We start from the raw sequence: 57,671 nt of genomic DNA, 5'->3' as shown, positions 1-57,671 counted from the left end.
CTAGACCTACTGAATAGCCTTCCTTGCTAACATCATAGTTAAAAACACCAGCTGCTGGGCTTAAGCCATCACCTAAAGGATCAAAAGTAGCATGAGCACCTTTATATAAATCAAAAACAACACCCTGGTCACTCATTAAAATATTAGCAATATTAGAATTCTTAAGTGTTGGAACAAGTGAAGAGAGCGGATCTGACTGAGGCAAGGCTAACATATCCTGCCCAGAGTTAGGCTTTGAATTAGCTCCTTTTACCACATCAACCCCCCCTATCTTCTCAAGCTTGGCCTGAGCAAGCTTTTGAGCAAATGGCGGCAAAAAAGAAGCTACTTCAGAATGGTTGCTAGTTAAACTTATCGGCTTAAGCGCCTCAAGATAAAGCTTACCATCTAATTTAGCTAATTTAACATTATCACCAGCTGCCGAATTAAAAGAATCGCCATTTTTAAGACGCTGCCAATTACCTTGAGCTAAGTCAGCGCCACGATTAAAGGTATCATAGCTAATTTTTCCGCTTTTAGCATCGTAATTAACAATAAGATTTTTAGCTTGAACCTGATCGACAAAAGCATCATTTGCTGATATATCTTTAGAAGCAGGAAAAGTATTCTGAATATAATTAAAAAAATGAATTAATGAACTCTCGGTAAACTTAGCATAATCCGTAACTGTCTCAAGACCCTTGGCTGAAAAGTTAATAAAAGAGTCACTGCGTAAAATTTGTGTTTTTGAAGGATCAGCAATGACTCGCTGCAATAAAGGTTGCCCATCGCCAGACTGATAATTACCGATAAGACTTGGTCCAATACGCAAACCAACATCACCAGCGACAATTCTTGAAGCATTAGCATTAACCAAAAGTCCTCCATTAACTGGAACGCCAATCAGTTCGCTTTTTAAATTTTGGTAAAGAGGTCCATAATTGCTGCCGTCGGGGTTAAAAACAGAATTCTTAGTTACCCAATCATTACCAGCGAGAGTAACCTTTCCATTAGCTATGCTTTCAGTGATCTTAGTAGAAATAAAACCATCGGTATTTAACTTACCAATTTTCTGACCATCAATACTAGCAGTTGTCACCATCCAAAGATGACCAAAACTATTGCCGTCGGCGGTCAAAGTATTTGGCGTAAGTTTTAAGTTTTTACCGCCATTGACTAACTCGGCATTGTAAATGCTCTGAAAATCATGACCGAAAATATTAAAAACCGGTTGGACTGAAGCAACTGCATTCTTATCAGTTCTTAAAAAATTAGCATCGCCAACGAACTTACTAGTTCCTTCCGGTTTATATAAAGAAAACCAGGTATTATCCGAAATGCTATGGCTCGGTAGACGATAGCCAATATCTTGGGCAGCAAACTTTGCATTAGCGCCTCTTACATCAGCATTGGCCTGCTTAAGAACAGAGGTAGTGCTCCAACTCTCAAAACTATTACTCTTCATATCAATCCACTGAACTTTCTCAAAGCCCTTCGGCAATTGCATAAATAAACCACTATTGGCCTGTTTAGCTGTATTTAAAGTTCCGTTTTCAAATGCCGAAGACTGAAAAGGAAGATGCCCTAGCTTGACCCCTGTCGGTACAAGAAAATCGGGCGAGAATGGTGTTGGCGAAAAATTATTTATCGGAAGAGTGCTATTTTGGATATTTTTAACACCTGCCAAATGCTGGCCTAAACCCTGATTGCTATTTATAATTTTTTGAAAGGTAGCTGGGTTAGTTATGTTATTGTAAACGTTAAATTGACCGGTAGGATTAAACTGCCACTGTGGTTTAGCTGCTCCGCTGTTTGCAGCACAACTATCGCCAGAACATGGAAGGGCAGTCTCAGTCCAGCTAAAGGTTCCATCCTGCAATTGCTTAGCCTTCATGTTGCCAGCAAAAACAAGCTGACCATTAAGGCTTGGATTTAAAGAAAAGGTCTGTGACTCCCACTCGCCCTTTGAAAACTTACCGCTAATCATTGAGCTATCAGCTAAATTGCCTAAGCTTTTACCGGGACGAGCCAAAAGCATTGTAGAAGAACCGTCGTCGCCTCCAGCTTTTTGCCAAAGGTAAGTAAACTTTTCTCCAGCCTGGGTAATTCGAGCAACCCTTAAAATCTCATTAGTGGCCCAAGGAGAATTTGATCCATCCGGGGCAAGCTTTGTAGTTATGCCTAACTCAGCTCTAAAAGTTTGTAAACCATTCTTCTTAAGCGGATCAGCTATCTTAACAATACCAGTATTACCTAAGGGATGGAACTCCTGAAATCCAGAGTTACGAGTTGTGGCTCCGTGGAAAAAGGAATTCTCCATTTTATTAACACCTTGCCAGTTTCCAAAATCAACAAACTTTCCAATGCTGGCCGGAGCAAACTTCTCAGCACCTTTGCCAAAGAAATCATTAGTAAACCCGGATTTATACGGATTCATAAAAGTGGTTTCATGAGCAGTTGATTTTACCCACTTATTGCCAATTTTATTAAATTCCTGGCTAAAAATTACCGGTGATGACTTTCCAGCAACTCCAGCAATACCACGGTCGAAGGTAATCTTCTTAGTCCCATCAGGAGAAATAAATCCACCATGACCTTGATTAAAATTATAAGTTTTTAAATCCTGAAAGTTAACTATTTGATTCTGATTAAGACCAAAGTGCCCACCAACGTATATACCCTTTTGACCGTCAAAATGGGTCGGTAAAGCTACCGATTTAGTCAAACGATTACTGCCAAAATTAGCAACTTTAAAATCAGTAGTATGGATCTGAGCTAACTTATTAGTACTCGCTAAACCACTTACTTGCCATTGAAATTTCTGACCGACAGCTGATGTTGATCGAGTAAAAGTCTCCGTAGTTCTCTGAAGAGCCGCGGCTTTAACCATCTTTGCTGGAACTAAACCAGCTGCGGCGAGACCGCTTAAAGGATTAAGATTTGCTTGAGTGGCATCAGCCAAACCATTACCAGTTATAAGAGTGCGTTCTCGATTAAACCCATCGGTGCCAACTGAAAAAGCATTAGGGTTTCCGGCTGCAGTCCTTCCTGGCTTGATCATGCCATCTTGAGTATAAATTGTAGCTAAATCGTGAGTGCCTAGACGAGCCGTGCCCATAGCTAGCCTCTTAATATCACTATGCATGGTTTCAGCTGAGACAACTCGACCGTTAAGTTTAGCAGCTAGCTGGCCAACTTGATTATATACATTATCGGGATTAGCGTAATGTTGCGGTAGAACTAATTTCTGCTGACTAGCGGCTATTTTAAGTTCGCCTCCAGCCAGACCACCAATTTTAGCCGCCTGGATCCTTTGCCCTGGATTAAGATGCTCAAAAGCAGCAATCTCTACCCTACGGTTAGTATTTGTTTCAATAAGAGCTAGTATTTTTGGGTCAGCGATAGGCAAAGCTTCTCGTGCAGCAAGAACTTGTGAAGTTACATGCTGTTCAAGAAAACCACCCCAAACTGCTCCCTCTATCTGCTTAACTGCCTCAATACCCTTAACTACTCCGATCTGGTTAGCTTCAAAACCACTCTTGCCTTGACTACGAGCTTGAGCCCAATTTTCTCCTAAAGCAGATTCAAAAGTAGTAGCGACTGATGTCTGTTTAGCAGCTACTTTCTCAACAGCAATACTTATCGAATCCGCAAGGTCTGAACCGATCCTTCTGACTTGTTCTGTAAAACCAGTCGGCTTACCAGCCTGGCCTGGCTCTGAACCAATGAGCGTAGGTGCTATTCTTCCAGTTGTTCTTACAACACCTTCAAGTGCAGTAGTAGTAACTGGAGCTACGGCTCTAAAAGCATCTGTAGCACCTCTAGTAACAGCACCCCAATCAGTGCTACCGGGCTTAACTGCTACTGGTTTTGGCTGTGATGGCTTTAATGGTTTTGGAGGTGTTGATGGCTTCGCTGTATCGGAATTCGGAGGCTTTGGTTTAGCCGATGCTCCACCACCTTGCCCACCGCTACCACTGCCAGCTGCTACAGGACTTACTTTCGGCGAAGAAGTCACTGGCGCTGTTCCACCAGAAAGTTTAGGAGAAATACTAGTAGAGTTACCACCGGCCGTTTGAGCATAGACCGGAGCACTAGCAATAAAATAACTTAAGCCTAAGGGCCGATAGATTGGAGTTTGATAAGGACTAAGCGTAGTGTGGATTGAAGTAGCTAAATCTGGGCCATAAGCCGAGGCCATATCCTGCCAAAGAAAACAAAAAAGAACCAAAAAGGCTACCTTACGCATCCAAGGCTTAAAAGCCGGATTATGGATTTGGGTAAATAGTCCTGACTGATTGTTGGTGGCTTGATCCATTTTAACCCTTACTTATATATAAAATAAGAAACAAAAAAGTTCCCCCTTTCCCCCATCACTAAAACTATTGATTTATTATGCATAGTACCTTTTAAAATAAAAAACCGGGTTACCGTTTGGATTCGGTAGCCCGGCTATCCTTTTTAATAAGACTTACGCAGACAAAATTAAGGCTAACTCAGTGTTGACTCAATTCTTCTTGTTTTCTCTTTAGAAGCTAACTCTCGTTGTTGACTGCGTACACTTCTGCATAAACTAACGTAGGACCCGTGGCTTTGCGCTTCCTCGATCTCTCGAGGTTTGCCTTTATCGCTCCCTGTTGTTAATCTTAGATGTATCTCTCAGCTTCCATATAAATATAACATATTATATTAAAAGAAGTCAAGCAAATACTAGAAAAAAAGTTATTTTCTGAAAAGTTTTTCAGAAGCAGCTATAAAGGCGGTTTTAACCCGTATTTTTATCAAGGCTGATTAAAGATGGGCTCAAATTATTGATAGCCATCTTTGGACAATAAAATTGTTAACTCATTGAAAAAGAACTTGTTATGAAAATTATAATAGAACAAAACTCATTATCGCACGCTACGGATAATCAATTGTCGAGTGATTACATCACTACTAAGTAAAATTGAATTGAATGTATTCCCCAATTGGCCATCAGCATCAAGAATGCTTAAAGTCGGAGAGTTAAGTATTTGCGTATTTCCAGCTATCAGTAATGATGTGTCTTGCTCTATCTGATCCTGAACAATCATCAAATCCTGAACATTAATCCCGGAAAGCTCAAGCGCCTGTATAGCCGGAAGCCTACTACCATTATCACCATGCAATAATCGGATAAAACCAAATTTAGGAACCTTTAGTTGCGTAAGATTATGCTGGGATTGCTGCTGGCTGACAATTCGCAAGCTCGAAGCCTTCATTGGAGCTAGTCCTTCAAGTAGGATTTTATCGCTATTTTTAGACACCGAAGCTAGATTAGCAAAAGATCGCTTAAGCTCTTTTGCCTTACTTAAAGCCTGACTTCCGGTAGACTTTAATCCTGCTATCCGTGAAAGATCAGACAAACTTGCCAAGGGCGACTTTACCGTTAAAGCAATTCTATTGGTGTCAGGTAAGCTAAAATTAACCTCTGATTTAGGTAAAAAACGATTAAGCCCCTTTAGAGCCGAACTAATCTGATAGCTCTTTACCTCAGAAATTGAAGGAGAAACTTGAAAAGATACATCTCTTAAATTAGCTAGTTGCGGAACAATTTTTGCCCCTTTAAACTGCGATTGAAAATTAAATTTATTCGGTGATATTGTGGCTAACTTTTCAAACTTACTGTTAAGTTGATTGGGCATTTTGTTAGCCAAAGAACTAATCTCAATATTTTTAGAAACTGTAGCTAACTTAGTTAACTTTGGACTTAATTCAGCATTAATTAACTTTGGTGAAAGCCTAACCATTCCATCAGAAATATTGGTCAAACGTGAAAAGGTTGGCTTAATCTCACCAGATAACCGCTTGCTCATCTCACGAGTTAACCTCGAGGTATCAGCGAAACGCCTAAATTTAGTCGGCGGCTGAACCATACGCCTAAATGCCGGGTCAGCTGATTCCGGTAAAGACCGCTCAGCTCGTTTAGCAACCTGTTCAATTTTTGTTGTATCAGTAAGCGGATCTTGAGGTTTAGCTCGTTGTTTATCTAACTGCTGTTCGGTTCTCTTGGCTGCATCAGCAAGCCGCTGAGTACTGCTTGGGTCAGCAGCTCCGACCGTTGCATCGTCTGATTTGAACTTATCAGTTCCGGCAGCCTTAATCAACTTTGAATCCGGCGAATCTGCCCCTTCAGAACCCTTAGTAACTTTAGTAGGATCAGCAAACCCTTTTTGTTTATCGCCAGCAGCTACTGGCTTGTCCACTAAAGCTAACAAACCACCAGTGTCTCCACCGGTTGGCGCAGACGCAGCAGCAGCACCGACCTTCTTAACGCCAGGAGTTAAAGTACCTGCCCCAGTACCAGCTGTTGCTGTTTTACTCGGGGTGGGCGGTATTAATTTAGGTATAACTTTCCCAGTTGCAACTTTAGCCGCAGGATTAGTTGGAGGCAACTGGCCACTATTAACTTGCAATTTTGGTTGCTTTTTTATTGTTGCAACTTTTTGTGTAGGTGTTGTTGCAGATGCCGTCTTTTGCTTATCCGCTAAGGCGGCTGCAGCAGCAGGAGAAAGAGTTCCTGCAGGTTTTGGTTTTGCGTTATTAATGATAGGTGCCGTAGTCATACTTCCGGCCCTTCCACCAATCTGAGCCAGAGAGCTTACCGGAAAAATAAAATAAAGCAAACTGAAGCATAAAAACAGACCAATAGTTTTTTTAACTTTTCGAGCATCTGAATTTGTCTTTGTCTGTCTCATGGTTTACTCCTTTCTCTCAACCTCAGCCAAAAAAAAACGGAGACGTATTCTCGCCTCCCATTCTACTACCAAATTGTTAAAGCCTCGGCCATAACTTTCTACTCCTCCGTGGCTTTGTTCTTGTTTTACCAGAGAACCTTTTCATTTGAGTATAACATGTTTAGAATCAACAAGTCAAGGTCATTTAGCCCTATAAATTAAAGCGTTTACAGTTTGTCCTATATACTTTATATTATATAAAAAATATAGTGACATAACTGATCATTTGCTTGTGCCTCAAAAAAGTAAACTCAAAGCTAATAATCAAAATTAGAAAAGGTTAGCATCGTAGGCTGGTTTTGATATAGTGGACAATTAATTTCATAAGTATCTGCAAAATATGCTAATATGAAGTAATTTTTATATTATGGTAGTATTTTTGTTGCCTTTTCTCCTAAATACTGCATATTATATTGGAAGTTGTGCTTGCCATACTCTTTTTGCCAAGCCCCCCACTGCTGCCAATTACCTTGTTTCTTAGCTAAGGCTGCCTGTCTTGATGCATAGTCAGCAAGAATCCCATAGTGGACTCTATCAGTTATCTCACCTGAAAGATATTTTGGTCTACCCTCTTTTATTAATTTTGCATAACCACCGGATCGAATAATTCCTTCATATACTGAAGAATACTCATTAATCATATCTTTTACCGTATATTGAGGCTCACTTAGCATCTGCTGCTTTCTGGCTTGATCCATCCGCCAACGCTCAGCGCTTGGGCCGCCGTAGCTATCCTCATCAAAGCCCTTTGGGTTAAGATTAACTTTAGTAAGTTTTTCTAACTTTTGAGCTTTTAGGGGTTCCTTGGCCTCTTGCTGAGGACTAATAATCTTTATTGGCTTGTTCAATTTAGCCAATCCAGCTTGGCCTTGAAAATGCTGATCAGGAACGGAACCGATATTTTTCTGATAATACCAAACTGCTGCTGCTTGACGCCCACTCTCTTTACCCCAATAAAAGATAATTGAGTCAGCTTTAGTATCAGCTAGATTTCGTCCGGTATATGCTTTTAAAATTTCTTCACCTCCATAAGTAGCCGGCATATTCTTAACCGGCCGCCAGCCTTCCTGATCATAAGCTTCAAAATGAGGAATCTTTTTTATCTCAGAATAGGCTACTCCATAAGGATTAAAATTTTTAGTTTTGAACTCTTCAGCGTGAACTAACTGATTAGCAAATTGCTTAAATTGCGAATTGAATTCGTTTAGTTGAAATTTGCCGGCTCCGGCTAAAGCCTTTAGACCTCCCATTGCTGGATCAACTATACCCTTAGCAATACCTTCTAAGCTAGTAATAACCTCAGGAATCGATATCTCAAGCGGCTGGCCAGGACCAAAATCAGCCGGACCAATAGCAAACGGATCATCACCATAGACTTTAGATCCAGCAGCCAAAACATCCGAACTAATTAACTTTTTATAATCCAGCGGGGCATTAGGATCAAGACCAGCTTGTTCAATTTGCTGACGCAAACCATCCAAAGAAGCCTGCTGGATTGCTTTTCGATCACGCTCATAACTATCAGCTAGCATTTGTTCAGCCAAAGCATTTATCTTAAGTTGCTGTTCTATTTCAGCAATTTCAGCATCAATTAAAGCTTGTTTATATAGCTGACGCCCAAAAGCATTTTCACTCTCGATGCGTTCTAAATCAATAACCCGGAGCTTTTCATCTTCAAGCATTTTTTGGCCAAACTCTGCTTCTGCCTTCCAACGCTCAGCATAAACAACCCGTATGTTCTCTTCTTCTAACATCTTTCTACCAAAGGCTTCTTCCATTTTTCCACGATTAGGATCAAGCCTTTGACTATCAATACCCAAAGCTTCCTTAACTAAAGCTTTATCAGCCAAACGGCTATCAGCAACAAAAAGATTGTCTTTGCCTTTCCGATTATAAGCAGCATAAAAATTCATATCTTCTCGACTGTATTGCCCCTGTTCTACCCACTTAGGAGCTCCTTTTGAATCTTTCTGCCAAGAGCCAGTTTTTGGGTCATCAAGCAATAAATAAACTTTCACTTGAGAAGGTATCTTCTGACTACCACCAATCTCACCAGTTTTTTCATTTTTTACTTCATAAACCGGACCACTTTTATTTTCCTTTCGATAAACAGTCCAACTTTGTGAAGAATCCTGAGGATCTTTAATATGTACTGCCCTGACTGATCCTTTTAAGCCGCCATGATTGTAAACCGGAGCTGGCTTTAACGATCCTGATTTAGCAATCGGGGTTGGGCTTTTATGGCTGGTTTCAACCTTATTGGCACTAGAAGACTTACTGCTTGGGCTGTTTTTAGGATCAGATTGGCCAACTGGGGTTGCACGCTGCGGGCTGCTATAGCTAGTCTGGCTACGCCGACTAAACAAATGCCTGCGAGCATAAACCGTCTCAATATTTACTAAGAACAAACCAACTATTAACAGTAAAACTATTAACTTCCTACTCTTTGTTTTGTTATTCAAAGATATCCACCCCCTTAGCGATTAAGTTTACCCGGATCGAGATCTAAGCGAAAAAGCATCATATCGCCAGAACCGCCGCTAGGCTGAATGATCTTTACTTCATGAAAAATTGAGTTACGACTTGGATCACTATAAGATCTAATTTTCTCAACTTTTATATCACCATAGTCGGCTACAACCTTCTCCCAAGTCTCCTTAGGAAACCAGGCAAAGTTTTTCTTCTCGATATGCTTATCTACCCAATCCGGCAGTTTTGCTAAGGCTGGTTTTTCAACTAATCTTTCTAGAGAGGCCAAAGGTTTAATCTGGCCAGCTAAAGGTTCAGCTAACTTTTTGAGTGAGCTCTGATCAGGTTTAAACGGCTGGCTATCAATTTCAACACTGAAATAAATGCCTCGACCTTGATAATTACGAGCGCCATAAACTGCATAGTCACGTTTAACTTCATTCCCTAGGCCTTCAATTTTACTAATCTTCTCAAGCTGGCCTGAAGTTGAAATAACCCGACCAAAAACATTCTTTTCAAGCATAACCTCAGCTACCTTAACCTTTGCCGCTTGAGACAAGGTACCTGAATTCATCAAAACTGCTAACTCCGACCTCAATAAAGCACCCGAGTTAGGGTCTTTACCTTGAGCAAAAGTAGCTAATTCTTTTACTGTGTAGCGAAGTGGTTCAAAAACTCTTTGGCCTAAATCGCTGGGTGATTTAGAAGTTGAACTTATCATTCGAATAAGATGATCATCTCCGCGATTGAATCCAGCAAATATATTAAGCTCTTCTAAATTCGTTGGGTAGTAGCCATTAGCAGCCCACTGAGGATTGTTGGAATCGCCATAGCCGACCTTTATCTGGATACCCTTAGCCGACAAAGCAATAATACCTTTATCTTTGTCCTCTAACTTATGTAACGGTAAACTAAGCTTACCATCTTTATCAACGGTATAAACATCATAGACATTAAGTCCGTTTTCTTTGCTACGCCTAATTTTAATTTGAGATCCATTATTCGGATCAATCGCATCAATAGCAGTAACTCCTTGTTTCCTTTTATAACGGGAAGCATCTTCTCTGTGAGTAGCCACTGAAGCATCTCGGCCTTCTTTGCTTAAGTTTTTTGACTCAACTGAAACCATTTTAGCAACTTTATCTGGGTCAATGCTCTCTCTTTTACCGTTCCATTCAGGAGACGCTTGATGATAACGCTCCTGCCGGCTCTGACGAGCCTTCTGTTCGTCAACAGTTAAACCCTTGCTAGCGCCAGAACTAGGCTTTAGGCCCTGGCTAACAACTGGTTGCCTAGCTTTAGAAGAATCTACTGAATTTGGAGATTTAGCTGATGTCTTGGTTTGAGTTGGCTGGTAAGTTCTACTTTGGTAAGAACGGCTTCTTTGGCCGCGACTAAAAAAGCCCCGGAACCCCCGAGCCTGAACCGGCTTAATGAAAATTAAAAAATTCAATAAAAAGAATACACTAAAGAAGAATATAAAAAACGACTTTTTTCTCTTATCCATAGCTCGCCTCCCCCTTTAACCAAAAGATATTATTTTAAGCCACAGATAGAAAATAAAAAACCGGATTGCCCAACTACTCTAAAAGAGTTGCGGCAACCCGGCTATCCTTTAATTCTCTTTACTTATTTCAGGACCCGTGGTTTTGCGTTAGAGCTCAAGCATCTGCCAATTAAAAAACCACGGAATAATCAACACAGAAATTACGAGCTCTAAACCATAAGTTTAAAACTTATGAGACCCCAATTACTCAGGGTTTGCTCTTATCGCCTCTCCAAACGATATGAAAACAATTAAATAAATACGTGCTTACTGAACCTTATCAATACCCAAGAGTGAAATCAAAGAAACATTCTGAGGTGTTGCTTCATAGCCTAAACTAGTTGAACTAGAGTTTACTGCTTGAGGCTGTATTAAATGAACGTCTTTCTGTAAAATCTTAGCAGCGTCTTCACCGGAGACATTCTTTAACTCCTGAGGATTCAGTGATAAACGATATAATGATCCTGGACCACCAAAAAACTGCTCCAAGCCAACACTGTTACGAACGCCCCTAACCTTCTCGCCTTTGAATTGACCTTTAGCCGGAATAGGATGTAAGTTAAGCTGTTTGGCAGCCATTTGTAATTCTTTTATTGAAGGCTTCTTGCTCATACTAAAAGTATTATTAATATCTTTAGGCATGAATTTCGGACTGAATGTCCCCATGCGGTCAAATGCCGGACTCAAACTACCAGAAAAAGCCGGGCTCATCATAGTTAATTTTGAAAAAGCTGGGCTCAAAGATCCCGAGAGAGCCGGGTTAACTGAAACTAACCGAGCAAAGGAAGGACTCAAGGCTCCGGAAAAAGCCGGGCTAAGTGAAGCTAGCTTCATAAACGACGGCTTCAAATAAGATGTAGTTTGTAAGCTTAAGTTTCCTAAGCGAGAAAAAGAAGGATTAAGCTGACCGGAAAAAGTTGAACTAATTGTTGCTAATCTAGAAAATGAAGGTTTCATTTCTCCGGAAAGATCCGAGCTAAGTGTACCGAGTTTAGAAAAGGACGGTTTTAATTCTCCAGCTAAACCTGGGCTCAGATTAGCCATTCTAGCAAAAGAAGGCTTAAGTTGACCAGTCATCGCTTGATCTAAATTAGCTAGCTTGGTAAAAGATGGCTTAAGACCTCCTTGCATTGAAGGACTTAAACTATCTAACTTAGAAAAAGAAGGCTTGAGGTCACCGGTAATTCCCATATCAACCTTTGCCATTCTCTCAAGATTAGCTTTAAGCGCACTTTTCATATCAGGAGCAGTTGTGGCTATCCGCTCAAAAGAAGGCTTAAGGGCTACCCGACCCATAGTTGGATCAACTGACCCTAGTTTTTTAAATGACGGGGTTAATCCATTTTTTGAAAATGGACCGTTAATATCGCTAAGCTTGCTAAATGACGGAGTAAAGCCACTAGGATCACCATTGTGGCTAGGCTTTCCGGCATCAGTAAGTCGCTCAAAAGCAGAGCTTAATCCACCGAATCCACTAAAACGATCAAACTGATCGCGCATTCCAGCCTCGGCGCTACCGAGAGATAAAAACAGAAAACAAAACAACCCTAAGCTTAATCCAATTAATCTTGTTATTTTCATATTCACCCTCCTCAAAAATTACTCTAATAATAAAAAAACCGACTTGCCTTTTGGTTTCGGCAACCCGGCTATCCGTTTACCCTTACTCTAAGGACCCGTGGCTTTGCGTTACCTCGATCTCTCGAGGTTTGCTTTTATCGTTCCATATATACTCTTAAAATGTAAAATCAGAGAATGTCCATTTAAATATACCATATCCTATTCAAAGAAGTCAACCCAATTTTTGAAAAAAATCCTTAAAAATGTAAACGCATACGCCATTAATCGCTCAGGGTTAAATCAACTGCCTCTAGTTTAACCAGTAGTTAAACGATCATTGTTACAAGCACAATTTCATTAAATTACGTGGACAATTACATTTATAACTATCTGTGAATAAATTAGATATGCACTTATTTTTTGTATATATTTTTCAGTTGCATTGATTACGATAGGACAAAGGCTTAATTACCTACCCCTGGAAATACACCTTGTCGGATAAAGCGGATTAGGATTGGTCCGGCTACAATAATCAGAATAACCGGTAAAATACAGAAAATAAGCGGAACTAACATTTTTAGCGGAGCTTTCATGGCCTGGCGCTCACCTCTTCGATAGCGTCGCATTCTAGTATCTTCAGAAAGAATTCGAAAGGTCTCCTCAACCGGAGTACCCATCCTATCAGCCTGAACTAAGATTCGAACAAAGGAAGTGACATCAGGAATGTCAACTCGCCTAGACATATCACGTAAAGCCTCAACCCGAGGTTTACCAACATTGATCTCTTTTAGAACTAAAGTCAACTCCTCAATCATTGGGTTAACTGCTACCTTATCTACTACCCAACGAACCGCAGCCATAAAGTCAAGCCCGGCGCCAACGCACAAACCGAGCAAATCAATAGTTTCCGGTAAAATACGTCCAATTTGAAATTGACGTTTACGAACTCGAGCATTAAGAATCAAGTCAGGAAGAAGCAAACCAAATAAGCCAGCTCCAACTAAAATCCAAATATTTTTTACATCGAATAAATACAGAATCAAAGGTAATATTGTTGCCAAAAGTTCTTTACCAGCCAAAAATTCTGCTGGGGTCAACTTCCAGCGAGCAATCGCTGTCTTCCAACGTAAGCGCTTCTCCAACCCCATCAACTTAAGTAAAGCCTTATTAATTGGAGCTAAGGGCAAAAGAAGGGGTGAAAAAAAAGACCCTTGTTTATCTTTTAGTTCTTCGGAAAAAATCGATACCGTATCAGATTCTTTAGGAAAAAGACCGAAAAAGATTATTGCAAATCCAATAATTAAAATTGTATAAAAAATAGCGATAATCATCGTTTTCGTCTTCTCCTATATTTCAACCTTTCCAAAGATAATAATCAAAATAAAGCCCAATATTTGAAGAACTATAGCAATAAGCAGCATTAATCTCCCAACCTCATCCTGCCACATAATATCAAAATGATCCGGCTTGATCTTCTTAACTATAAAGAAAAAAGCCGGTCCCAGTAAGGAAATTATGATTGCCTGAAGACGAGCCTGGATAGTTAAAGTTGAGACTAAATCCTTTAGTTTAAGGCGATCACGAATAGTATCAATCAAACGGGCAAATACCTTAGTTAAATCACCTCCGGTCTCTCTAGCTACAATTACGGCTGAAGACACCAGGGTCATTTCCTCTGAAGGCATTCGACTATCTAGGCGAATTAAAGCCTCCTCAAGAGTAACACCGACTTTAATTTCCCGATTAAGAAGCGATATCTCTTGAGCTATCGGAGCTGTCATCTCATCAGACAAAACTTCAAAGGCCTGAACCAAGGTTAAACCACCCTTAAGACAGCTGTTCATAATCATCAAACCGTCAACTAGCTGATGGACAAATTTCTTCCGACGTCGACCATCAAGTATATTTACAAACCAAAGCGGCAGGAAAGCTCCAACAATTGCAAAAATTGAAACTGCCCACCACTTTTTAGTAATAAAATAGCCTAAGATACCTAAGAGTAGCGGCATGATAATATAAAGCCGAACCAACATCTTTCTGCGGATAAAAATAAACATCTCCTCAAAATGAGATGCAGTACGTTCAGCCTTGCTCTGCTGGGCCTTATCCCATCTTTTCAAAAGAAAGGTCACCCCGTAGTAACAGATAATAACTAGGCCAACTCCTAAAGTAATATAGGGAATTATCATTGCCATATGGATTATTTTACCATTGCCAACCTAGAAAGTCGAGCCCCTTCTTTTTAAATATTCCAATTAGGCTTAAATTGATTTAATTGAAAGCGGCGGGTCTAAAATAAGAAAGGCTCCGTAAAGATTTTAACTTTTTACGGAGCCAATTCTCGCTCCCCCTTAACGGGGTCTTAATCGCAAGGTTCCCTCAAAGGGACGGCAACGTCACTCAAGAACCTTGCTTACTGAATTCACTTATCTTTCTTCGAACCTTTCTTTAAATCTTTCTTAACCGCAAGATGATGATTTTTTAAACTATAGGTAATTAGGCCATCTTTGGGTGATCCCAAAAAAGTTAGGGTTACCATCACTCCCTCTTCCTGTTTAGCAAAGAAAAAAAAGGCTTCCGATGATCCACGACCATTAACTTCTTTGAAGTCTCGGTTCTTAAATAAAAGACGATAAAATTTAATTAACTCCTTTTTGGAAGATCCCGACTGATAGCGATAATAAGTAGTTGTCGTACCCTCAAGTTCTTCTAAGTTTCGATCAACCATTTCAGTCTTAGGCGGCAAGAGACCAACAACTTGAGACTGAACAACGGAACTCCCTATAAACAGAAATAAAAATAAAAAGACTATATATTTATACCTTAATTTCATCGATAAGCCTTCTTAAAACTCCTCATCACCCCAACCATCTCCGGCAGCCTTATAAGTCCCCTGAATGCTCCGCTGAATATAAGTAGACATAGCCAATAGTGCTGCAACCACAAAAGCAATTAAGGCCGCATAAATTATGATTGTCTGGGTTTTGTTTCTTTTTAACATAAGCTATCTATCAATATCAAAATCATTAGTTTCATCAATTACACAATCTAGCATCATGGGCTGCTTGACCATTATCAATATCACCGTTTCCACTAAAATCAGCACAGGCCTGGCTCTGAACCGGCGGATAAAAAGTTGGGAAATCAAAGTCGCCACGCATTCCTTTTACCGGGCCTCCCATATGAAACTGAAAATCATAAACATGCACTTGACGATCATGCTCAATATCAACAATATTCCAAATAACATAAGGATCTCCATCATCCTTATTTTCAAAGGTCTCCTCAGTACTATTCAGCAAGCCATCACGCGCCTTCTTAGCAGACTCTGCAGCCTTCACCATTTCCTTGTCAGCCTCAATCAATCTATCCCTTCCTGCTTCTTGAAAACTTATGCAAGTTATGGGGGGACCGGGACAATCAGGTTCTACACAGCAAGGCGGCGTCAAACAAAGAGGCGCTTTAGCAACACAACCGCACGTATTCCAAGCTCCGTGATATATCTGCGCAGCATCTTCAGCCATATTTTGGGCATTTTTGGCAGAGTTGAATGCATCTGTTAAATTTTTCTTTATATCACTTTCCTTATCTTTCGAAACCTTCATTTTCCAAGTACGGGCCTCATTAATACAAACAATATTAGTAACGGTGTGATAACGAAAAGCACCGTCCATCCAAGAAAAAGTCTTTTCTTCACAGTTATTTACATTATCCGGGGTAATACTCTCCAAAAAAGCACTATAGCGCTTAGCATTTATTCTTCCCAAGCGATGGCTAATTCCACTATTAGAAAAAGCGTATATATAGCCGGCATAGAGAGCGTTTTGATATAAATCTGTACCGCTTTTACCATCATCATGTATTATTTCTCTGGCTGCGGCCTCTTGGGCTTTTTGAAGCGCTGAACCACCAGGAGCAATACCTTCATCCTCTCCTCCTTGATCATGATCAGACCCTGATTCAACAGCATCAAACCCATTCCTTATTATGTCATTAATCTGTAGCTGATAGCGTGCTGCGTCTGCCCCTGCTTCGTTAGCAATATCCTGAGCGAGAGTCAATCCGGTTTTTCTTGGTATCTCAATAGGCGCTTGACCTAATGTAATCTGAGGATTTACTACTGGAGCGGTCGCGCTTGCAATTTGGGTATCACAAGTAGTCCCGCATAAGTCTGGACACAGCTTCGACTTGGCTAAGGTTGAATTATTAGTATAGTCCGTTCCGTAAATTTTATCTCTAGCATGATCAAAATGGCTTGTGAGTTTTTTTTCGATATCTTCCCAATTCTTTTTAAATCTTTCTTCCTGTTTCCCAGCATTAACATTAGCCGCGTAATTAAAAGCATAGGCCATAACTGAAGCTGCAGCTAAAGCTCCACCATCAACAGCATTGTCAGCGTAAGTCTTATCTTTTGCAGTTTTACCAACGTTAATAACCACAAAAGCAAGAGCGATCATGGTCACCATTATTGAAATTAAAAAAAGAGAAACTTGGGTATGATGTTTGGTTGGTCTTAAAAAAATACGGTTTCTAAACATTGTTAAAATCTTATCCTTATTTTATTTTACCACAAATTACTCTAGAGCCGCAACCACATAAGTCGGAAATAAATCATCCTTCATTGATTTTTGAGCACCATCTGCACTCACCTGGCGCATCGGCGTTCCAGCTGCAACTCGACTAATCTCATAAGTCATCTGACGAATTGGAATATGGGCAATGCCCCAGGCAAAAAGACCGGTAGCTGCACCAATGATCATTGCCCCAGCCAGAAAAACTACACTCGACTCTAGTAAACTCTGGGCTTTTCTTATCTTCATAAAATATCACTCCCTAACAATTATCTACCATGGCCTCTAGCCTGGCCATAATATTTATTATCTATTTTATAGATCATTGCCTCAACGACGCCGGCGTGCCTGCCACCACTGGTACTGCTTGCAGTAACCGTTGAGACAGTTGTAGTAAAGTAACGCGGTTCAACTGAACCACTGCTAGCTTGTTCACCAAGATCGTATTCAGGAAAACGGTTAACATCCATCCACATTCCCTTTTTAGGATCTTCTCCTTGACCGGTTACTTTAGGAATAGCCCATAACACGTAACCAGCACCACTACTAGTAGTTTTTTTACCTAAAATCGGACTGGTCGCATCAGCCATCCGACGATCATCCCAAGTGCCATAAGCAACAGCCTTATTCTCGGCATGCGATTTAGCTAAAGCATAACGAAAAGCAGCCATCAAAGCATATTGGTCATTATTAACCTTAGCAATATAGGTAACTAACATGCCGACAGCTACTAAAACTATCGGTCCGAGGATAGCCATCTCAACCATTGCTTGTGCTTTTTTATTAGAAAATAGTCTTAACATTTTTCTCCTTAAAAACAAATACAAATCATTTATCTGTCCACTCTCGATCCTCCCAGTCTTTATATTCTAAATCCGGATAATCGGGAAGCGGCGCAGCCGAAGGAGCATCTTGAATATGTAAAGCTGAGCCCTTATGCTCCATAATATAAGGTGGCATCGGCGGCGAATAAGTCACCGAGCTACTACTAGTCTGTGCGTTTATATCAAAATTAGCTCCCATATTTTCATCCCTGTTGACATTACTAGATGAATCACTATGAGTTATTGACATCTCCCACTCTAGCCCTTGACCGTGACCTAACCAGGCATCACTCTCATCGTGCACTCGGCGCTGAATATTGCGCTTTAAAAAAGCATTTATTCCTGCCATTGCTCCAAGGACAATTACAAGAACAACTCCATATTCTAAGATAGCATTTGTTTTTCTAAAGTTATTGGCCTTAATCAACATAAGCTACCTCGGACTAGTAAACCTCATTCTATCGTTCCTGGTCGATGAACTAGTAGAGAGTGACCCCTCATACTGACCGCCTTCATAACTAAATGTAGCTGTCGTCTTACTCATTCCTCGATTTTGGTTAGATCCTGCCCACTGCTCATCATTAAAAGTATCTAAATTTTCCTTTAGCTTTCCCTGTAAACCTCGATTAAGATAGTTATGCATAAGCAACAAAACCACTACCGTAAGAGCTACGATGCCGGCATACTCTATAATGAGTTGAGCCGGCCTTTGTTTGACTTGCCTATACTTAATCACTATCTTCTCCTTTGGCGTTTACGGCCAATTTTTATCTAAGGAAGCTACTCCTCGCTTTGAAGTTGAAGAATATGAACCATCGGTCCAAGTCTTGGTTGTTGGCGAGCCCCAACCAGGAAAGGTTAACTCCCAGACGCTAGTTGAAGCTTGAGAATGTTCCTGGACATCACTTACCCCATGACCATACTGATCAGCCATTTGATCAGTTGTCTCTTGGAACTTTCCTTGCACACCCCGAGCTAGATAGACCTGAATCCCCAAAAAACCCATAACTATCATGCCCAAGACTAAGGCATATTCTATCACAGACTGTGCTCTTCTCATAGCTACCTTACCTTAAAAAATTATTAATTAGCGTTCCCTTGTTCCCATTCATCTTCTTCCATTGCTTGAACTTCTCTAACTGAATTCATCTGCTGGAAACCACCGGTAATCTCAGTACGAGTCGTGGGAGTAAAACCATCAGTTGTAGTCTCTATAATTTGAGCGTTATTAACTACCATGTTCTCTTCACGGTAAGTTCCGTCTGGATCATACTGATCCCCCATCTGGTCACCAATAATCTGCATTCGGCCCTGAATACTTCTCTTTAAATAAGTCTGCATGGCAAGCAAAGCTCCCACCACCACACCAATAAGCAGAGCGTACTCTAGGGTACTCTGAGCTTTTCTCATTTGAATTAACACTTTATTACCTCCTTTTACTTAACCTTACCAACCAAGCTAACTCTTAGCGAGTCATGTTTGATTCATAGTTAGCCTGCATAGTCTCATTATAAGTATACTGTGTATCAGCTTCGATATTCTCAGTAAAATATCTTTCCGAACTCTGATCAGTTGTAGTTTTAGTACCAGCTACACCTTCCCACTGATAGTTAGTACCTCCAGTTTTGTCGATAAACTGATTAGCAGCATCATGGATTCTTGCCTGAAGAGCTCTTTTCACATAGCTCTGCACACCCATGGCTGCGCCAATAACCACAGCAAAAAGAATCGCATATTCTGCTGTTGCCTGTGCTTTTTTCAACTTAACCAACATCTTTAACACCTCCTCTTATCTAGTAATATTCTAGTTTGTGCCTATGAATTTTTTCTCATTAAGCACTGCCGTTAATTATTATTCTACAGCCGACTGGCCACCAGCAGCCCGATTAAGAAAATCCGAAGATTTATCTTTTATTAGCTGCGAAGAGTCGTTGAACATCTGTTCAACTGCCCCTTGAATTGGCCCGCCTTCTTTAGAGGCGGCAATTACTGCCAGAACAATCGCTGATAGAACAATGATATACTCTAAGATGCTCTGCGCTTTCTTCCTTTTCCTCATAATTCAACCTCCTTTATCGATTACCTCACCCCGTTTTGTATATCATATAAATCAGCCCAGATATGACCAACCCGGGCATCAATTGATCTAAACACATAGCTACTCATAACTAACAGCGATACGGCGACAATCGCGATTAAGGCTGCATAGTCAAGAAAGCTTTGAGCTTTGTGTTTCATATTATTCTGTTCCTCCTGGGCCAGGTTCTCCGGTATAAACTACCTCAGGAAGGGGAACCACTGTAGCCTCATAAGTATTATCAACTGCTTGAGGTAAAACTTCTTGGATATGATTTTCAGTTTGACCAAGACCAGAGCTAACCCCGCTGCCAAAAAATATTGTAGCTGCAGTGCCGCCTCCGACAACCATAATTAAAACCGCCAAGTACTCCAAAATACTCTGAGTTTTATTCTTTTTTCTATTAATTTTACTCATAATTCTCACCGATTAGCCTCATTCATCTCTTGAGCCAAATGCCGATCTCTTACTCTCAAGGCCCGAGAGAGATAAAAAGTCATTGCACTCATTGCCGCAGCAACCACTAAAACTATTGCCACATATTCAAGAATACTTTGAGATTTTACAAATCTTATAATCATAATTTATTCTTCTGCTCCTGGCGTTTCCTCTACCGACCCCATAAACCAATCATCATTAAGATTTTGATTAATTTGGTCCATCCCCTCATCAGTATAACCAGCTTCATTTTGACTAAAAAATTGATCAGTCGCAGAATTAAATCCTCCCTGTAACTCTTCGGCTGTATTCACTTCATCTGCGTCCGGTAAATCTAAATCTTCTGGTTCGTTATTAATCCAGTGATCTCCGGCTCCGGATCCAGCCAATAGGTTATCTCCTTCCTCACCAAAATTAGAAACAAGTGGGTCATTGCTTCCACCTAAAAAATCACCTTCATTACCAGATCCCCATTCATTTTCAGTAACTGCTTCCGGGTCAGCTGTATCTTCAGGAAGTGCACCACCTAAACCCTCTTGAGGCTGTGACCAATCTTCCGGAGGCGCAGTGTCTGGCACCCCATCATTTAAGGTCTTGCCCAAAAGAGTGTTGTCAGACAAGCTACCTTCACCGCCACGAGTTGTCATAACTGCCGCATGGTTAATTGCAAAAAAAGAAGCAATCCCCACTCCAGCAAACACAAGACAAGCCGCTATATATTCCAAAGCGATTTGAGCTTTAGTTAATTTTTTGTTTTTTTTATACATTTACTGCTCCTTAAAAAACAAAACCGACCTACCACAAATCTCTGGAGAGAGACTTTCGGCAGCCCGGCTATCCTTAAATATCAACTACTAAATCGTAAGCTAATTACGACTCTAGGACCCGTGACTTTGCAATCTTATATAGCCTAAAAGATTGCCTTTTCGTTGCCTCCCTATTCGACTATAATATACCATAAAATACATAATGATTTCAAGAAAATAGGTGAAAAATAGGGGCTTTTTGAAAGCGGTTACAAAAGCACCTCTAGTCAAGAAATGCCCGTCTATTATCGATATATAGACAAGATCGATTAAAAGCCTTTTTAATCTTTACCGGAACCTGCTTTAGGACTATTTTTATATAACCCTTACGCAGAGAAAGAGTTCCACTCTTTAGTCTTGGTTCCCAGCCACCGATAAGTTCTTTAAACAAAGCGGAAAGTATTTGCCCAACCCTAACAAAGTCAATGGGTTGTGTAAATATTAGCTTTTCGGGCAGGATTTTCATCGGACTCCCCCCAGTTAAACTAAGTCTACCTCTGCCTTCAGCAGCCTCTACCTCTCTAAAAAACTCATCTACAACATAAGGCCAAAGATAGAGATACTGGGTTAAAATCCCAGCCAAATTGGACCTTTTGCTGATTTTCGGCAAAAAGGCTAAAAACCCCCAAGATACTGAAGAATTGCCTTTTTTAATCTGGATATTGTCTAATCTGAGCTCTTGATTCTGCTTAGGAAAAGTAAAAGTAGTCGGGGTATTTAAAAGGTAGAATTCACCTAATTCTTGATCAAGAAAACGCTTAAACTTTTTTAACCTAACCCGAGGAAAATCTACTGGAACCAAAATCTGCGGCGAGTAACCAAAAACCAAAGAAAGTTCACTATCAAGAGGCTTTAGTTGATCACAAACTTCACCCTTTAAATCAATAAGTTCAACCTTAGCTAAACCGCTTTTAATTCCCTTACTAAAATTAGCTGCGGCCTGAGAAAGATAGTTAAAGCTCCGGGTGTAACCAATGATTAGAACCTTTTGTTCAAACATCTTTTGAAGGCGTTGATGAACAACTCTTAAAGGAAGGGAAAAATCCTCTGAGTTAGAAGGTCGATCCCAAAAAGTGGCTAATCGACCATCAGAAAATCCTTGGGAACCGTCCTTAAAATAAAACTTTACCGCACTAACCGGCCTTAGTTCTTTTTTTAACTTACTTAAACTTACTATCGGATGTTTATTAGTAATGGTTTGATTAAACTGATCCACGATCTTTGCTGGAAGCTGTCTTAAACCAACTACTCTCAAAAATCCGCTTTTTCTTAAACTCGCTCTGATATTTTTATCCACTAAAAATGAAAAACTAGATAATACGATTAGTTGCTTGAGCTGGCTACGATCTAAATCAGAAAAATATTTTTTTAGCTCATCGCTTAAATAATCAAATAAACCAATCTCACTATCAAGCGCCCTCAAAACCATTAAGCCGCAAGGCTCAACCATTCTTAAAGCATGGGCTAGTTTTGCTGGCTTTCTTCCGAGGTCGCTCTTAACTCCCTTATTTTTCAATATGTTATGAATCGAGCTTTTTGAAAGAGTAAGTTTATATTTCGTAGCTAAAATTACTGCTAGCCCTCTAACTCCCAAATAGGGGGCCTTATTGTTTTCACGCAGAACTAAATTCCTTGTGGTTGAATTTATCTTACTTCTAGACATGGTAAGTTGATTATATCAAAAAAAAACCGGGTTGTCTAAATTTAGACAACCCGGAAATTTAACTTTTACTTTAAATCGCTATTTAATTTCGATAGACAAAATCGACATCAAAGATACGTTCTGAGGTCCAATTTGAATTGGCGGTAACAATTGTTTAGAACCAGAAATAGGCTGAATAAGATGTAAGTCTCTAGTAATTAATTCAGCAACATCTGTAGCCGATAGACCCTGCAAAATCTCAGGACTAATTGACAACCGAGAAAGTTCCGGCGAAGTAGCTATTGGGGCGAAGGAAATTGGTTTCTTAGCTGTTAGCCTTATGGTTTTTAAACCCTTAGGTTTGGTATAGAGAGCATGAGTCTTGCCAATTTCAACTAAAGATGTCTTATGCTTAGTTAAAGCCTGTAACTTCGGACTCAAAATGGATGAAAGCTTAGGACTAATGCTAGCTAGAGTGCTAAAGGCTGGACTCAAAGAAGGTGCCACTTTACTATTAACATTACCTAAACGCTCAAAGTTAGAATTTAAACCTCCAGTTATGTTCTTATTTATTGTGGTTAACTTAACTAGCTGAGGATTTAATTTATTATTAATATTTACCTCACCCATCCTCTCAAATGATGGTTTTAGACTACCAGCTAAGTTAGTATTAAGAGTTGCTAGTTTTACAAAGGACGGTTTAACTGTTCCGGCTAATCCAGAAGTAATCGTATCCATCTTTGCGAAAGATGGCTTTATGCCTGAATCTAAACCCTTTAAAGACTCTAGTTTAGAAAACGATGGTCTTAGGCCATGGCTCAATCCGCCATTAATTAGGGCCATCTTAGCAAAAGAAGGCTTAAGGCTTTCGGATAATTTAAAACTCATGCTGGCCAACTTACTAAAAGATGGATTGGTTGAATCTAACTTTTTATTGGTCTCAGTCAACTTCTTAAAAGGTGAAGTTGAATCGTTTTTAAATTTAGAAAGTCCGTTAAAAGTCTCCCAGCGACTAAACTTATCCCATATTCCAGCATAAGCCTGGCTAGATGAAACTAAAAACAAACTTACTAAAACTACCAATAAAATCAATACTTTTTTTCTGCTACTCATTAGATTTGCCCCCTTTTATTTATCGCTAATTTTTAATCCAGTATTTATTAATCAAACTTCTTAACTGTTTACCGGACATTTGATCGGTTATCGAACCAAAGTTACTACTTTTTGAATCACGACCCCAAATAGTAACTTTATACTCGGCATCATCACGAACCCTAGCTAATCCACCGGCTCTTCCCTGAAAAAAGTCTATCTTTTCTATAAATTTATCCTCGCTAAAAGGATCCATCTCGGTTGTTGCAACTATGGCAAAGGCTCCTGAGACAACTTCCTTTAACTTGTCTTCGGAAAACTTATTGAGATTATCTAGACCCAACAAAGAACTTAATCCCTCTGCTTTCATCTTAGTAGATAGTTCAAGCTTAAAAGGATCACCTCCTGGAGCAGAATCAGAATCAGGAAGCTTGGTAAATGACTTGCTAATACCGCCTAAGTCTTCTTCATAGCCAGACGTTACCTTAGCTACTGCTTTCCCTAGACCTGCTTTCTTATTATACCCTTCCAAGTTCTTAGCTGCCCAATCAGCAATATACTCATCGGTTGATTTGTATTTATAGGTTAGTGTGGTTTTATCAGTAATTGGATTATACTTAATTGACCACTGCTTTTTATTTTTTTCGGTTAAAGCATAATCTTTTCCACCAATATTACTTATACTACTAATTTTGCCTCTTTGGTCGCCAGAAATCCTATCCTTTACAACAACTTTATTGTTTCCGGAAACTAATTCGCCTTTTTTAACTTGATATTTTTCACCAGAGCTAGCCTTATTGGTCTTAAAATTAGGCTTAGTCGGACCTTTTATCTTAACGCTTCTAGCGGCAGGCTGGGATGGTTTCGGATTAGTTTGACCAACTTTTACTTGTGCTGTATTGGCAAAAGCTGGTTGAATACTTCTCTGCTTAGCACTATTAACCGGACAAGCACCATCGCAACCAGCATAAACTAAATTAGATAAAGATAAACTTCCTAGAAAAATTAAAATAGCCAAAGATACAAATACTTTAGAAATTTTGCGCCTCCCGATCAAAATTACCTCCTAACTTAATTGATTTTATTGATTCATCTGCCTCTCTAAGGCATTAAATCTATTAACCTCTAAAATGTAACACATAAACCTGATTGTTTTCAAGGGTTTAAGAATAAAGTTTTGGAAACGGTTTCTTTAAGTAGATTTAAAAAAATATCGCTGGGAAAATAAAGCGGATTAAAAGATTGATTCTACTCGTATTCTGAAAAGGCCTTCTCATCCAAAAGACCGAGGCGGTTAAATTCAGGAAAGAAACGAGGATAGTTACGCATAACTGTACGAAATTTACCCTTGATTTTGCCCTCTGCGGTCCTTCCTTCGCGTCTAAAGATAAATAGGTCCTGGATAGCTACTTCCCGGCGTTCAAGCCCTCTAAGCTCAGAAATATGGCTTATTCGGCGTATTCCGTCAGGGTAGCGCTCCTGCTGAACAATTACATGTAGGGTATTTCCAATCATTCGGCGGATTTCTTCAATCGGAAGCTTTATTCCTGAAGAAAGAATCAAAGTTTCCATACGGTTAGTAACCTCTTGGGGGCTATTTGCGTGAATTACCGCTAGGGTTCCCCGGTGACCAGTACTCATAGCCTGAATCATATCTAAGGCCTCAGGGCCTCTTACCTCACCAACGATGATTCTATCCGGGCGCATACGTAAGGCATTTCTAATTAAATCCTTTAAAGTTACCTCACCCTTTCCGTCCTGGTCAGGGGTGCGGGTCTCCATTGGTACAAGATTTTCCTGATGAAGAATAAGTTCAGCTGTATCCTCAATGGTTACTAAACGTTCCTGCTCCGGAATATGGTGCGATAACATTTCCATAGTAGTAGTTTTGCCGGAACCAGTCGCTCCCGAAAAAAGGACATTAACCTTACCCTTAATACAGGCAATTAAAAAGTCACCCATTTTTTGATTCATGGTACCGTTAGCAATCAAATCGTCAAGCGAATGAAGCTGACGGTCAAATTTACGAATGGTTAAGGTTGTACCGCAACGCGATAAAGGGTATTGAATAATATTTATACGTGAGCCATCTTCGGTACAAACATCGCCATAAGGATTATAATAAGATATGGTTTTACCGACTCGAGTAAAAAAAACATCAATAATATCCTTCATGTCCTCTTCACTAAAAGTTACTTCTATTTTGGATTTAGTTCCACCGATTTCAAGCCAAGTAGCCTTGGGGCCATTAACCATTATTTCGGTGATTGTCGGATCAGCTAAAAGTTTACGTAGTTTATCTGCGCCTTCAGCCATAACTTATTCCTTGGAGATAAATATCTCACGCGGCAACTGTATACCACGAGCTCTAATTTCATCGTAAAATGTAGGGATGTAGCCTAAAGAGGTAAAGTAGCCTTGAACTACTTGCTTTTTATCGACTCCGGTCTGGCGATAAACGAAAATATCCTGTAAATTAACATGCATGTCATCAAGCATGCCAACAATTTCAGTAACTGCAGTTACTCTTCTTGAACCATCACTCATTCTAGCAGTCTGAACTATTAAGTTAACCGCCGATGAAATCATCTCGCGAATCGCCCTAATCGGCAGTTCAATCGCACTCATTAAAATCATGCTATCAAGACGAATTAAAACGTCATGGGTGGTATTTGCGTGGATAGTTGACATACTGCCATCATGACCAGTATTCATAGCCTGAAGCATATCAATAACCTCATCGCCTCTTACCTCACCGACGATGATTCTATCCGGACGCATGCGTAAGGTGTTACGAAATAAATCTCGAATGTTGATCTGCCCCTTTCCTTCAATATTCGGTGGCCGTGACTCAAGACGAACCCAGTGAGTCTGATTGAGTTTAAGCTCAGCTGAATCTTCAAGCGTAACAATACGTTCGGTCTCAGGGATATATTCAGAAAGAATATTTAAAAAGGTGGTTTTTCCGGAACCAGTTCCTCCGGAAACTAATATATTTTTACGGGCCTTTACCGCGGCATCTAAAAACATTGCCATCTCCGGAGTCAATGAACCAAATTTCTCAACTAAATCGGTCATATGATAACGTTGACGGGCGAATTTTCTAATAGTTAGAGTTGGCCCGGTTAAAGAAAGCGGCGAAATAATCGCGTTAACACGTGAACCATCGTTAAGCCTAGCATCAACATAAGGAACCGACTCATCAATTCTTCTACCTAGGGGAGCTAAAATTCGCTCAATGACTATCCGAACCTGTTCATTTCCGGTAAACTTCTTGCTGGTTAAGTATAATTTTCCTCCACGCTCAATATAAACCTGATCTTTATTATTAACCATAACTTCAGTCGTGGTCGGATCTTTAAGTAAATCTTCTAAAGGACCTAAGGCTAAGGCTTCATCAAGAATTTCTTTAGTTACTTTTTTACGAATCTCTAAAGAAGAGATGAATCCACCAGCTTCCTGACTAATAATATTAGAAATAACCCTTTGGGCTCTATCTCTTAGTTCCCTCATCTTTTTTTGACTATAGGAAAATGTCTCAACCGGAAGACGCTTTAAATCTAACTCCTGAAGCAACTTAGAATGAACCTTCTTTTTAAAACGAATTACCTCATCCTCTTCTTCCTGTAGGTAAACTTTTTCCGAACCTTCGGTAAGCCCAATTTTCTGTAAAAAAGCGACATCATCTTCAACTAACTCTTCTTTTGACACCCGCAATTCAGTAAGATGTTTATGTTCAATATAAATATCTTTATTTTCAATCAATTCTTCGGCTAACTTATGTATGGCCATGCTGAGCTTAGAATTTGGCGCATCAACTACAACCGGAATTCCTCGATTAACGGCCATACCAACCAATCTTCCTTCCGAAGGAGCCAAAGAGATTATCTCAGCCGGCAAAAGCATTTTTATCTCTTGCCAGCTAATCGAACCTTTGCTTTCAGCCCGATTAAGTACAACCTTAATCATCTGCAGAGGAAAACCGATTGCTTGTAAAGTATCAAGTATCCACTCGGTCTGATAGACCGATAAAATATCCGGGGTAAGCACCAAAAGAATAAGACTCGAAGAATCAAAAGCAGCAATTAAGGTATCACTTAAGTTATTTCCGGCGTCGATGACTATATAGTCAAAATCATCCTTTATCGTTCCGATGAAATCTTTTATTAACGGTGCAGTTATTTTGGCACGTTGAGCAAGCTTAGTAATCGAAGGTAAAAATGATAAGTTATTCTTATAAGGAGTTACATAGTTTTTAATATTTCTTTTTTTCTCTTGAAACTCCTTAATGTGGCCAACTAGGCTAAACAAGGAATATTTAGCATCAACCCCAAGGAGCTTTGCAGTCATCTGAGGCGCTCCGAGATCTAAATCTAAGAGTAGCACCCGTTTACCTTTGGCCATTAAACTTACTGCTAAATTCAAAGAAAACAGGGTTTTACCTACGCCTCCCTTGGGACTAAAAAAAGTAATCGTGCGAGCATCCATAAATTATTTATATTATAAAAATAAAGCCTCTCCCTCTAGACTTGTATTATTATACCATAAGATTGACTAAAAATACTAGAGGCAATAAAAAAATATTCTCTTATTATCAGAATTTTAGAAAAGGGTAGGTTCTGCAAAGGTTCTATTGATCCATGCGATAGATTATCGGTACATCTATCCAAAGATCTTCAAACTCAGTCCCGATTGGAAATGGCGGATAGGGACTTAAAGCTTTAGCCGTAGCTATTACGCTATTATCAAAAGATACGTAACCTGAAGATTCAGCAATTCGAGCTTCAATCACTTCGCCAGTATGGTTAATATGCATCTTTAAGGTCATCGCACCCTGCCAACCAGCTTCTTCAGCTAAGCGTGGATAATCTAAAGACTGAAAAATCATCTTTTGAACCTGCAAAATATACCTATTTAAAGTAGCATCTCTTTCTAAATAGTTAGGGTAAATTACCGGTTTTCTGATAGCGTCCGGGCCAACAGTTTCAGCAGCCTCTAGAATCGCTGTCTCCAGCTGACTTTTTTTAATTAAAGGAGTAAGAGTTATCACTAGTTCAGTCTGATCCTCTTGAAACTCTCTTGAGCGGAAAAGACCTCCGATAACCGGAACATCACCTAACCAGGGTAGCTTATCGACATTATTTGACTCATCACTGGAAATTAATCCACCGATAATAACTGTATCTCCAGAAACCACATTCAAAGAAGTGTCAGCCTTTCGAGTAAGGAAAGCCGGAACCTGTATTGATGAAACCACAATTGCGTTAGCCCAATCTATTTCGCTTACTTCGGTTCCAATATTAAGAAGAATATTATCATTAGTGAGTACGTCCGGACGTAACTTTAAAATAACACCATACTCTCGATATTCAACCGAGATACTAGTTCCGGCAGCACCAGTTGTGCTGGCACTAACATAAGGCACCTCACCACCAACAACTAATTTAGCCTCTTTTCCACTTAAACATAAAAGTTTAGGACGTGAAAGAACTTTCGCCCGGTTATCACGCACCAACATATTTATTCGTGTATGGAGAGCATCACGTGAAGCTTCACGTATCGGCCAAAGCCTGCTCCAAGGAGAAACCCGATCAAGGGTTGTCTCAACTCCAGCTGAATCACCAGTTGGAGCAGTATAAGGTTCCTCTCTTATCTGAAGATACTCTACCCACTTAAAACCAATCCGATCTAAATCAGTCTTGTTCATCTCAAGAACCTGACAATCAATTTCAACCATCTTATTTTCTTCAGTGGTAGTTAAAAGATTATCAATTAAATCACTTCTTCCTGAATCAGTGTAGTAAGTTGATAAAACATGCTCTATTTGCTCAAATTGACTTGGGGTAACTTCTCCCATAATCATAACTTTGCCCGAAGTTCCATTAATCCTATAATGAACATTCTCAATTCTTAAATTCTGATTAATTAATTGCTCTAGCTTTTTCTGAACCCTTACTGCGTCCTGCGGATAAACAAGAACATAGAATAACTTCTCGCCTTCAGTATCCCAAATAGTTAAAGTAGTCTCACCAAGACCTTTAGCAATAATAACCACTTCTGTATCAGCTACCTTACTAATATCGGCTATCTCCGGGTTGCGAATTGATACCCGCTGCGGTGAATTAGCTCTAAAAACATATACTTCACCGACAATTAGACGAATTTCAGTTGATTCTGGCTCTAAAGAAAGAAAATCCTGAGACTGGACAGATGAGATAAAAATAGTTCCTAAAACAACAAGGCCAATTATTAAAAATATCCGTCGTATCATTTTCCTCCTTTAATGAGACTTGCTATTTTTGAAATAGTAATTTCAAAAAGAGCTTAGTCGAATTACTCAGCCGGGGTCTCTTCCATCTCTGTGGCCCGATATATCTCAATCGTCGGAGCTGGCTCCTCAATGGGTACCTCTTGCCACATGCCCAACCGCTTCATTAAAGCCTCCCAAGTTACAGCCGTATAGCCGTACTCAGTAGCCGTATCTAATGGTGCTCGTAATACCAACCTGATGGTTGACCATTCCAAAATATAAGTTAAAACCTTAACATCATCAGGACGAAGAGCTAAGGTAACCGTATCAATAGTCTTAGCTACCTGATATTGAGAAAGATTTCTATTGGTAGCTAAAATATTAACCCCTTGAAAAATAGTTACTACCACAACCTCTGACTCGTCAGTCACCGGATCCGGTATGTTAAAGGTTGCGATAATGTCGACATTGTCGCCGGGCTTAATTAAACCCTCAATAGCCGAAATCTTGTCTACCGGAATAGTAATCGCTCGCATTCCTTGAGGTACTGCCTGGGATAAATATCTCGCTGAACCAAGAGCCCGCACCATATTACTATTTATATGCTGACCTCTTAAAATATCAATCTCAGCAAACTTACCAATAGCTGAATCAAGTGAAGTTAAATCCCCAGCCTGTACTGATTTAGACTTAACCCTGGTTAGACCGACCATGTTGATCGTAATTGTTGATTCTTTAGGAATATCAGTCTTAGCTGCCACTACCTCAACGATCTCTCCTTCAGCAATTAGCTTTTGGATTAAAGCATCGCGTTGAGCCAAATGTTTTTGAATCATAAAAATAGCAAATAAAGCTAAGACTACTCCGATTATAATATTAATCATTCTTTTATCCATAAGTACATTACTCCAGTAAGTCGCTGTTAACCGTTACTTTGAACTTCTTTTTAGCATCCTCAATAATTGAGTCTTTCTTATTGTTAGCTTGAACACCTTTTAAATGCTCACGAATATTATCACGCACCTCTCTAAGCGGTCGAGCATCGCCGCCTTTTACATCTTCAATCTTTATTACGTAATACTTATTATCCGGCCCTTTAAAATAACTTGATGATTTACCTTCATCAGTTGTAAGCACTACCTTCCAAAAAGTATCAAATTTTTGAGTACTGGTCGTATCCTGATCAATCTTTAAATAACCGAGATCTCCAGCTTTATTTTTGGTATCGGAAATAGAGTAACTTCTAGCTAAAAATCCAAAGTCTTCTCCCTGTAAAAGACGAATTAAAATATCTTTGGCTTGGCTCTCTGAACTAACAACAATCTCCCTTATCTGGCGTTCTTCCGGTTCTCTAAAAATACCTTTGTTACGATTATAAAAATCTTCTACTTCAATGCTAGTTATGGTTATGTCCTGATATAGCTCACCAAGCATCTTCTGAGCCAAGAAGTTACGTTTAAAATTCTTAACCGCATCAACAACATCTTGGTCTTTATCTAAATTACGCTCTTCGGCTTCTTGAGCTAAAATTTCAAAATTAACCAACTCGGCTAAAATCTTTTTCCTAGTCTCAATATCTTCAAACTGTCGTTGAACTTCTTCTTCAGGTAAAAGAGTTTTTAAGGCGTCTAATTTCTCCTTAAAATCGGTTGTACCAATAGCCCAATCATTAACCTGAGCTAGGAGTTGACCCTTAATTTCATTGCGCTTAACAGTAACTTCATCAGTCGCATCCGGAGAAGTAAGATTAGTGCAGCCAAAAATAAAAAAACAAGCAATTAAGAATAAAAATATTTTTTTCATAGTTAAGGCCTCCCTTTTTTTTTATTGTAGCCTAAGCTTAAGGATATGTCAACACAATTCGCAATAAAACTAATACTATTATATTTCCCTATTGCATTTAGAGCAATTGTGCCTTACAATATAGCTCATGAAACAGACCAAAATTGTACTGGATACCAGTATTTTTGTCAACCCTGATGCTCGCTGTCACTTTGGAGCAACCCCCAAAAAGGCCCTTAGTGAGTTCCTAGACATCGTAGCCGACAAAAAACAAATCAGCTGCTATATCCCACCCTCGGTATATGAAGAACTATCGAGTTTTATTGAAAAAATGCCGTCGGAGAAAAAAACAACCATAATCAACAAAAAACCACCATCCTCTTATCAGTCTTCAGTTCCGGCCATACTAGTATATGAATTTATTGAAGAAATGCGCTCAAGGATCAATAAAGGCTTAAGGATTGCTGAAAAATATAGCCGACGGGCACTATCAGCCCCTCACTCAACCGACAAGCAAAAAGATGAAGACCTAATAAAAACTCTGCGTCAGGAATACCGAGCAGCTCTTCGTGAGGGAGTTATTGACTCTCGACAGGACTTTGACCTTATTCTTTTAGCCAAAGAGCTTGACGCTCATATAGCTACAGTTGATGGCGGACTTGTTACCTGGGCCCAAAAATTAGGGATAACCTGCATCAATGCTAAAGAGTTAAAAGAAATCATCTCTTAAATAGAATGATTTAACTCCCAATTTCAATCACTAGTTAAAATCTGATTCAAAAACATTAGCATTTTTAAATACTTTATCAATCATATATTTACCAAATATTTGGTTGCCAGTTTGATTTTTAGAACGACTAAAATGCCGTTCTAAAATATCTGAAGATTTAATCTCCGGAATTTTACCTCCGTATAATTGTTGATAAAGTCCTGTGGCTGTTTTGCGCATGTCAGTATCTTTAAGCTGCCCCATAAACTTATCATGCAATTCATGCCAATCCCTATGCTCCCAGACAACCCCATCTTCTAAGTCTAAATCAATTATTTTGCCGGCACTGACTTTAGCCAATTGTGCCAAGGACATCTGATTAACCTTATCTCCAAAGTCATACCTGGCCAATCTACGCATCATTTCTAAGTCATTCTCCTTAATATACTTTTCGGTATATTCCTTAACTAAAAAGTCTCGATACCCTAGTGAGGTGAAAATTTCCCGAGTAAGAACCTTGCCGGTTAAATCATATTCATCTTTCGTGCGCCAAGAATATGAGTGCATCAAGAGAACCTTCATTATCGACTTAGGTGACATTTTACTTTCAGCGATCTGGTGAAGGTAGGCCAAAGTTTCATCCACTGCCCGCCAATAGAGATCTTTATTAGCTCCAGTGACATAATCTGATGCTTGAAGCTTTGTAAAAGAATCTAGCCTGTTATCGGTTTCTCTTAACTTATTCAGCCAGGTTTGTCGAGCCTGATGATCGAACTCATGAGTCAAAAAATCTCCCATAGTATCTTTAAGACTAACCCCTTCTCTTTGAGAAAATTTAATGCTACCGATCTTATCAACAAAAATAGCATCACCGCCATAAAAACCACTCCAGCCATCATACCTGCCCTCTGGAGTTGTATAAATTCTTTCTCCAAAATCTACCTTGATATCGCGTCCATCAATTTTTGCTGTATAGCTATCTTCGGTAACATACACACCAAGACTATAGCCCTCTAAAAGAATATAATTCTCAACATCGCTATCTTTTAATACCATTCCGCTAAAAAGCCCACCTGTGGCGAAGTTCATCTCTTCGATAAACTGCTCCCGGTCCATCACCGGATCAGCTACTCCGACCTTATAAGCTGCTGTCCGCAACTGCTGCATATTCATTCCTTCAAACTGCTCAGTCGTCCCATAGACTTCCTGTAGCTTACTCTGGAAATAATATTGCGCTACCTTTTCGGCAGACCAACTTTGGTTAGCTTGCTCATCAGAAGTTTTTTCTGAAGGAACAGCTGTAGGCACCTCTGGTAAAGATGGCGATGCTTTGTGCGCTAAAGATCCATTTCCCGATTGAAGACTATTGCTAGTGGCTTCTGGGGACTCAATCGTTGATGGTATAGCTGGTTTTGAAGCTGAAAGTTGAGGTTTTTGAAGCTTTGGCCTTTGGAAAGAAGGTTTGGCTACTGATGAAGACACCTTAACTGTTCTCTCTGCTTGCCTAGGTGGAACCTTCGCCGAAGGCTTGCTAACTTCTGGTTTACCTTTTGGAGACGATTTAACTTGGCGATTTCCTGGTGAAGACGTGATCAGTTTACTCCCGCCGCTTTCAAGATCACGGGCATAAGAGTCGGAAATAGCAAGAACTGCTAAAAAAGCAAAAAAACTTAAAATAAAAATTAACGCCCTCAGGCACGAATATAACTATAAGCTTTTTCTTCTTTTCATAATTAAAGCTAAAAAGTGACAGCAATTATTATCAATACAGTAATATATATTTTTGATTTTACTCCCCAAAAATTAGAGCTTACTCTTCTAGCCATTAGGTATACCAGCCAAATATAACATAATGTTTGGCAAAATATAAGATTATTCCAACGCTGCTTTGTAACTGTTTACAGATAAACGTAAGGATATAAATGAGAAATAAAAGGACCTAATCCTTTTATTTTATAATTGAAGTCATAACTTCCCGAATTAAATTACCGATAGTAACTATACCGTAAGGCTTGCCCCCTTTCATGACCAGGGCGATTCCTTCTTTTTTTGCTTGAAGAATGTTAAAAATCTCATGTAACTTTTGATTTAAGCCAACCTTAGTTATCGGGCGAATGAACTCTTGCCAGTTCTTCTTGGGATTATAAAACAAATCATAAACATTGACATAACCAACTACTTCTTTATTCTTTAAAACCGGATAACGAGTAAACTCATTCTTTCTAACGATTTCGAGAAGTCGCTGATAGGAATCAGTGTAATCAAAAGCAATCAGCTTCTTAAAAATTACACAAGTATCTTTAATCTTATCACTTCTAAACTCAAACACATCCTCGATTGCTTCTTTCTCGCTACGATCAATCCCGCCTTGGCTTTCAATTTCTTTCACTAAAGATTTAATTTCTTCTTTAGTCACAAAAGGAGAACGATATTTAGCTTGCTTAATAAAAATTCTAACTAAAAAACGACTAGATAGTTCACTTAACTTAACTAAAAATAAAAATAGCTTTTCAAAAAAACTTATCAAGGAAACTGTCTGGCAGCTAAAATCCTCCCTAAAAAACCTACCGATATTCTTAGGAATAAGCTCGGCAAAAATTACTACAATCGGGGTAAAGATAAAAGTTATCCAAAAATTACTATTTTCAAAGCCTGATTGAATCATAAAAAAAGTTAACAAGCTTGTACTAATTACTACCGAAATATTTGTTCCAATTAATGTAGTCGCCAAGAATCGTTCCGGTTTAAGAATTAGCTGATAAACCTGCTTAGCTCTTACATCTCCTTTGGCTTGACGATGACGCAAGCTTAAGCTGCGCGATGAAATAAAACTAATTTCACTAGCAGCAAAGAAGCCTTGTAAAACCACACAGCCCAAACAACCTAACAAATAAAGATAAATCATTTTTTTGTTTTATCCTCTATTCTAATTGCAACTATTCTTCTGACAGTAGCTCGTTCGATATAAAAATTAATCGTTTTTCTTGCACTCTTAAAATTAAATTGTTCACCGACTTTAGGAATCCTTTTCATCTCTGAAAGTAAAAACCCAGCTATCGTGTCTTCTTCTTCTGGCAGTTCTAAATCTAACTCTAAATTAACCGTCTTAATCGGGGCTTTGCCATGGACTCGCCAAAGGCCCGGACCGATATGCTCCAAAGGCTTATCTATTTTTTCAAACTCATCATAAATTTCACCGAAAATCTCCTCAACGATATCTTCGGCAGTAATTAAACCTTGAGTTCCGCCGTACTCATCAAGAACAATCGCGACTCGATCTTTAGTTTTCAGAAAAAGTTTTAAGATATCGTCAATACCTTTGCTTTCAGGAATAAGCTGAGGCTTTCGCAAAAACTCGTGATAGTCAGTATCGGGATTTAAAAATAAATCTTTACTATAAAGAATTCCAACAATATTATCTAAGGAACCCTCATAAACTGGAAATTTAGAATGTTTTTGCTCTTTTAAAATCGTTAATACTTGACTCTGAGTAAATTTAGAATCAATACCTTTTATATCAATCCGAGCGGTAAGAATCTCTGATGCTTGGGTATCTTTAAATTCTAAAAGATTACTGATTAAATCTTCTTCCTGTTCGGAAATCTGACCGGCCTTGCGACTTAAAAGCAAGGCAGTTTTAAATTCCTCGTCAGTCAAGACTGACCGCTTATGCTTTCTAATAATAAAAGAAGAAAAATAGTGAACTATTGAATCGATAGCGGCAATGACCGGATAAAAAACATTAGAAAAAGCTGCCAGCAGAGGCGAAAACCGCAAAGAAATTTTATCAGCTAAATAAATAGCAAAAGTCTTGGGAAAAATTTCACCTAGAAAAAGAATGGCTAGACCGCTAACCAAAATCGCTAGAAAAAGGCCGTTTTGACCTAAGCGACTGACAAACAAAGAAGTAACCAAAGAAGTTAATCCGATATTAACTAGTAAATTACCAAAAACAATTGCCGAAAGAAGACGAGTCGGTCGCTTAAGCAGTTTAACAACTAGACGAGCTTGGGGATGTTGCTCTTTCAGACGATTTAACCGGCTAGCACTTAAAGAAAAAATAGCTGTCTCGGAAGCTGAAAAAAAAGCTGAAAAAATAATAAAAACTAAAAATAAAAAATAATCAATCATCAAATATCCTCAAACATTAACCACATTTCCTAGATATACATGGCCTAACCCCGAGGCCTCGCCGATAGCTTTAGCTTTTTTTAACGTTTCTAAATTAGTGGGTTTATGATCGATAAACTTATAGTCCGGATGAAATCCACTAATATGCCAGGGTATATCTCTGTCAACTGAATAAATAAACTTAGCAATATCAGTCAACTCGGCCTCAGAATCATTCTCACCGGGAATTACCAAGGTCGTCACCTCAACCCAAACCCCAAACTCTTTGAGTAACTTAATTGAATTAAGAACCGGGGTGAGCTGGGCTTTACAGTTTCTTTGATAAAACTCTTGGCGAAAACTTTTTAAATCTACATTAGCAGCATCTAGATAAGGAGCGATTTTAATAATTGCCTCTTTAGACATATAGCCGTTGGTCACAAAAATATTAAAAAGACCAGCAATCCTAGCTAGTCTCGCCACGTCATAAGCATACTCAAAAAAAACAGTCGGCTCATTATAGGTATAGGCGATACTTAAACAGTTGCTCGATTTAGCTGAATTCACAACTTCTTGTGGCTCTATTGGGTTATATAAACTAATCGATTTTTGCGGATCTTGAGAAATCTGCCAATTTTGACAAAACCCACATTTAAAATTACAGCCCAAGGTGGCTATAGAATAAGCAAAACTTCCCGGATGAAAATGATAAAGTGGTTTTTTTTCAATCGGATCAATATTAGCGGCGGCAACTCGAGCATAAATTAAACTATAAAGGTTACCGTCTTTATTCTGACGAACTTGGCAGATACCAAAGCCTTCCGGATTTATCTGGCAGTGATGCGCGCAAAGATAACAATGTACCTTTTGATCAGCCAACTTTTCGTAAAACATTGCTTCTTTCATTTCTTTTTAGAAAATTTCTTTGTTGTCTTGCGAGCAAACAAAAAAAGAAGATCAGATAGTCTATTTAAATAAATTAAAACAAAATCATTATTTATAAACTTTTTTCTCTTTAAAGTTACTATCCTTCGCTCTAGCTTGCGGGCTAAAGCACGAGAAACATCCAAACTACTGGAAACCGGGTTTGCTCCAGGCAAACAAAAACAAAAGCTAGAACAAATTGAACTCTCCTCAAGCTGCTCAATTAACTCTTCAAGACGTTCTATAAATTTATTATCTATCCTGACTTTAAGTTGTTTTCGGTGCCTTGCTTCAGTCGCAACCTCTGCGCCAATAATAAATAAATCTTTTTGAATCGATTCAACAATCTGCTTTAATTTTATATCCTTAGTCAGACTTTTTGAAATTCCCAAATAAGAGTTCAGCTCATCAAGAATTCCGCAGATTTCTATCCTTAAACTATCCTTAGCAACTCGCTTACCCCGACAAAGAGAAGTTTTTCCTTTGTCGCCGGTTTTAGTAGTTATTACCATTTATCAACAGCCCCCTTCATCTAGCTATCAGACTCAAAGTTTCACCCCGAGTCTTTTGGTTGGTACGAAATACCCCTCTAACTACTGAGGTCGTGGTGGTAGTCCCAGCCTTCTTAACTCCGCGCATTGACATGCAAAGATGCTCGGCCTCAATCACCACCATAACCCCCTTTGGTTTTAACTTTTTCATAATTATATCGGCAATCTCGGTAGTAAGCCGTTCCTGAACTTGCAACCGTCTAGCCAAAGTATCAACTACGCGAGCTATCTTACTCAAACCAGTAATTCTTTTATCGGGAATATAAGCTACGTGGGCCTTGCCAATAAAAGGAAGCAAATGATGCTCACACATACTATAAAGAGGAATACCTTTTAAAAGAATAATCTCATCGTGCTTCTGTTCTAAGATAACTTCGAGTTCTGAGGAAGCATCTTTAAATTGACCGCCAAGAATTTCCTGATACATGTCAGCAACTCGCTTAGGAGTTGCGGCGATGTCCTTTCTTTTTAAGTCTACACCAATTGCCTCTAAAATCATTTTGATTCCTTTTTCGATTCTTTTCTTATCCATCATGCCCCCTTATTTACCAATACAAAACTTGCTAAATATATTCTCTAGAATCTCCTCTGAATATACTTCGCCAGTTAGTTCAGCTAGACTATCTAAACATTCTTTTAAAGAACATCCAACTAAATCAATGGCATCGTCAGACTCAAAGCAATCTTTAGCCTCAGTAATACTCTCTACGGCTTTTTTTAAAAACTGTTCCTGATAATGATTAAGGAAAATAATATTTTCTCGATTCAAGCCGTTTTTATATACACTATTAAATACAGCTTTTTCTAAATCCTTAATGCCTTTTTTCTTTAAAGCGCTTAGAAAAACTTTAGGCTTTTTAAAGTTAGCAATGGTTTCCGCTTTAAGTTTTTGCTTTAAATCCCTTTTATTAATAACAATGATCACATTCTTATCCTTTATTTTGTTAAGTAAGAATAAATCATCTTTATCTAAACTACGCGAACCGTCAAGCATAAGAATTATTAAATCCGCCGAGTCAAAACTTTGGTTAGTTTTAGCTATCGCTTTTTTAGTAACCAAATCCCTGGGCTCAATCAAACCAGCCGTATCGTATATCCTTAAAGGCACGCCGCGAATATTTATAGTTTCTTCGATTACGTCCCGAGTGGTGCCATGAATCCTGCTCACAATGACCCTTTCTTCTCTAAGCAAGCAGTTAAAAAGGGTCGACTTTCCGGCATTAGTTTTTCCACAAATAATACATCTTAAGCCTTCTTTTAAAATTTTGGCATCTTTAGATCCGATGAGTAACTTATCAAGTTTATTTTTGAGTTGGTTGATCTGCTTTTTTATAAGACCTGTTGAAATTTTTAGCTCATCCTCAGGAAAATTGATATAGGCTTCAACCTGAGAAAATAGCTCTTTTAAATCCTGTTTAACTAAATCTATTTCTTTTGAGAGCTCGCCCTTGAGCTGCTGTTGGGCTAACCTCAGACCTTGGTCAGACCTTGCTTCAACAATATCTCTAACTGCCTCAGCCTGAATAAGATTTATACGCCCATTGACTAAAGCCCGATAGGTAAACTCACCTCTTTGAGCCTGGCGAGCACCCTGCTCGATTATTAACTCTAAAATCTTATTCAGAACCAACACCCCACCGTGGGCAGAAATCTCAACCACATCTTCCTTAGTATAAGAACGTGGCTTCCTCATTAGACTTAGCATAACTTCATCAACAACTAATCCAGTTTTTAGCTTTGGTTTTTTGGCCTTAGTTCTCTCCACTATCCAACCATAGAAAAGACTGTTGCCTTTAACTTTACGAATATCTTTTTTGTTGGCCGGCTTAAATATTTTTGAAGCAATCTTTATGGCCGCTTTTCCGGAAATTCTAATTACCCCTAAAGCTGAGGCAGAAGGAAAAGTAGCAAGGGCGACTATAGTATCGATTGAATTGTATTTCTTTAATTTAGACTCATTCATTGCAAAAACATTTTAGCTAAAATTTCCAAAAAAGCCACTGGTTTTAACAACCCGCTTTGCTTGAGCTACTAAGAACAAAGACCCACTAATTAAAATTAAAAAATTTTCTTTATAAAGCTGCCTAGCTATTACTAAGGCTTGGCGAAGATTAGAAGTCACTATACTTTCGCCTTTAGCATATTTTTTAAGCTTAATCGGATCAGCGACCCGGGGGTTCTTGAAACTAGTTAAGATTAACTTTTGATAGGGTATTTTTTCTAGCATTACTTTAGCTGCTTTGTCTTTCAAACAGCCAAAGATTAAAATAACTTTTTTTGAACGATAATACAGCTTTAAATTATCACTGAGCGCCGAGAAAGAAGAAGGATTATGGGCAACATCAACTAAAACTAATGGCTTTTGTGAAATTAGCTCAAACCTACCCTCAAGATTTAACCTATCAAAATAACGATTAAGTTTATTAACCTGCAGCTTATTGTTGTTTAATAAAAAATAAGCACAAAGGGCACAGGCTGCATTATCAGCTTGATAGCTTCCTAAAAAAGGTAAACTTAAATTATTCAACTTATTATTGTTTCGATCAACATAATCAAAAACCGTAGCCGCTGCCTTAAGACGCAGCTTATTAACTTTAAAATCACGCCCTAAAAGAAAAAGCGGCGCTTTTTTTACCTTGGCAATTTGTTTAATTATCTTTAAAACCGAAGGTTGCTGCTTAGCGCAGACCACCGGTACTCCAGTTTTTATTATGCCGGCCTTCTCTTTAGCTATTTGATAAAGCCTCCGACCTAAAAGATCAGTATGGTCATAGCCAATATGGGTAATGACTGAAACTTTTGGCTTTACGATATTGGTTGCATCAAGCCTTCCGCCGAGGCCGGTTTCGATTACTGCGTAGTCTACTTTTTTTTCCAAAAAATATTTAAAAGCTATCGCTGTGTAAATTTCAAAAAAACTTAACTGACCTAATTTCGGCGATAACTTTCCTTTTTCAATTTTACTTCTTAAGCCTTCAACTATTCTCACCAAATCTTCTTTGGAAATCATTCTCCGGTTGACTCTGATCCTTTCCCTAAAATCAAAAAGATGCGGTGAGGTATATAATCCAACCTTAAATCCACAAGCAATCAAACTTTGTGCGCAAATTTTAGCGGTTGAACCTTTACCTTTAGTTCCGGCGATATGTATGGCTTTTAAATCCTGATAGGGTATTTTAAGCTGCTTGAAAAGAAAACGCACTCTTTCTAACTTAAAAGAATTTTTATAGTTAAACTTGGTGGTTTTTTCATAATTAATGAAGTCTTCTAGATAGCCGCGAGCTTGACAATAATTAGTAATCATTTTCAGGAGGCAGAAACTTTAAAAATAAGTTTTAATGGCGGAAATGACGGATGCCGGTAAAAATCATTGCTATACCCAGCTTGTCGCAAACTTTTATAATCTCATCATCCTTTATTGATCCACCAGGCTGAATAATAGCTCTGATTCCTTTTCGATAAGCTACTTGGATTGAATCTTCTTTAGGAAAAAATCCGTCTGAAGCTAAAACTGCTAACTTGGACGAAGAAACAGCCTTACTCAAGGCTATTTTTACTGCACCAACCCTGGAAGGTTGACCGCCACCAACCCCTAAAACAGCACTGTTTTTGGCGATAACAATCGCATTCGACCTTACGAATTTAGCTACTTTCCAAGCAAAAATAAGATCTTTCATCTCGCGAGAGCCAGGTTTCTTTTTAGTAACTACCCTCAAAGAATTTTTATCAAAAGTAGAATTATCCTGACTTTGGATAAGATATCCGAACGAAGTCCCGCGGGCTTCCTTAAATGATACTTTTTTATTAAAATCAACCTCTAAAACCCGTAAGTTCTTTTTGGGTGCAAATAACTTTAAAGCCTCTTTGGAATAAGCCGGAGCAATAATACATTCCTTGAACTCGCTTTTAATAATCTGAGTAGCGGTTTCCTTGTCGACTTTACGATTTAAACCAACAACGCCACCAAAACTGGAAAGTTTATCGGCGTTATAAGATTTTTTATAAGCACCGGAGAGTTTACGGTCAACTCCAACACCACAGATAGAAGCATGCTTTACAATTGCCGCGGCCGGTTCTGAAAATTCCTTAACCATGCTCATCGCCGCATCAAGATCAAGAAAATTATTATAAGAAAGCCCCTTACCTTGAAGTTGCTTAAAATCGGCCGTATCCGCCTCAACCATTTTATATAAAGAAGCTTTTTGATGAGGATTCTCTCCGTAGCGAAGTCGCCAAGCTTCTTCAAAATTCCAAGTAGCGATATCCTTACCGCGAAAATAATTATAGATGGAGTTGTCATACTCTTTAGTAAGATAAAAAGCTTCCTGAGCCAAAATTCTTAAGGTCTCAGTAGATATAAAACCGTTATTTTTTTCAAGCTCAGCGAGTACCATTTTGTATTGGGCCGAAGAACTTATACAGGCAACGTTTTTGAAATTTTTAGCCGCAGCCCTGAGCATTGCCGGACCACCAATATCAATATACTCAATCATCTCATCGCAACTTAAACGTTCTTTTCTTTTTTCGACGAAAGGATAAAGGTTAACCACTATCAAGTCGAAAGGATATATTCCCAACCCACGCATTTCCTCCATGTGTAACGGATGTTTTTTATTAGCTAGAATCCCTCCAAACACCTTAGGATGAAGCGTCTTAACCCTTCCGGAAAGTATCTCCGGAAACGAAGTAAGGGTCGCTACCTCCTTAACCACCACACCGCTTTTACGCAACAAGGTGGCTGTTTTACCGGTTGAAACTACATCAACATTAAAGTTAACCAACTTCTTTACAAAGTCAGCTATTCCCTTTTTGTCCCAAACACTAATTAAAGCTCTTCTTATTCTTAACATAATTACACATTAAACCTTATTTCAATAATATCGTTTTCCTCAACTACGTAATCGCGATCTACCAGCTTTACAAAGCCTCGCGAACGAGCCTCGGCCAAATTGAAAAAACTATCTAAATCCTTACAATTAACCACTTCGCCCTTGATAAAACCACGTTTCAAATCGCTATGAATTTTTCCGGCAGCTTCTAATATAAGCTCACCTTTTTTTAGACTCCAAGCGTGAACCTCTTTTTTACCGGCAGTAAAAAATAAAATTAATCCTGACTTCTGAATTACTTCCCCAATCAAACTGTTGATATCAGCGACTTCGTTTTTAACCAGGCAAGGTTTAAAAGTTAAAAGTGGCAAAGTCTTTAAAAGCGTCTTCTCAGAATCGGATAAATTAAGATCACAAAGAAGCTCTTCCGCTTCTAAGGCTACCTGTGCTTTTTTGAAGAGCAGCTTCTCAGCCTCACTTTCACAACGTGAAAGTCGGGTTTCAATCTTTTCTAAATCGGTAACAATCAAATCAAGCCGCTTACTCTCAGCAAGAACTATTGCCTCTGATTGATCAATATCGCTATCGACAAACTCAACCGGATAAGGAGTTGATTTTTTAGGAGAAAACTTCTCAACTAACTTTTCAAAACAACTTGATTTATAAACTTGCTTTCCCGGCTCTAAATCTAATCCTAAATTAAATATCTTCACCTATTTTGGTATCCGCTCCTGGGTTTTACACATGTTGTTCTTCTTTGGCAGCTTTAGATTGCTCAACAATCCCTTGAGTAATTCGGGCCGGAACAACTTCATAACTATCAAAACTCATAGTATAGGTTCCTCTACCGCCGGTAAATGAACGCAAATCAGAGGCATATTTAAACATCTCAGCTAAAGGTATATGTGCCTTAACCACATCATTCTTGCCTTTAGTTTCCATTCCTAATACTCGACCGCGTCGAGAACTTATGTCACCGGTAATCTGACCCATAAATTCTTCAGGAACGGTAATCTCAACATTCATAACTGGCTCAAGTAAAACACTTCCGGCTTGGTCAAAAGCCTTCTTTAAAGCCATTGAGGCAGCAATCTGAAAAGCCATATCTGAAGAGTCAACCGGATGATAAGAACCATCATAAAGTATCACCCGAATATCGGCTATCGTATAGCCAGCTAGAAATCCTTTAACCATTGACTTACGAATACCTTTCTCGACTGAAGGAATAAAATTACGCGGGATAGCTCCTCCGACAACCTTATTAACAAACTCAAACTGCTTGCCGCGCTCTAAAGGCTCAACTTTAATAAAAACTTCACCGAATTGGCCTTTACCGCCAGTTTGTTTTTTGTAGCGATGAGAAACATCCACCGACTTGGTAACTGTTTCTAAATAAGGTACTTTAGGCGTTCCCAATTCCACATTAGCCTGATATTTTCTTTTCATCCTTCCAATAATCACATTAATATGCAACTCTCCCATTCCGGAAATAATTAGCTCTTTGGTTTGAGCATCTCGCGATGTGCTACAAGTCGGGTCTTCACTAGTCAAGCGCGCTAAAACCGCTGATATTTTTTCCTCATCTTGCCTGGTTTTTGGCTTAACTGAAGCCGAATAAGCTGGAGAAGGAAATTCAGGAATCGGAAAATTTACGGGCCGTGATGAAGCGCAGAGGCTATCTTGACTAAAAGTATTTTTTAATTTTGCTGCAGCTACAATATCGCCAGCCGAAACTTCATCAACCGCAATCTGTTGCTTGCCTTGCAAGGCATAAAGCTGGCCAAACTTTTCCTTGTCATCTTTAGTAACATTAAAAAACTCACTATTAGAGCTTATTTTCCCCGAAAAAACACGGAATATCGTAAGTTGGCCAACAAAAGGGTCAACAATCGTCTTAAATACCTGAGCGCTAAATGGCTCCTCGAGTTTAGGTTTAATAACCAGTTCTTGATCAGACTTATCCTTAGCTAGGCGTCCGGCTGACTCACCTACTGCCGGCATGATTTCGGTAATTACCTCTAATAAAGTATCGGTCCCGAGCTCTTTAGTAGCCACACCACCAACTACCGGAAAGAATAAAGAGTTGGTAACTGCTTTATCCAAAGCAACCCGAAGTTCTTCATCTTCTAAAGCACCTTTATCTAGATATTTCTCTAGAAGAACATCGTCACTCTCAGCAACGCTTTCGGCAATCTGACTATAGAGAGTCGGGTCCATATCTTTATTTTTTAAAATATTTATTAACTTATCGCCCTCGACCTTAACTAAACTTCTCGCTTTTTTAGTTAGGCTTTTTTGAATATCGGCTAAAGTTACCTTATAATCAGTATCTTCTTTGTCTAACTTATTAATAAAAAACATGCAAGGAACTTTTTGAGCTTGCAAAATTTCCCAGGCTTTTTCAGTACCCACGCTCACACCCTCAACAGCGTCAACTACAATAATTGCGAAATCAACTACCCGCGAAGATGTTATTAACTCACCGATAAAATCTAGATATCCCGGAACATCGATAAACTGTAAACTATTTCCTTTATAATCAGCATGAAGAATCGAAAGGTTAATCGAGCTTTTGCGATCTCTCTCGTCATCCTCATGATCGCTTATTGAAGTGCCGGAGTCTACACTTCCCAAACGATTTACCGCCTTTGACTTAAACAGCAAACTCTCAGCTAAAGAAGTCTTTCCTGACTGAGCATGTCCGCAAATAAGAAATGTTCTCTTCTTCATCAAATCGCTATTCATCTTATATCCTCCTTAAGTGTAGTTGCGGGAAATAAAAGTTTACACTAGCAGATTCGGCTTAAAATATTACTTTTTTAAGCCCTAAGATAGCAAGTTTCTATTATATTAAAAATAGAGCCATTGGTCAAGAAAAGACACCTTTTTTTTATCTTACCTAACTCATTGTGGCGCAATGCAATATGAAAAAATTTAGATAATTAGCATTGCATCGCCGAAGCTAAAAAAGCGGAATTTGCTGGTTGCTGCCTGTAAATAGCTCTTTCTCAAGGCCGCTAAACCACAAAAAGAAGACATCAAGATGAGATTACTAGAACAAGGAGTATGAAAATTAGTAATGACTGCATCAACTATCCTAAATTTATAGCCGGGAACAATGTAAAGACTAGTTTCACCGCAAAAAGGCTTAACTTGATAATTAGCCTCAGCTTTACTATCCAAAAAACTGACCGTTTCTAAAGTTCTAATTGCTGTTGTCCCTACGGCAAAAACTTTTCTGCCAGTTTGCTTTGCTGAATTAATAATATCGCAAGCCGCCTTAGAAATATCTATCCACTCTGACTCTATTTTATGATTTCGAATATCGTCGGTCTTAACCGGTCGGAAGGTTGCCAAACCACAGTGAAGAGTAACATTTACTATCCTTGTCCCCTTATCCTTAAGCTGGCTAAGTAACTCTTTAGTAAAATGCAACCCAGCAGTTGGCGCGGCAACTGCCCCCGGCTGCCGAGCATAAATAGTCTGATAGTCTTCGGGCTTAGAAATCTTTTTCTTTATGTAATGAGGTAAAGGCATTTCTCCAAACTGATCCAGGAACTTCTTAAAATCCGAACAATAAAACTTAATCAAACGCCCGCCCTGATCAGTTCGGCCAACAACTTCAGCCTCGAACTTGTCTTCAACAAAAATAATTCTATCCCCTGGACGAAGGCGCCTTCCCGGTTTAACTAAAGCCTCCCAGGTATCTTTGGCCACCTCTTTAAGTAATAATAACTCGACCTTTAAACCTTGGGCTTTTTGGCCAATAAGACGAGCTTTGATTACTTCGGTATTATTTAAAACCAAGACATCACCGGGATTAAAAAAACTAAGGATATCGCTAAAAATCATTTGCTGAGTAAGCTTTTTCTTACAGTCTAAAACTAAAATCCGCGAACTATCCCGAGGCCGAACCGGTTCCTGAGCAATTAAGCTTTTAGGAATATTAAAATTATAGCTGGAAAGTTTAAACTTATCAGGAGTCATAATTGACCTATTGTACCAGAAGAGTTAGAAAAGTTAAGTGAAAGATTGACTTTTCAAGCTAAATGTGTTATTTAGAGAGTTGTGGAAGAAGAAATCCAAAGACTAAAAAATGAGCTAGAAAGGGTCCGTTCCCAACTTTACGTCTTCTATGAACTCACCAAGGCCATGCGCACGACCCTGCGCCTAGATGAAATAATCTACATCATCTTAACCGGACTCACTGCCCATGAGGGCTTAAGATTTAACCGGGCAGCTATTTTTTTCGTTAACCAAGAAAAAAAATCAATAGATGGTTTTATGGGCATTGGCCCAATTGACGCTCAAGAGGCCGGAGAAATCTGGGAAGCAATCGAAGAAGATAAAAAAGATCTCTACGACTTAATTGATAACTACCGCCACGTAAAGAAACTTACCGAAAAACCTAAATTTATGGAATTCATTCAGTCACTTAGCTTTCCGCTTAACAAAAAATCCGGCCTCCTATTTAAAGCTCTCGAAAAAAAAGAAACAATCCACATAAAAAAGAAAAATAGTGATAAGCTTAAAAGTGATCCAATAATAGAAAAACTTAACCTTAAAGAAAGTCTTATTTTGTCCCTCTGGATAAAAGGTAAACCCATAGCAATCATGGTAGTAGACAACTATATTACCAAGCAAGCCATAAGCGATAACGATCTAAAAACTTTTAATATGTTTATGGAAGAAGCCCAAGGAGCAATTGAAAACTCTAAAGATTTTGAAAATACACTTACCAAATCACACAGTGATTCTTTAACCGGCCTCTGGAACTATGGCTACTTTCAATATAAGCTCGACGAAGAGCTGACTAACGCCACCTCTTCAAAGTTACCTTTATCAACAATGATGATTGACCTGGATGACTTTAAAAAGTTTAATGATTCCCGCGGTCACACTCAAGGAGACTTAGCCTTGAAAAAAATAAGCCAGATAATTCAAAAAAACTGCCGTAAGTTTGATGTTCTTTGCCGCTACGGTGGTGAGGAATTTTCACTGATTTTGCCGGGCAGCAACAAAAAGGACGCCCTCCTCTTAGGCGAAAGAATCAGAAAATCGATAGCCAGAAGTAACTTTTTGGAAAGTAAGTTTACCGTAAGTATTGGAATCTCCTCATTCCCCGAAGATGCAACCGATAAAAAAACCCTCATTGAACGAGCCGATGAAGCCCTCTACACAGCTAAAGGCCAAGGTAAAAATCGAGTAGTTCTAGCTTAAAAAATTTAAAATCTTACCTGAAAACGTTTGCAAACTAATCCCAAATCCACCTTTAATCTCCATGTAATACATGTTATCTTTAAAAGGTAACCCTTCGGAGAGGCGAAACCATGGAAAAAACAAGCTATAAAATCATTATTTTTGGGATATTCTTAAGTTTACCTTTCTATAGTCAAAAAGTTCTAGCTGAAGGATTTACAAATCTTTCAATAGCTATTAGAATGGCACAATTTGCACCCACTCATGTTAGCAATAAAGAGCTCACCCCAGAACAAAAATCTCAAGTAAAACAATTAGATCAACAACATACAAAACCGCAAAAAGGCGAATCCTCGAAAAATCATAAAAACCGAACACGCGAAACTCTAAAAAATCCCGGAGTAAAAGCCGAGTACAAAAAGCTTGGTATTGTTTCCGTTCATGACGGCCAAAGAGAAATAATGATTGCAAACTCCCCAGCTGATCTGGGAGCGGCCAACAAAAAAGGGGAAAAAGTTCTCTACTACTATCCAAACGGTGATCTCGATGGCGAGCCAAAAAAAATAACTGTTCACAGCAACCTTTATGAATATGCAAAACTAAGAAATTCTAATCCTCCGGGAGGAAAATACTTTAAAGAAAAAAAAGAAGAACCTGAAAAAGAACACCTGCCTTTAGGCTTTTTTAGACCAGATCTCGGAGTCCATATCTATGAAGCATTTTTTCATCCAGCCATTGTCGAACATGAATTCAGCCACTCCTTAGATAATCTTTACGGCTTAAAGCTGGCACCAGGAGAGCAAAGTATTGGCGGTGGAGTGACTCTTGGTTATAACGATTCTGAATTAACCCGATTTCAAGAAAAAATTATAGAGCTCGCTAAAAAAGTTGATGCTAGTGGCGATCCCGAACTAATACATCATTTCAATAAATTGCTTCACCATTTTGCCTTCAACTACGGTAATGACAATCCTTCGCTCGACTCTAAAACCAACTTCGCAGACTTAACCGCAATAAGAGCTATCTTTACTACACCTCAATTAAGAATGCTAGCTAACAAAGCTGCCACTGAACTATTCTCTTGGAGCTTATCGACAAAATATCCCGAATGGCCGCTTGCAGAGCGTCAGTTCAGAGAATTTACAGAAGAAGAAAGCCAGGCCTTCAACAGAAAGACTAATTCACCAGCGACTTACCCAATGGTAAAGGCTTTTCTAATGGCAACCAAAAACCATAAAGAAGTGCAAAAATTTATATCTAGCCATAACCGAATTTCGCCCAACCTATCAGATTTCGCTAATTTTATCAATTGCAACGATTATGTAACAATAAATTTAAAAAATTCTGGATTTATGACTGGCAATGTTTATGTTGTGTCAAAAAAATTTCTAGAATCAAACTAGGGGCTTTTCTTAAACTACCTGCTGGCCGGAGCTTTTTCAGCATCTTCAGCAAACTTAACCGATACTAATTTAGAGATGCCTTTCTCTTGCATGGTAACACCGTATAAAACATCGGCGTTGCTCATACTCTTCTTATTGTGGGTGATTAGAATAAACTGAGAGAAGGATGAAAACTTCTTTAATAGGTGGTTAAATCGATCAACATTAGCCTCATCTAAAGGGGCATCAATTTCATCAAGTACGCACAACGGTGATGGTCTTACCTTAAAAATAGCAAAAATTAAACTTATTGCCGTTAGAGCTTTTTCACCTCCTGACAAAAGTGAAACATTCTGTAATTTTTTGCCCGGCGGCTGGACTTCGATTTCAACCCCAGACTCTAAAACATTCTCCGGATCTACTAAGGTAAGATTTGCTCGACCGCCGTTAAAAAGAAATTTAAAGTGTTGTTTAAACTCCACCTGAATCTTATTAAAAGTATCTAAAAATAGCTCTTTTGAAGTGCGGTTAATCTTCTGAATAGCCTTTTTAAGATTATCCTTAGAAGTAATTAAATCATTCTTTTGGGTCTCCAAAAACTCCTCGCGTTTTTTTAACTCCTCAAATTCTTCAATCGCAACTAAGTTTACTTCTCCCAAAGATTTAATCCGCTTCTGAAATTTTTCCTTGCTAAACCCTAAATCTTCTAGGCTGTTCTGGGGTAACTCTATTTCTGATGAATTAAATTCAATATTATAAACCTGTTTTATATAGTCAGCTACTTTTTGTTTCTCATATTCCAAACTTTGTATTTCTAATTTTTTATTATAAGTAGCGGTGCGCAGCTCTTGTCTTTCTTTTTCAAAAATCTGCAAACCGGCTTTAGCTTTATCCACCTCTAGAAGCAGGCCGAGTTCCTTCTTCTCTAGCGAATCCTTAACCTGACGCTGTTGAGAAATTGCAGTAGTTGACTCAGTAATTTTTAGTTCAAGCCCAACTATTTCGTTACCGAAAAAATTCACCCGCTCTAGACTTTGGGATTTTTCTTGATCAACCTGGTTAAGGTTACTTTGAATATCACCTATTTCACTTTGGAAAAGGGTAATGTTAGATTCTAAAGTTTCTTTCTCTTTGACTAAAGACTGTTTTTGAGCATGACTTCTGGCAGTTTCAACATCAATCTCATTAACTCTTTCTAAGGCTTGACTTATTGTGTTTTGGGCCTCAACCAACTCTTGATTTACCGCAGCCAATACCTCTTCAGCTACATCAGCCTCTTGACTAATCGCCGCTTGCTTTCTTTCGGAATCGCTGATTTCATCAAACGTAGTTTTAGTCTCTTGGGTAAGCAGCTCGGCCTCTTCTTCTAGCCGGTCTAATTCTCTCTGACAGGTATTCTTTCTTTGATCAGCATCCTGAAATTTTCTTTTTTCCTCTTCTAGCTCTATAACCTCATTCGATAAATCTTCACTCAATCTTTTCTTGTCCTGTTCAAAACTACCAAGACGAGAATTGCGTTCATCAATCTCAACCCTAACCGCGGTTATCCTATCTTGGAGTTGTTTCTCTTCGAAAGAAATAACCTTCGCTTCTATTTCAGCTCTGTAGCCTCCAGCTTCTTTTACAAAAGTGACATCACCGATCGAAGCAACAAGCTTATTAATATCCTTAGGTTCTTCATCAAAGATAACGGTTATCTTTTTCTTAACCGAAAAATTCTCATATTTTACCTTTAGATCTTTTAAAAACTCATATGATGCATTAAGCTCAAGCAATTCCTTTTCTTTATCAAAAATACTATTCTTAGTATCATCGATCAAAGATAGCATCTGTTTTTTCCGTGCAATTAAGTTATTTTTCTTATTTTGAAGCCCTTCCAATCTAGATCCAGCTTCACTGTAGGCCTGTTGGCTCTCGTTAAGACGCTGACGATTTTCGTTAAGCATAGTTTCTAATTTTGCCTTATCGAGAAGAAGTCTCTTTTTACGATTAGCCAAGGTTAAAAGGGTAGTCTGGATCTCAATTAATACATTATGAAGATGGGCTTTCTTATTTTCTGACTCTAATATTGTTTCTTTATAATCCTTACTTTTGTTTTTAACCAGACTAACTTTATCTAAAAGAGACTCTTTTTCTTGTCGGTAGTTTTCGATAACTTGATCAGTTTGGGTAATAATTCCGTCAATCCCGGCTAAACGCTCTTTTTCAGTGCGATTACGTTCTTTCTGCAAATCAAAACGCTGGTTAAGATTTATTTTAGCTAGCTCTAAATTCTTATTACGTTGAGTAAGTTCCTCTATCCTTTGCTTATTAACCGCAATATTGCTGGTTGCACTCTCGGTCTGAGCCTGCAGAGATGCGACCGCTGCACTAGCCTGGTCAAGCTCTCCTCTTAAAGATTTTAACTCAGTATGCAGTTCCTCCCATTTTTGATTAACCTCTTTTAGCTGTTCATCCTTATCAGATTCTTTTGCTTTAGAATCATTCAAACCATCAAGAACCTTATTTATTTTTTCCTCTAAATCTTTGACTTGCAAGCTAGCAATTTTTTTCTCAACCTCTACTAACTCATGCTGGACTTCCTTATACTTCTTTGCCTTCTCGACTTGACGTTCTAGGTACCGAATCTGACGCTTAAGCTCAGAAAGAATATCATCCAGGCGCAACATATTATCCTCAGCTTCCTTAAGTCGGCGCATGGTTTCCCGTTTCCGCTCTTTATACTTTACAATACCACTGGCTTCATCAAAAATAAGACGTTTATCTTCAGGCTTATAGCTTAAAAATATCTCAATTTTACCCTGCTCAACAAAAGAATAGGTAGATTCGCCAATACCAGTACCCATAAAAAGCTCCTGAACATCTTTGAGCCTAACTACGTTTTTATTGATAAAGTATTGACTCTCTCCGGATCGATAAAGTCTGCGGCCTACTGAAACTTCTCTGAAGTCTATCGGCAGATACTTATCCTCATTGCAAAAGACAAGATTTACTTCAGCATAGTTTAAGGGCGGGTGATGCTCTGTGCCATTAAAAATAATGTCCTCCATCTTTGTTCCTCGTAAAGATTTGGGACTCTGCTCACCTAGCGACCATTTGATTGAATCAAAAACATTACTTTTTCCACAACCGTTTGGCCCTACAACTACTGTTATGCCGGATTCAAATTTGAGACTAGTTTTTTGCGGGAAGGATTTAAAACCGAAGATTTCGAGCTCTTTAAGATACATACATAAATTATAACACTATTTACCGTGAATTTCCCGAATTTTTTTAATTAAAAGTGGGATCACCTTAAATAGGTCTCCAACGATGCCATAATTAGCAACTTTAAAAATCGGTGCGTCCGGGTCTTTATTGATAGCAATGATTACTTTTGCCGACTGCATTCCAACCAAATGCTGGATTTGACCAGATATGCCACAAGCAATATAAATCTTAGGGCAAACCGTTCTTCCGGTTTGTCCGACTTGATGCGAATAAGGAATCCAGCCAGCGTCCACGCAGGCTCGAGACGAACCGACTGCAGCACCGAGCGCCTCAGCTAACTCTTCTACCAAGGCAAAGTTCTTTTGATCGCCTAAGCCTCGGCCGCCAGAAACAATAATGTCAGCCTCGGATAAGTTAACCGTAGCAATGGTTTCTTTGATGAAGTCGAGAAATTTTATCCTTTCATCCTTGCCCTTTTCGTCAAATGATTCCTCGATAATTTCACCAGTTCTTTTAGAGTCACGCTCAGATTCCGGCATCACTTTGTGCCTAACTGTCGCCATCTGAGGCCGAAAGTTAGGTGAAATAATCTGAGCCATAATGTTTCCACCAAAGGCTGGCCGGGTTTGGATTAAAATCTTTTTTTCTTTATCAATATCTAAGCCAGTACAATCAGCAGTTAAGCCAGCATAAATACCAACGGCAATCCTTGAAACCAGGCTTCTTCCGGTTGTGGTTGCTCCGGCTAAGATAATCTCCGGCTTGTACTTTCCGACTAAGCCAGCAATTGCCTTAGTATAATTCTCGGCAATATAATGCTTAAGCGCCGGTGAGTCAATTACAAATACCTTATCAGCCCCACGATAAATAAGCTCTTGAGCCTTATCGGTTATAGCTTCTCCTAAGAATATTGCTCCGACATAAGTTCCCAAATCGTTTGCTAACTGACGGGCCTTGTTGAGCAGCTCAAAAGCAACCGAGGAAACAACCCCATCTCTTTGTTCAGCAAAAACCCAAACCCCCTTATATTGAGAAATATCTTCCTCAATTACTACCGCTTGACGTTCAATTATAATTGCCTTAAAACTACAGCTATCCAGACAAGCTCCGCAAAGAGTACATTTATCTAAATCAATAACTGCTTTTTTATCAGATAGCGTAATCGCTGTGGTCGGACAAACTTTCAAGCAGAGCCCACAGCCAACACATTTATCTTGAATTACTCTTATACCACTCATAATATATCTTTGATTTCCTCAACTAGCTTGCTAACAATCTCCTCAGGCTCACCTTCAAGCATTTGGCCACCTTCCTTAGGCGGCGGAGTGAATATTTTAACTACTTGAGTCGGCGAACCGATCAAGCCTATTCTGTTCTCATCAATAGCTAAATCTTTATTACTCCAAGTAGGAATATCCGCCTTTCTGGCTGCCATCTTCCCACGCAGAGAAGGAAGTCGTGGTTCATTTATCTCTTTTACTACTGTAATCATTGCCGGAAGCTGTAACTCTATCAACTCATAGCCTTCCTCAAGTAATCGTTCAACAACCATTATTCTGGGAGTGGTATCAAGATGAACCGTATCTATCCTTCGCACATAAGTAGCTTGTGGTAAATCAATGTGGGCAGCGATTCCCGGCCCAACTTGAGCAGTATCACCATCTGAAGCTTGTTTACCGCAAATAACTAAGTCAAAATCTCCAATTTTCTTTATTGCCCTAGCTAAGATCAAACTGGTTGCCCAAGTATCTGAACCAGCAAAAGCCCGATCTGAAAGGTGAATTGCCTTATCAATGCCTAAAGATAAGGCTTCCCGAAGAGCGTCAACAGCCTGTGGCGGGCCCATGGTAACCACGATTGCCTCTCCGCCAAAGCGTTCTTTTAAACGAACCGCCTCCTCAATCGCATACATATCAAAAGGATTGATAATTGAAGCAACCCCTTCGCGGATTAAGGTATTAGTCTCGGGGTTAATCTTAACGTCGGTTGTGTCAGGGACTTGTTTTATGCAAACTACTATCTTCATAATTTTTAATAAGATACTATAGAATTAACGATTGGTCAACTATAAATGTCTAAGGCGAAGGATTAACTAGTTAATAAATGTAAGGCTTCTTGATATTTAGCTTGAGTTTTCTTAACGATTTCTTCAGGCAAATCAGGACCAGGCGGAGTTTTATCCCAATCCAAAGTCTCTAAGTAATCACGAACAAACTGCTTATCGAATGAGGCCTGCGAACGCCCTGGCCCATATTCAGCTTTAGGCCAAAAACGCGAGGAATCAGGAGTTAAAACCTCATCGATTAAAATTAAATTATCTCCGTCTAAGCCAAACTCAAACTTAGTATCAGCAATGATGATTCCTTTACTTAAAGCATAATCGGCTGCTTTATTATATATAATTATACTTATTTCCTTAATTTTAGCGGCTAAATCCGGGTCGATTTTATCTTTCATGTAGTCAAAGCTAACATTCTCATCATGTCCAACTTCAGCTTTTGTAGCCGGAGTGAATATCGGCTCAGGTAACTTTTCTGACTCTTTTAACCCAGAAGGTAGTTCTATTCCACAAACGCTCTGAGACTTTTTATACTCCTTCCAACCAGAACCGGAAAGATATCCCCTTACTACACATTCAAAAGGAACAACCTTGCATTTTTTAACAATCATAAATCTACCAGCAAGATAATTTTTATCATTCACAGCACTATCAGGTAAATCAACTACATCAGTAGTAATTAAATGGTTGGCTACTGTGCCTTTTAAGAGTGAGAACCAGAAAAGTGATAGTTCGGTTAAAACTTTTCCTTTGTCAGGAATAGGAGTCGGTAAGATAACATCAAAACAGGAAATCCGGTCAGTGGCTACCATCAAGAGCTTATCACCTAAGTCATAGACATCACGAACTTTTCCCTGTCGAAATACTTTTAAATCACTAATCATGATACCTCCTCTAACTTAGCTGGTTCGATATAATCACCTAACTTAGCCTGGGCCTCTTTCAAACGTGCTTCTTGGGCGTCTAGTTCTTGAAATAGCTCTTGAGGTATATTCTCAGCTTTTTGATAGACCGCTTTTATTCTATTAATCTTAGTAAGATTTTCAGAAATTCTAATCTTAAACTGCTGATTATAATCAACCTGAGAATAATCTTTCTTTAATACCTCAGAAAATAAAGCTTTTAAATCTTCATATTTAGGAATTAATCCAGTGGGAGATTTTAAAGCCTTAACCTTACCCTCTGAACGTAAGTTTATCCATTTAAGCCAAATACGCTTATCCTGAATTGCATTTAAAAATTTACCCTGCTTGTCTCTTAAAAAATAGTTGACTGAAAAAATTGCCGGGGCTTTTGTTGCCTTTTTACCAAACTCAAGATTAATATCTACGTACTTTCCTAAAGGAATTGAAAGAAAATCAATATTCGACATCGGGTTAAAAACTCTCACACCTTCAGCCCCTAGGGTTGCTGCGGTTGTCTCTGACTCTATGTTTGCTGCCTTAGTCACAACCCCTTGTTGCCAGGAAAATGCCTGCTCAACCGGAACTGAAGTATCTGAATCTCTACCGCCATAAATTAAGCCCTTAACTTCAACACCTTGTGAACTTTCTAAGTTCTCATCAACATTTTCTAAATCTTTAAGCCTAATTGTATAACGAGCATTCTTGTGCGATGGAGCAATCTCAACTCCTTTTGAATCACATTTACCCGATTGCCAATCTCCAGAATAGTTAACACCTCTTGCCGGGACTTCACCGTCTTTGCCAATCCAATATGGAGTCTTAGCCTGATCGATTAAGATATTAGAAAAAATTACCTCACCCTCTTTAGTTAAAGATTTAAACAAAAGGGCATCATCTTTAGAGCCTACATCTTTAATTATACCAAATATTCCCCGCTCAACATTAACTGCATAAACCTTGTTATCTCTTATTCTTAAATAAGCAATATCGTCACCAACTATTGTCTCTCCGCTAAGCATAGCGGTTGAGGTTTTTCCACACATACTCGGAAAAGCTCCGGCAAAATAAGATTTTTTGCCTTGAGCATCGTGAACCCCCATTAAAAACATATGTTCAGCCAACCAACCTTCGCGAGAAGCTTTCTGAATTGCTAATCGAAGGGATAGCTTTTTCAAACCAACTGTATTTCCAGCATATTGGGTGTTAGCGCTATAAACTAAATTATTTTCTAAATCTATATATACTCTTCTTTTATCTACATTCTTGCTAACACAATTCTCAAGATCGCCGGCGCTATGAACAAACTTAAAAAATTCGCTAGACTTTGACTTTTTAAACTGCTCATAGCCAGGCCGATAAAGGATATCCTCAGAATGAGATACATATGATGAATCAGTAATCTGAACTGCCGATATTGAAAACTCTGAATTAACCGGTCCAAGGCAAAAAAAGCAAATAAACATCTCTTTGCCTTTCATTATATCTTTTAAGGTAGCCTTTATCTCAATTAAGCCTTCCTCTTTATCAATGCTATTTAAAGTTTTACCTAAAGAAGATCCTTTAGGTACAAGATAACGAGTATTTTTCTTATCGCGAGCTTGATCAAGCGGACCGTCAAAATGACAAGTATGGCCTTCGATAGCCAGTTCCTTTTCCTCACCTAAGCTAATTGTTTTCTCACGAATATAGGCAATATCTTCCGAGGAATCAGTACGGACAAATACTGACTCAGGATTACACAACTCTATATATTCGCCAATAAAATTAATTAATTCCGGATTTTCTAAAGCAATAAGTTTATTTAAATTTTCCGAATTAAGCCTTTGATTTAAGAAGTCTAGATAGTTTTTAGTCATTAGATTCTCCTATGTTAATTGTCCAGTATATTCTACTCTCAAAATATCAAGCCATTTATCGCAAGCCCTACATTAGGCTGGAGATAAATGGTAAACTTTTTTATCAGATTGTAATTTAAAATTACTAAAATCTTCAAATACCC

Annotated in this window: 50 protein-coding genes and 4 riboswitches (1 of these 54 running past the window's edge); of the genes, 3 read left to right on the top strand and 47 right to left on the bottom strand. The window is 38.9% G+C overall.

Annotated elements, in window-relative coordinates; translation table 11 throughout:
* The 30 genes from K9L86_00250 to K9L86_00105 all read right to left on the bottom strand — a co-directional run.
* Positions 1–4,297 carry the 5' portion of a 4-alpha-glucanotransferase gene (locus tag K9L86_00250; GenBank protein MCF7907297.1) on the bottom strand. Its footprint begins 133,367 nt before the window's first position, so 4,297 of the gene's 137,664 nt are visible here — the first part of the coding sequence; its start codon is at positions 4,295–4,297; the stop codon falls past the left edge of the window.
* Positions 4,298–4,418: 121 nt separating this feature from the next.
* A riboswitch (cyclic di-GMP riboswitch) is annotated at positions 4,419–4,612 on the bottom strand.
* 259 nt (positions 4,613–4,871) lie between these two features.
* Complete coding sequence (locus tag K9L86_00245) at positions 4,872–6,698, bottom strand: hypothetical protein (protein ID MCF7907296.1); 1,827 nt, start codon at positions 6,696–6,698, stop codon at positions 4,872–4,874.
* 404 nt (positions 6,699–7,102) lie between these two features.
* Positions 7,103–9,199 carry a hypothetical protein gene (locus K9L86_00240; GenBank protein MCF7907295.1) on the bottom strand — a complete coding sequence of 699 codons (2,097 nt, stop codon included), beginning with the start codon at positions 9,197–9,199 and terminating at the stop codon, positions 7,103–7,105.
* Between the two features lie 14 nt (positions 9,200–9,213).
* The gene (locus K9L86_00235; protein ID MCF7907294.1) at positions 9,214–10,713 is read right to left on the bottom strand and encodes a hypothetical protein; all 1,500 of its coding nucleotides are present in this window, start codon (positions 10,711–10,713) and stop codon (positions 9,214–9,216) included.
* Positions 10,714–10,801: 88 nt separating this feature from the next.
* A riboswitch (cyclic di-GMP riboswitch) is annotated at positions 10,802–10,890 on the bottom strand.
* Between the two features lie 129 nt (positions 10,891–11,019).
* On the bottom strand, positions 11,020–12,333 hold the full coding sequence (locus tag K9L86_00230; protein MCF7907293.1) for a hypothetical protein: 1,314 nt from the start codon (positions 12,331–12,333) through the stop codon (positions 11,020–11,022).
* 55 nt (positions 12,334–12,388) lie between these two features.
* Positions 12,389–12,476, bottom strand: a riboswitch (cyclic di-GMP riboswitch).
* A 300-nt stretch (positions 12,477–12,776) separates the two neighbouring features.
* Positions 12,777–13,643 carry a type II secretion system F family protein gene (locus K9L86_00225; protein ID MCF7907292.1) on the bottom strand — a complete coding sequence of 289 codons (867 nt, stop codon included), beginning with the start codon at positions 13,641–13,643 and terminating at the stop codon, positions 12,777–12,779.
* A gap of 15 nt (positions 13,644–13,658) precedes the next feature.
* Positions 13,659–14,507, bottom strand: coding sequence for a type II secretion system F family protein (locus K9L86_00220; protein MCF7907291.1), 849 nt, complete (start codon positions 14,505–14,507; stop codon positions 13,659–13,661).
* A 227-nt stretch (positions 14,508–14,734) separates the two neighbouring features.
* A complete protein-coding gene (locus K9L86_00215) occupies positions 14,735–15,145 on the bottom strand; it encodes a hypothetical protein (GenBank protein MCF7907290.1) in 411 nt (136 codons plus the stop codon).
* Between the two features lie 12 nt (positions 15,146–15,157).
* The gene (locus tag K9L86_00210; GenBank protein MCF7907289.1) at positions 15,158–15,313 is read right to left on the bottom strand and encodes a hypothetical protein; all 156 of its coding nucleotides are present in this window, start codon (positions 15,311–15,313) and stop codon (positions 15,158–15,160) included.
* 34 nt (positions 15,314–15,347) lie between these two features.
* A complete protein-coding gene (locus K9L86_00205) occupies positions 15,348–16,850 on the bottom strand; it encodes a Tad domain-containing protein (GenBank protein ID MCF7907288.1) in 1,503 nt (500 codons plus the stop codon).
* Positions 16,851–16,886: 36 nt separating this feature from the next.
* Positions 16,887–17,132: a hypothetical protein gene (locus K9L86_00200; GenBank protein MCF7907287.1), complete on the bottom strand. Its 246-nt coding sequence runs from the start codon at positions 17,130–17,132 to the stop codon at positions 16,887–16,889.
* 20 nt (positions 17,133–17,152) lie between these two features.
* Positions 17,153–17,686 carry a hypothetical protein gene (locus tag K9L86_00195; GenBank protein MCF7907286.1) on the bottom strand — a complete coding sequence of 178 codons (534 nt, stop codon included), beginning with the start codon at positions 17,684–17,686 and terminating at the stop codon, positions 17,153–17,155.
* Between the two features lie 25 nt (positions 17,687–17,711).
* Complete coding sequence (locus K9L86_00190; protein MCF7907285.1) at positions 17,712–18,137, bottom strand: hypothetical protein; 426 nt, start codon at positions 18,135–18,137, stop codon at positions 17,712–17,714.
* Positions 18,138–18,140: 3 nt separating this feature from the next.
* A complete protein-coding gene (locus tag K9L86_00185; GenBank protein ID MCF7907284.1) occupies positions 18,141–18,443 on the bottom strand; it encodes a hypothetical protein in 303 nt (100 codons plus the stop codon).
* 18 nt (positions 18,444–18,461) lie between these two features.
* Positions 18,462–18,767, bottom strand: a complete 306-nt coding sequence (locus K9L86_00180; protein ID MCF7907283.1) for a hypothetical protein — start codon at positions 18,765–18,767, stop codon at positions 18,462–18,464.
* Between the two features lie 23 nt (positions 18,768–18,790).
* Positions 18,791–19,129 (bottom strand): hypothetical protein, encoded by a 339-nt coding sequence (locus K9L86_00175; protein MCF7907282.1) that lies wholly within the window; start codon positions 19,127–19,129, stop codon positions 18,791–18,793.
* 43 nt (positions 19,130–19,172) lie between these two features.
* Entirely contained in the window at positions 19,173–19,481 is a 309-nt protein-coding gene (locus K9L86_00170; GenBank protein MCF7907281.1) for a hypothetical protein, read from the bottom strand.
* 78 nt (positions 19,482–19,559) lie between these two features.
* The gene (locus K9L86_00165) at positions 19,560–19,766 is read right to left on the bottom strand and encodes a hypothetical protein (protein MCF7907280.1); all 207 of its coding nucleotides are present in this window, start codon (positions 19,764–19,766) and stop codon (positions 19,560–19,562) included.
* Between the two features lie 20 nt (positions 19,767–19,786).
* Positions 19,787–19,945: a hypothetical protein gene (locus K9L86_00160; GenBank protein ID MCF7907279.1), complete on the bottom strand. Its 159-nt coding sequence runs from the start codon at positions 19,943–19,945 to the stop codon at positions 19,787–19,789.
* Between the two features lies 1 nt (position 19,946).
* The gene (locus K9L86_00155) at positions 19,947–20,201 is read right to left on the bottom strand and encodes a hypothetical protein (GenBank protein MCF7907278.1); all 255 of its coding nucleotides are present in this window, start codon (positions 20,199–20,201) and stop codon (positions 19,947–19,949) included.
* A gap of 5 nt (positions 20,202–20,206) precedes the next feature.
* Entirely contained in the window at positions 20,207–20,365 is a 159-nt protein-coding gene (locus K9L86_00150) for a hypothetical protein (GenBank protein ID MCF7907277.1), read from the bottom strand.
* A 3-nt stretch (positions 20,366–20,368) separates the two neighbouring features.
* Entirely contained in the window at positions 20,369–20,989 is a 621-nt protein-coding gene (locus K9L86_00145; protein ID MCF7907276.1) for a hypothetical protein, read from the bottom strand.
* Positions 20,990–21,043: 54 nt separating this feature from the next.
* Positions 21,044–21,155, bottom strand: a riboswitch (cyclic di-GMP riboswitch).
* 96 nt (positions 21,156–21,251) lie between these two features.
* On the bottom strand, positions 21,252–22,691 hold the full coding sequence (locus K9L86_00140; GenBank protein MCF7907275.1) for a hypothetical protein: 1,440 nt from the start codon (positions 22,689–22,691) through the stop codon (positions 21,252–21,254).
* A gap of 78 nt (positions 22,692–22,769) precedes the next feature.
* Positions 22,770–23,783, bottom strand: coding sequence for a hypothetical protein (locus K9L86_00135; GenBank protein MCF7907274.1), 1,014 nt, complete (start codon positions 23,781–23,783; stop codon positions 22,770–22,772).
* 25 nt (positions 23,784–23,808) lie between these two features.
* A complete protein-coding gene (locus tag K9L86_00130; GenBank protein MCF7907273.1) occupies positions 23,809–24,819 on the bottom strand; it encodes a hypothetical protein in 1,011 nt (336 codons plus the stop codon).
* 191 nt (positions 24,820–25,010) lie between these two features.
* Complete coding sequence (gene tadA, locus K9L86_00125; GenBank protein ID MCF7907272.1) at positions 25,011–26,078, bottom strand: Flp pilus assembly complex ATPase component TadA; 1,068 nt, start codon at positions 26,076–26,078, stop codon at positions 25,011–25,013.
* Between the two features lie 3 nt (positions 26,079–26,081).
* Entirely contained in the window at positions 26,082–28,250 is a 2,169-nt protein-coding gene (gene tadA / locus K9L86_00120) for a Flp pilus assembly complex ATPase component TadA (GenBank protein MCF7907271.1), read from the bottom strand.
* A 142-nt stretch (positions 28,251–28,392) separates the two neighbouring features.
* Positions 28,393–30,033, bottom strand: a complete 1,641-nt coding sequence (locus tag K9L86_00115; GenBank protein MCF7907270.1) for a TonB family protein — start codon at positions 30,031–30,033, stop codon at positions 28,393–28,395.
* A 62-nt stretch (positions 30,034–30,095) separates the two neighbouring features.
* Complete coding sequence (cpaB, locus tag K9L86_00110) at positions 30,096–30,908, bottom strand: Flp pilus assembly protein CpaB (protein ID MCF7907269.1); 813 nt, start codon at positions 30,906–30,908, stop codon at positions 30,096–30,098.
* Between the two features lie 7 nt (positions 30,909–30,915).
* Entirely contained in the window at positions 30,916–31,815 is a 900-nt protein-coding gene (locus K9L86_00105) for a peptidyl-prolyl cis-trans isomerase (protein MCF7907268.1), read from the bottom strand.
* 127 nt (positions 31,816–31,942) lie between these two features.
* On the opposite strand from K9L86_00105, the gene K9L86_00100 reads away from it, so the two are divergent.
* A complete protein-coding gene (locus K9L86_00100) occupies positions 31,943–32,524 on the top strand; it encodes an RNA ligase partner protein (GenBank protein MCF7907267.1) in 582 nt (193 codons plus the stop codon).
* A gap of 30 nt (positions 32,525–32,554) precedes the next feature.
* Here K9L86_00100 and K9L86_00095 read toward each other — a convergent pair whose 3' ends face one another.
* The 12 genes from K9L86_00095 to queA form a co-directional block, all read right to left on the bottom strand.
* The gene (locus K9L86_00095; protein ID MCF7907266.1) at positions 32,555–33,985 is read right to left on the bottom strand and encodes a hypothetical protein; all 1,431 of its coding nucleotides are present in this window, start codon (positions 33,983–33,985) and stop codon (positions 32,555–32,557) included.
* Positions 33,986–34,451: 466 nt separating this feature from the next.
* Entirely contained in the window at positions 34,452–35,408 is a 957-nt protein-coding gene (locus tag K9L86_00090; protein ID MCF7907265.1) for a CNNM domain-containing protein, read from the bottom strand.
* Positions 35,405–36,634, bottom strand: coding sequence for a hemolysin family protein (locus K9L86_00085; protein MCF7907264.1), 1,230 nt, complete (start codon positions 36,632–36,634; stop codon positions 35,405–35,407). The genes K9L86_00090 and K9L86_00085 overlap by 4 nt, the downstream gene beginning before the upstream one ends.
* A 9-nt stretch (positions 36,635–36,643) precedes the next feature.
* Positions 36,644–37,519, bottom strand: a complete 876-nt coding sequence (gene amrS / locus K9L86_00080; protein MCF7907263.1) for an AmmeMemoRadiSam system radical SAM enzyme — start codon at positions 37,517–37,519, stop codon at positions 36,644–36,646.
* A complete protein-coding gene (locus K9L86_00075) occupies positions 37,516–38,049 on the bottom strand; it encodes a cob(I)yrinic acid a,c-diamide adenosyltransferase (GenBank protein ID MCF7907262.1) in 534 nt (177 codons plus the stop codon). Before K9L86_00075 ends, amrS begins: the two co-directional genes overlap by 4 nt.
* Positions 38,050–38,065: 16 nt before the next feature.
* On the bottom strand, positions 38,066–38,623 hold the full coding sequence (folE, locus tag K9L86_00070; GenBank protein ID MCF7907261.1) for a GTP cyclohydrolase I FolE: 558 nt from the start codon (positions 38,621–38,623) through the stop codon (positions 38,066–38,068).
* 6 nt (positions 38,624–38,629) lie between these two features.
* Positions 38,630–40,051, bottom strand: coding sequence for a tRNA uridine-5-carboxymethylaminomethyl(34) synthesis GTPase MnmE (gene mnmE / locus K9L86_00065; protein MCF7907260.1), 1,422 nt, complete (start codon positions 40,049–40,051; stop codon positions 38,630–38,632).
* 12 nt (positions 40,052–40,063) lie between these two features.
* A complete protein-coding gene (locus K9L86_00060) occupies positions 40,064–41,392 on the bottom strand; it encodes a bifunctional folylpolyglutamate synthase/dihydrofolate synthase (protein MCF7907259.1) in 1,329 nt (442 codons plus the stop codon).
* 31 nt (positions 41,393–41,423) lie between these two features.
* Positions 41,424–42,938 (bottom strand): bifunctional phosphoribosylaminoimidazolecarboxamide formyltransferase/IMP cyclohydrolase, encoded by a 1,515-nt coding sequence (purH, locus tag K9L86_00055; protein ID MCF7907258.1) that lies wholly within the window; start codon positions 42,936–42,938, stop codon positions 41,424–41,426.
* 2 nt (positions 42,939–42,940) lie between these two features.
* Positions 42,941–43,630 carry a DUF933 domain-containing protein gene (locus K9L86_00050; GenBank protein ID MCF7907257.1) on the bottom strand — a complete coding sequence of 230 codons (690 nt, stop codon included), beginning with the start codon at positions 43,628–43,630 and terminating at the stop codon, positions 42,941–42,943.
* Positions 43,631–43,655: 25 nt separating this feature from the next.
* Complete coding sequence (locus tag K9L86_00045; GenBank protein ID MCF7907256.1) at positions 43,656–45,662, bottom strand: elongation factor G; 2,007 nt, start codon at positions 45,660–45,662, stop codon at positions 43,656–43,658.
* A gap of 189 nt (positions 45,663–45,851) precedes the next feature.
* On the bottom strand, positions 45,852–46,904 hold the full coding sequence (gene queA / locus K9L86_00040; protein MCF7907255.1) for a tRNA preQ1(34) S-adenosylmethionine ribosyltransferase-isomerase QueA: 1,053 nt from the start codon (positions 46,902–46,904) through the stop codon (positions 45,852–45,854).
* An 81-nt stretch (positions 46,905–46,985) separates the two neighbouring features.
* Between queA and K9L86_00035 the strand changes: the two genes are divergently transcribed.
* A complete protein-coding gene (locus tag K9L86_00035) occupies positions 46,986–48,137 on the top strand; it encodes a GGDEF domain-containing protein (protein ID MCF7907254.1) in 1,152 nt (383 codons plus the stop codon).
* Between the two features lie 110 nt (positions 48,138–48,247).
* Complete coding sequence (locus K9L86_00030; protein MCF7907253.1) at positions 48,248–49,519, top strand: hypothetical protein; 1,272 nt, start codon at positions 48,248–48,250, stop codon at positions 49,517–49,519.
* 14 nt (positions 49,520–49,533) lie between these two features.
* On the opposite strand, the gene K9L86_00025 is transcribed toward K9L86_00030, so the two are convergent.
* The 5 genes from K9L86_00025 to K9L86_00005 form a co-directional block, all read right to left on the bottom strand.
* On the bottom strand, positions 49,534–52,728 hold the full coding sequence (locus K9L86_00025; protein ID MCF7907252.1) for an AAA family ATPase: 3,195 nt from the start codon (positions 52,726–52,728) through the stop codon (positions 49,534–49,536).
* A gap of 15 nt (positions 52,729–52,743) precedes the next feature.
* A complete protein-coding gene (locus K9L86_00020) occupies positions 52,744–53,946 on the bottom strand; it encodes an electron transfer flavoprotein subunit alpha (protein MCF7907251.1) in 1,203 nt (400 codons plus the stop codon).
* Positions 53,943–54,734 carry an electron transfer flavoprotein subunit beta/FixA family protein gene (locus K9L86_00015; GenBank protein ID MCF7907250.1) on the bottom strand — a complete coding sequence of 264 codons (792 nt, stop codon included), beginning with the start codon at positions 54,732–54,734 and terminating at the stop codon, positions 53,943–53,945. Before K9L86_00015 ends, K9L86_00020 begins: the two co-directional genes overlap by 4 nt.
* 62 nt (positions 54,735–54,796) lie before the next feature.
* Complete coding sequence (locus tag K9L86_00010) at positions 54,797–55,651, bottom strand: phosphoribosylaminoimidazolesuccinocarboxamide synthase (protein MCF7907249.1); 855 nt, start codon at positions 55,649–55,651, stop codon at positions 54,797–54,799.
* Complete coding sequence (locus K9L86_00005; protein MCF7907248.1) at positions 55,648–57,528, bottom strand: phosphoenolpyruvate carboxykinase (GTP); 1,881 nt, start codon at positions 57,526–57,528, stop codon at positions 55,648–55,650. The genes K9L86_00010 and K9L86_00005 overlap by 4 nt, the downstream gene beginning before the upstream one ends.
* Positions 57,529–57,671: the final 143 nt, after the last annotated feature.

It is taken from the genome of Candidatus Omnitrophota bacterium (assembly GCA_021735655.1).
Taxonomy (GTDB): Bacteria; Omnitrophota; Gorgyraeia; order Duberdicusellales; family 4484-171; genus JAHKAJ01.
Note: the sequence above shows the minus strand (reverse complement) of the source record. Positions and strands in the feature narration are given on the sequence as shown.

Excerpts from the sequence above, each read along its gene's own strand:
- K9L86_00025 (MCF7907252.1), bottom strand. The coding sequence starts at position 52,728 with ATGTATCTTAAAGAGCTCGAAATCTTCGGTTTTAAATCCTTCCCGCAA.
- purH (MCF7907258.1), bottom strand. The coding sequence starts at position 42,938 with ATGTTAAGAATAAGAAGAGCTTTAATTAGTGTTTGGGACAAAAAGGGA.
- K9L86_00245 (MCF7907296.1), bottom strand. The coding sequence starts at position 6,698 with ATGAGACAGACAAAGACAAATTCAGATGCTCGAAAAGTTAAAAAAACT.
- K9L86_00145 (MCF7907276.1), bottom strand. The coding sequence starts at position 20,989 with ATGTATAAAAAAAACAAAAAATTAACTAAAGCTCAAATCGCTTTGGAA.
- K9L86_00180 (MCF7907283.1), bottom strand. The coding sequence starts at position 18,767 with ATGAGAAGAGCACAGTCTGTGATAGAATATGCCTTAGTCTTGGGCATG.
- K9L86_00140 (MCF7907275.1), bottom strand. The coding sequence starts at position 22,691 with ATGTCTAGAAGTAAGATAAATTCAACCACAAGGAATTTAGTTCTGCGT.
- K9L86_00230 (MCF7907293.1), bottom strand. The coding sequence starts at position 12,333 with ATGAAAATAACAAGATTAATTGGATTAAGCTTAGGGTTGTTTTGTTTT.
- K9L86_00170 (MCF7907281.1), bottom strand. The coding sequence starts at position 19,481 with ATGTTGGTTAAGTTGAAAAAAGCACAGGCAACAGCAGAATATGCGATT.
- K9L86_00115 (MCF7907270.1), bottom strand. The coding sequence starts at position 30,033 with ATGATACGACGGATATTTTTAATAATTGGCCTTGTTGTTTTAGGAACT.
- amrS (MCF7907263.1), bottom strand. The coding sequence starts at position 37,519 with ATGAAAGAAGCAATGTTTTACGAAAAGTTGGCTGATCAAAAGGTACAT.
- cpaB (MCF7907269.1), bottom strand. The coding sequence starts at position 30,908 with ATGGATAAAAGAATGATTAATATTATAATCGGAGTAGTCTTAGCTTTA.
- K9L86_00210 (MCF7907289.1), bottom strand. The coding sequence starts at position 15,313 with ATGTTAAAAAGAAACAAAACCCAGACAATCATAATTTATGCGGCCTTA.
- tadA (MCF7907271.1), bottom strand. The coding sequence starts at position 28,250 with ATGGATGCTCGCACGATTACTTTTTTTAGTCCCAAGGGAGGCGTAGGT.
- K9L86_00005 (MCF7907248.1), bottom strand. The coding sequence starts at position 57,528 with ATGACTAAAAACTATCTAGACTTCTTAAATCAAAGGCTTAATTCGGAA.
- K9L86_00235 (MCF7907294.1), bottom strand. The coding sequence starts at position 10,713 with ATGGATAAGAGAAAAAAGTCGTTTTTTATATTCTTCTTTAGTGTATTC.
- tadA (MCF7907272.1), bottom strand. The coding sequence starts at position 26,078 with ATGGCTGAAGGCGCAGATAAACTACGTAAACTTTTAGCTGATCCGACA.
- K9L86_00085 (MCF7907264.1), bottom strand. The coding sequence starts at position 36,634 with ATGATTGATTATTTTTTATTTTTAGTTTTTATTATTTTTTCAGCTTTT.
- K9L86_00165 (MCF7907280.1), bottom strand. The coding sequence starts at position 19,766 with ATGAGGAAAAGGAAGAAAGCGCAGAGCATCTTAGAGTATATCATTGTT.
- K9L86_00020 (MCF7907251.1), bottom strand. The coding sequence starts at position 53,946 with ATGAGTGGTATAAGAGTAATTCAAGATAAATGTGTTGGCTGTGGGCTC.
- K9L86_00090 (MCF7907265.1), bottom strand. The coding sequence starts at position 35,408 with ATGATTTATCTTTATTTGTTAGGTTGTTTGGGCTGTGTGGTTTTACAA.
- K9L86_00010 (MCF7907249.1), bottom strand. The coding sequence starts at position 55,651 with ATGATTAGTGATTTAAAAGTATTTCGACAGGGAAAAGTTCGTGATGTC.
- K9L86_00030 (MCF7907253.1), top strand. The coding sequence starts at position 48,248 with ATGGAAAAAACAAGCTATAAAATCATTATTTTTGGGATATTCTTAAGT.
- mnmE (MCF7907260.1), bottom strand. The coding sequence starts at position 40,051 with ATGAATGAGTCTAAATTAAAGAAATACAATTCAATCGATACTATAGTC.
- K9L86_00045 (MCF7907256.1), bottom strand. The coding sequence starts at position 45,662 with ATGAATAGCGATTTGATGAAGAAGAGAACATTTCTTATTTGCGGACAT.
- K9L86_00205 (MCF7907288.1), bottom strand. The coding sequence starts at position 16,850 with ATGTTTAGAAACCGTATTTTTTTAAGACCAACCAAACATCATACCCAA.
- K9L86_00105 (MCF7907268.1), bottom strand. The coding sequence starts at position 31,815 with ATGAAAAAAATATTTTTATTCTTAATTGCTTGTTTTTTTATTTTTGGC.
- queA (MCF7907255.1), bottom strand. The coding sequence starts at position 46,904 with ATGACTCCTGATAAGTTTAAACTTTCCAGCTATAATTTTAATATTCCT.
- K9L86_00155 (MCF7907278.1), bottom strand. The coding sequence starts at position 20,201 with ATGAGTAAAATTAATAGAAAAAAGAATAAAACTCAGAGTATTTTGGAG.
- K9L86_00190 (MCF7907285.1), bottom strand. The coding sequence starts at position 18,137 with ATGTTGATTAAGGCCAATAACTTTAGAAAAACAAATGCTATCTTAGAA.
- K9L86_00215 (MCF7907290.1), bottom strand. The coding sequence starts at position 15,145 with ATGAAATTAAGGTATAAATATATAGTCTTTTTATTTTTATTTCTGTTT.
- K9L86_00200 (MCF7907287.1), bottom strand. The coding sequence starts at position 17,132 with ATGAAGATAAGAAAAGCCCAGAGTTTACTAGAGTCGAGTGTAGTTTTT.
- K9L86_00075 (MCF7907262.1), bottom strand. The coding sequence starts at position 38,049 with ATGGTAATAACTACTAAAACCGGCGACAAAGGAAAAACTTCTCTTTGT.
- K9L86_00150 (MCF7907277.1), bottom strand. The coding sequence starts at position 20,365 with ATGATTATAAGATTTGTAAAATCTCAAAGTATTCTTGAATATGTGGCA.
- K9L86_00135 (MCF7907274.1), bottom strand. The coding sequence starts at position 23,783 with ATGAGTAGCAGAAAAAAAGTATTGATTTTATTGGTAGTTTTAGTAAGT.
- K9L86_00195 (MCF7907286.1), bottom strand. The coding sequence starts at position 17,686 with ATGTTAAGACTATTTTCTAATAAAAAAGCACAAGCAATGGTTGAGATG.
- K9L86_00100 (MCF7907267.1), top strand. The coding sequence starts at position 31,943 with ATGAAACAGACCAAAATTGTACTGGATACCAGTATTTTTGTCAACCCT.
- K9L86_00160 (MCF7907279.1), bottom strand. The coding sequence starts at position 19,945 with ATGAAACACAAAGCTCAAAGCTTTCTTGACTATGCAGCCTTAATCGCG.
- K9L86_00060 (MCF7907259.1), bottom strand. The coding sequence starts at position 41,392 with ATGATTACTAATTATTGTCAAGCTCGCGGCTATCTAGAAGACTTCATT.
- K9L86_00225 (MCF7907292.1), bottom strand. The coding sequence starts at position 13,643 with ATGATTATCGCTATTTTTTATACAATTTTAATTATTGGATTTGCAATA.
- K9L86_00015 (MCF7907250.1), bottom strand. The coding sequence starts at position 54,734 with ATGAAGATAGTAGTTTGCATAAAACAAGTCCCTGACACAACCGACGTT.
- folE (MCF7907261.1), bottom strand. The coding sequence starts at position 38,623 with ATGATGGATAAGAAAAGAATCGAAAAAGGAATCAAAATGATTTTAGAG.
- K9L86_00220 (MCF7907291.1), bottom strand. The coding sequence starts at position 14,507 with ATGGCAATGATAATTCCCTATATTACTTTAGGAGTTGGCCTAGTTATT.